Genomic DNA, 55,336 nt, shown 5'->3' on the forward strand with positions numbered 1-55,336 from the left:
ATTTAAGATAAATCGTTTAAATCACCTCTGTGAAGATGATTGATAGATTTCGCTTATTGATCGACGGGGTTTTGTGTCCGTCGATTCGATAATGACAGGGGATTCCTATAGGTTTTGAAGGGGGATATTGTTAATTCTTATTAATTTCAAAAAGATATGTGATTTTCTTAACGGGGAAGGAAACAACCAGGAGAATTCTTAATCAAAGACAGGGCCGGAAAGGAGATAAATGTTCAGAAGAAGAAAATAGCGTTTGATTTGAATTAATGGGCTGTAAATGAAAATAATTTAGATTTATATTCTTTTTGTTTATGAGTTTTAAGATGTTTAATCTGAAGTAAGCTTTTCGTGCTTAATCTAAAAATCAGTCTTGCAGCTGCTTTTTTGTCTGCTTTTTGTACGCGAATTTTCTTAGCCAGCCAATAGCTCTTGCTCCACTTGTTGTACCTGCATTTCCAGCGTAGTGCGGATTTCTGTCAGTGCTCGTTGCTGATCGGAGAAGTAGGCTTCTTTGTCTGTTACTGAAGTGGCAAGACGCCAGGCGTTTTCCGCCTCCAGATCGCTAATCTCTTTGAGCAGCGCATTAATTTGCTCCCTGAGCTGCTGAATCTTGCTGCGTAAATGCTGCAGATCGTTTAATCGGTCACTTGCCATCATCGGTTCGAGCCCGGCTTGTAACTGGGTCAGTAATGCCCTAACCGCGGCCAGATCGGCATTTTGTCGTGCCTGATTAAGCTGCACCATCATCTGATGGGCTTTCTCTTTCAGATCATCCGCTACCACGTCCGGGTGGCAAAGGCGACTGGCCTGACGCCACAGGCGTTTTAACTCATTACGTTCATCTGCTGAAAGCCGCTGGTCGCGGGTGTAACGGTGCTGCGCATCCTGTTGTTGTTCCTGATATTCATCATACTCATGGCTGGCTTCCTCCTGTGCCTGACGGGTCGCGCTGTCGTCCTGGCGAGAAAAGTCGTTTTCCAGTTCACGAATTTCCGCCAGCAGGGCGGTGATAAGCTCAGTCTGTTGCTGAATGCGCTGGCGAGTTTCCACGGATTCGCGGGAGTCCGAACTCAGATTTACCCAGTGCTGCTTGAGTTTTGCCAGTTGATCAACGGCCTGTGAAATATAGTGCTGACAGGACTGATAATCTTTTTCCCGACGTTTTCGTTCTGCTTCCTGCTTCCGTTGCGCACTGGCAGCCAGCTGCTTACGCAGTTCGAGAATTCGGCTCATCAACGGTCCGAGGCGAAGATGGTACAGGTCATTGAAATCATCGAGGATTTGAATACGCGTATTGCGCTTATCAATCAGATCACGCAGTTGGGTTTCAAGCGCTTTCAGTTCGAGCTTACTGGCGGCAATGCCGGGGTCCTGCCACGTTGATACTGCGCGCTGGGATTGTAGCCAGTGTGTAATTTCACGCAGGGCATCGCCGAAACGCCGTTCTTCAATCGCCTGCACAATGACGCCGGGAATGACTGGCAAAGGTTCATTTTTCAGATGCGCCAATTGCTGGAAAATAATCTCTTCATCTTCCAGTTCGATAGCGCTTTTGACGATCTCAAGTCGTTTAATGATCTTATTCATGACAGTCGTTGCCTGGCGTGGTTCAAAAACGAGTGACTGAACCACGGCAGGTTCACCCGTTTGAAAATGTTGGAAAAACAGTAAAGTGCATTCTGTGGCCTGCGATGCCTTTTCGTCCAGAATAATTCACTGTAATTATGAAAAAGCGGTACTACCGCGCACTTCTCCGCGTCTTTAAACCCTCGTTTCATCTTTTTTATTCACCGGCTAATTATTCTTGATCTGATAAAGATAATGCGTATAGTTCTCATTCTCTTTTTGTTATTAACAATCTGCGTGAACTCTGGTAAGGATCCCGACAATGAAAAAAACAACATCCGCTCTGGCATTGTTGGCTGCCGTTGCATTAAGCGGCTGCACAGCTAACGCCACGCCAGCCAGTAACCCGGCGGCACAGGAAAAAACAATCGCCCCGGCAGCAACGGATATTCAGCAGCGCGCACTGGCTGACGGCTTGTATGAAATGGCGCTGAGTCCAGCGGGTGATGCGCTGTACGTCGCCAGTGCGGAAGGGTTCAAAGATGTTCAGGGTGGGGTAGTTTACAAGCTGGATCCGCAAACGCTGAAGACCCTCGGTCTGAGCCACACCGATCTGAAAAACTTTGGTATGGCTATCTCGCCAGACGGTAAAACAGTGTATGTCACAAACTCCCTGGATGGAGGGTTAAGCGCGCTGAATACCGCTGACGGCAAAGTCAAAAACCGTATCCTGTTCCCGGAACGTAATCCGCAAGGATTCCCATATGGCGCGCGCCAGGTACTGCTGCATAACGGTCTGCTCTATATTGGCGCCGTTGCCGATCCGGCGGTGATTTGGGTGGTCGATGCCGAAACACTGAAACTGAAAACCCGGATTAAAAATACCGGTAAATGGATGACCGGGCTGCATTACTCAGAAATGACGCAGCGTATTTATGCGGCAAACGGCGGTGGCGAAATCCTCGTTATCAACCCGCGTACCCAGCGCGTTGAAAAACGCTGGCAGCCGCTGGGCGATAAACCCGCATTGCTGCTGAATATGGCGGAGGACCCGCAAACCGGTCGCCTGTTTGTCACCGACAATTCCAAAGCGAAAACGACATTGGTGTTGGATATTCATACGGGCAAGCTGCTTAAACAGCTGGATATCGGGGATTCGCTGGCGGTGAAATTCAATGCAAAACGCAACGAAATCTATATTACCCAGCGTGATTCTGGAAAATTGCTTAGCCTGAATGCAACGGATTACAGCGTGAAGAAAAGCTGGGATCTCCTCCCCAATCCAAACAGCCTGTTGCTCTCTGCTGATGGCCAAACCTTGTTTGTCACAGTGAAACAGAAATTCAATAAAGACCACTCCACCTCCGCGCCAGATAACGTGGTGCGTATCGATCTGAATAAACAATAACAACATGTTGCCGGGGCGCTCTCCGGCAACGTCGTCAGACTTTTAATGGCATGGCTATGGACAACACTAAAACCTACGCACACTTAATGAGAAAAACGGTGCTGGCCGCTACTATTGGCGCGCTTTCCGGCACGGTGAATGCTGCTGAGACCCCGACAGAAGCGGAAGAGACCATTGTGGTACAGGCTGTTGAGGGACGTGAATTTAAACCCGGTGGCGATACGTTACTGCCTGCTTTTCTCGACGGTCAGGTCGCCAATGGCGGCAGGCTGGGGATGCTTGGTCAGCAAAATGCCATGGATGTGCCATTTAACGTTATAAGCTACACCTCAAAACTGGTCGAAGACCAGCAAGCTAAGACCGTAGCCGATGTTGTCGCCAATGACGCGAGCGTGCAGGCGGTACAAGGCTACGGTAACTACGCAGAGACATACCGTATTCGCGGTCTGAAACTTGACGGCGATGATATGACCTTTGGTGGATTATCCGGTGTGCTGCCGCGCCAGGTGGTGGATACGCAGATGATCGATCGCGTTGAAATCTTTAAAGGCGCGAATGGATTGCTCAATGGCGCGGCCGGTAGCGGCGTTGGCGGGATGATTAATCTTGAACCCAAGCATGCAGACGATACGCCGATCACACGCCTCGGTATGGATTATACCAGTGACTCACAGGTGGGAACGTCGCTCGATGCCGGACGCCGTTTTGGTGACAATAACCAGGTCGGCGCCCGTGTGAATCTGTTGCATCGTGAAGGGGAGGGGGCGGTAGACGACGATAAACGTCGTACTACGCTGGCATCGCTGGGACTGGATTACCGTGGCGACCGTTTCCGCAGTTCATTAGACGTCGGGTATCAAAAAAAGACGTTTCACGGCGGCAACATGGGAATCAATGTCTACTATGTGCCATTTGTCCCCGATTTGCCGAAAAATACGCACAACTATAGCCAGAGATGGGGCTATAGCGATATTGAAAATGAGTTCGGAATGGCGCGCACGGAATATGATCTGACTGATAACTGGACCGCTTATGCCGGTCTGGGTGCGCAGCACGCGCATGAGATTGGCTTGTACAGTGCCCCGGAAATATACAACCAGGCCGGTGATGCGAAAGCCGGACGCCTTGATACCAATCGTATTATCGATGCGTTCAGTGGGATGGCAGGGCTGCGCGGGAATTTTGATACGGGCTTTGTTTCGCATAAGGTGAACGTAGGTTATTCCGCCGTCACTAAAGAAGACAAAATCGCCTGGCGCATGGGGTCACGTGTCGCACGTCCGGACGTCAATATCTACGATACGCAAGATGTAGCAAAACCCGCGGTGACGGCGACGGGAGGTAACTATAGCGATCCGTTAACCAGTGGACGTACGCGTAGTCAGGGGTGGTTACTCAGCGATACGTTGGGCGTGCTTGATGATCAGCTTCTGTTTACTGTCGGCGCACGTCATCAAAAGGTCGTGGTACGTGATTACAACAAAGAAACTGGCGCTGAAAACGTTAAGAACAGTTTTGATGACAGCCGCTGGATGCCGACGTACGGTGTTGTATATAAGCCGTGGCAGGAACTCTCTTTTTACGCGAACCATACCGAATCACTACAGCCAGGCAGCACCGCGCCAAGTAGTGCGGTGAACTACGGTCAAAGCACCGGAATCATCCATGCAAAACAGAATGAGGTTGGGGTCAAAACAGACTTTGGGCGTGTCGGCGGTTCACTGGCGCTGTTTGAAATCAAAATGCCGGTCGCGCAACTGGATAGCCAGACCCGGTATTACGCAATCAACGGTGAGCAGCGTAACCGTGGCGTGGAGCTGAATGTTTTTGGTGAGCCGGTGTTAGGACTGCGGCTGAACGCCAGTGCAACGTGGCTGGATGCGACGCTCAGTAAAAATCAAAACGGCGTCAACGACGGTAACACGGCAATCGGCGTACCGGACTTCTATGCGGTGCTGGGGGCTGAATATGATATTAAACCGGTTGAAGGACTCACCGCGACGGCACGGCTGAACCATTCTGGCGCTCAGTATGCCAATGCGGCAAATACCAAGAAACTCGACAGTTTTACCACACTGGATTTAGGTGTGCGTTACCGTATGTCACTCAATCAAAACCAGAACCAGATGATTTTGCGTGCAGGGGTCGATAACGTCACCAACGAAAATTACTGGTCAGGTATTGATGATACCGGAACTTATCTGTTCCAGGGCGAGCCGCGCACGCTGAAGGTTTCCGTCAGTTACGACTTCTGATTTTTTTTCCTGGGCCTCGGTGCGTTGGGCAAGGATGCCCGGCGTATCCAAACGATTGCGCCTTGCGACAACCAGGTTGAAATGTTAAAAGAAGCCCCTTCAATAAAAACCACACAGGGGTAGGGCGTGAAAAACGCGTCAACTGCATCTGACACCAGCGTGTCCGATGCCGCGTCGACGAATGAACCGACGCTTCAGCGGGGGTTGCAAAACCGCCATATTCAGTTAATTGCGCTGGGCGGCGCAATTGGTACAGGCTTGTTTCTGGGAATCGGCCCGGCTATTCAGATGGCGGGACCTGCTGTATTACTCGGTTACGGTGTTGCCGGGATCATCGCGTTTCTGATTATGCGCCAGTTGGGCGAAATGGTGGTTGAAGAACCCGTTTCAGGATCGTTTGCCCACTTTGCCTATAAATACTGGGGGCCGTTCGCCGGTTTCTTGTCTGGTTGGAACTACTGGGTGATGTTTGTGCTGGTTGGCATGGCAGAACTCACCGCAGCCGGAATTTATATGCAGTACTGGCTGCCTGATGTCCCAACCTGGATTTGGGCCGCGGCTTTCTTCGTGATTATCAATGCGGTCAACCTGGTCAACGTGCGTCTGTATGGCGAAACGGAATTTTGGTTTGCGCTGATCAAAGTCCTGGCGATTATCGGCATGATTGGCTTTGGTATCTGGATGCTGTTTTCCGGCAACGGTGGCGAACATGCAAGCATCGATAACCTGTGGCGTTATAACGGCTTTTTCGCGACTGGCTGGAACGGACTGATCCTGTCGTTGGCGGTGATTATGTTCTCGTTTGGTGGTCTGGAACTGATCGGGATTACCGCTGCCGAAGCGCAGGACCCGCAAAAAAGCATTCCGAAAGCGGTAAACCAGGTGGTGTATCGTATTTTGCTGTTTTACATCGGCTCACTGGTGGTGCTGTTGGCGCTGTATCCGTGGGTGGAAGTAAAATCGAATAGCAGCCCGTTCGTGATGATTTTCCATAATCTTGACAGTAACGTGGTGGCATCTGCGCTGAATTTTGTCATTCTGGTGGCTTCGCTGTCGGTCTACAACAGCGGTGTTTATTCGAACAGCCGTATGCTGTTTGGCTTGTCGGTACAGGGAAATGCACCGAAATTCTTAACCCGGGTCAGCCGTCGTGGCGTACCGGTGAACTCATTGATTCTGTCCGGCGCGATTACGTCGCTGGTGGTGCTGATCAACTATGTGTTGCCGCAAAAAGCCTTCAGCCTGTTGATGGCGCTGGTGGTTGCGACGCTGCTATTGAACTGGATTATGATCTGTCTGGCGCACCTGCGTTTCCGGGCAGCAATGCGTCGTAAAGGGCGTGATACTCAGTTTAAAGCGTTGCTGTATCCGGCGGGTAACTACGTGTGTATCGCCTTCCTCGGCATGATTCTGGTGCTGATGTGCACTATGGATGATATGCGCCTGTCCGCTATCCTGCTGCCGGTGTGGATCCTGTTCCTGTTCGTGGCATTCAAACTGCTGCGTCGCAAGTCTCGCTAATATCTAACCGATCTCATCCTGGTGATGAGATCGGTTCTTTCTTCATGCTACCGATTAACGCTGAAAGACACCTGCCAGTGCACGAATATCATTTCCGGTAGGGGATTGATGAATGCGTAAGCCAAACTCTTCGACGACGGCAAAAATATGGTCGAAGATATCAGCCTGAATACTTTCATATTCCAGCCACACCACCGTATTGGTAAACGCATAAATTTCAATCGGTAAACCGTGGTCATCGGGTGCAAGCTGGCGCACCATTAATGTCATATCTTTGCGAATGCGCGGGTGGTGGCGTAAATATTCGTTCAGATAAGCGCGGAAGGTGCCGATATTGGTCATCTGGCGATGATTCAATACGGACTCAGGCGCATCTAATTGCTGGTTCCACTCGCTGATTTCCTGGTGACGCGTGGTTAAATAGGGTTTCAGCAGATGCGCTTTATGTAATCGCTGGCGTTCATCTTCATCGAGAAAATGAATGCTGGTGGCATCGATGCTGATGCTACGTTTAATGCGTCGACCACCGGAAGCCGACATCCCGCTCCAGTTTTTAAACGAGTCTGATACCAGCGACCAGGTGGGGATAGTGGTGATGGTGTTATCCCAGTTGCGTACTTTTACCGTGGTTAAGCCAATATCAATAACCGCGCCATCGGCACCGTATTTCGGCATTTCCAGCCAGTCGCCCAGCTTGAGCATATCGTTGGCTGAAAGCTGAATACCGGCGACCAGTCCGAGGATCGGATCTTTAAATACCAACATTAAGACGGCGGCCATCGCACCCAGACCGCTGATCAGTATTGCCGGGGACTGGCCAATCAGCAGAGATATCATCAGGATCCCGACGATAATTGCGCCAATTAACTTGATGCCCTGAAATATTCCTTTCAACGGCAGTTGTGATGCGGCAGGGAGTTTTTGCGACAGATTGAGAATCACGTCCAGCAGGGAGAATAAAGACAGCAGGGCGTACATCATGATCCACAACTGCGCGCAGGTGACTAATATTTCTGCGGCTTCACTGCCTTTCTGCAGCCAGAGGGCTGCCTGTATATTGACAATGATACCTTGCAGCGTGAATGCCAGTCGGTGAAATAACTTGTTCTGCGTGATGATTTGTAGCCACAGGCGGGAGCTGGCGTTGGCGCGCTTTTCAAATGCGCGTAATACCACCCAGTGCAAAATAACGTGAACAATAATGGCGGTGATAAAAATAATGCCAAAAATCATCACCAGCGAGGTGGTGTGATTTATTTCAATGCCGAGTTCTTCAACCTGAGATATCAATTCCTGCATAATGTCTCCTTAATAAACAGCGGTCTATGATGACCGCTGTGTGGAGCTTATGCAAATGTGGGGATCAGACTTCTGTCAGCGTCGTTTCTTGCGGCAGACGTGATTTTGGCAGGGCAGCGTTGAAGTCTTCTACGCTGTGATGGCCCACCGGGACCACAACAACGCTGGTGTAACCTTTTTCTTTCAGACCAAATTCTGCATCCATGATGGCCGCATCAAAGCCTTCAATCGGTACGGCATCCAGACCCATCGCCGCCACACCCAGCAGGAAGTTACCGACGTTCAGGTACACCTGTTTCGCCATCCAGTGGTTGTCGTCTTTCAGTTCCTTGCGGTGCAGGTCGGCAAAGAATGTACGGCCTTTGTGGTTTGCGGCTTTGGCTTCCGGGGTAGCAAAGCGTCCATCGCGATCTTCTTGATCCACCACGCGTTCCAGCCACGCATCGTCCATCGCCGTTTTGGCGCAGAACACCACGACGTGGGAAGCATCCAGCATTTTACGTTCGTTGAACACAAAGCCGCCGGCTGCGGATTTAGCCACCCGCGCTTTTCCTTCGTCAGTGCTGGCAACGATAAAGTGCCACGGCTGAGAGTTGGTACTGGACGGGCTAAACTGCAGCAGTGTTTTTAATTTTTCTGCTTGCTCAGCGGTCAGTTTTTTATTCGGATCAAATGCCTTAGTGGAGTAACGTTTTAAGGCGACAGAAACAATATCCATAACTACTCCTGGTGGTTTTTCGTACCCTGCGGGTGCGTTTTGTTTCAGCAGGGTACAGGGTTAGCGGGAAAATGATAAGACCGAAAAATGCAAAAACACTTATCGACGCTAACGATAAATCAGCCAGGCCGTAAGCGTTTTTGATCCCGTTTAGGCAGGCCGTCTACCACCCGATGCCATGAGTCGTTCACCAGGTCAGTCAGTAATGACTCGCTAATATCATCGCCGGGGTAGACGGATATCCAGTGCTTTTTATTCATGTGATAGCCCGGTTCGATACTGCGGTAAATCTGCTGATTCAGCAGTGATTTTTGTGGGTCTGACTTCAAATTCACCAACGGACGACCGCGCTGCTCTGAGACAATCATAAAAATCTTACCGCCGACTTTGAAGACATCGTATTCCGGGCCGAATGGCCAGCATTGCTCAGTAAAAGGGAGTTCGAGTGCAATACGTTTAGCACATGCATGCAGCGTTTGGCCGTCCATTATTTTTCCTCGCGGGTCAGTGCGCGCCACATGGCCTCAAACCCCATCGAAATATATTCATTCGCGCGGGCAGGATCGCGGGCGGCAAATTCCATGGTTGTCTCTGCAAGTGAAAGAAAAAGCCCATCACCGAAGGCACGATATTCGTCAGACATAAATTCAGGGCGAACGGAACGATGACATAAATCACGCAGTTCCGGGAACATATCGTCAGCCTGCTGTTCGGTTTCTTTGCTGATTTTCTCGCTGACGGCCAGTTGGCGGATAGTGCGATGTCCACAAGTATGGTTCAGACCCCAACTGATGTAGCTGTTCCAGATGTAGTGAGTCATGGTTTTGGCATCGGTCACTGAGCGATCCAGATTTGCCATCATCGACTGGCAGAGGTCTTGCTTTAAATGGAGGTAAAGCTCGTTGATCAGATCATCTTTTGTCGCGAAATAGCGAAACAACGTTCCCTCTGCGACACCTGCATTTCGGGCAATAACGGCGGTAGAGGCCGCAATACCTGATTGTGCAAATGCTGTGGTTGCAGCTTCCAGTAATGCCTGTTTTTTGTCTTCACTCTTCGGACGAGCCACTACACTTTACCCCTAAGTCTGTAAAAAAATAGGATTGAATCACGGCCTTTGCAGCACCGCAACGGCGAATGTCAAAGATTGAAAATCATCTTGACGACAAACTTTCGATTTCTATAATGAGTGCTTACTCACTCATAATCAAGGGTCAGTCGCGCAACCCAGCGGAAAGGGAGCGCGTTTAAGGTCAGGATATGAAGCGTCTCACAGTTTGTGTGGTTGTTATTATGCTCATTGCCGCAGCAGCAAGTTTACCGTTTGTATTCAATGCCGGATTTGGTCAGGCGCCGCAAGGAGCACAACTGAGTCAGGTTGAACAGTCGCCACACTATCGTGATGGACAGTTTCATAATCAGGTCCCGACCCCGGGCTATACCGGCAACAAGGGTATGTTGGCGGCCTGGTGGGAGTTTCTGGTCGCGAAGCGAGAAAACGCGCGACCCGCGCAGCCGTTACCACTGGTTGCGACCGATCTCGCCAGTTTATCGCCACAGCAGGATACCCTTGTCTGGCTGGGGCATTCCTCATGGTATTTGCAGTTGGCGGGCCAGCGTATTCTTATTGATCCGGTGTTGAGCAATTATGCCGCACCGTTTTCATTCCTGAATAAAGCTTTTGCCGGTGAGTATCCGTGGACCGCGCAGACGATGCCGGAGATCGATCTTCTTATTATCTCGCATGATCACTACGACCATCTGGATCTCGCCACTATCAAGGTTCTGATGCCGAAGATTAAGCGCGTGATTACGCCACTTGGCGTGGGATCGCACCTGCGTTACTGGGGAATGAACAGCGAGATCATTGAGGAACGCGACTGGAATCAATCCGTCAAAGTGACGGATTCACTGATCGTCCATGTCCTGCCTGCCCGCCATTTTTCTGGCCGGGGGATTAAACGTAACCAAACGCTGTGGGCCAGTTTCATGTTTGAAACGCCGGAACAGAACGTTTACTACAGCGGCGACTCTGGCTACGGGCCGCATTTTAAAGCGATTGGCGAGCAGTTTGGCAAGGTCGATTTGGCAATCATGGAAAATGGCCAGTATGACCAGGACTGGAAGTTCATTCATATGATGCCGGAAGAGACCGCCCAGGCCGCAGCCGATCTCCACGCGAAAGCGGTATTACCCGGACATGCGGGTCGCTTCGTTCTGGCAAAACACACCTGGGATGATCCCTACAAAAGACTGGCACTTGCCAGTCGCCGCCAACATTACCGATTGCTGACGCCAATGCTGGGTGAGCCGGTAGCACTGTCCGAACCGGACCAACAGTTTACGGCCTGGTGGCAGCAGGCAACGCAATGAACAGAGGGGAGAGCATGATGACGATTTCTGCTCAGGTAATTGATACGATTGTTGAATGGATTGATGATAATTTGAATCAACCTTTGCGCATTGATGATATTGCGCGCCATGCGGGGTATTCAAAATGGCATCTGCAACGCCTTTTTCTGCAGTACAAAGGCGAGAGCCTCGGGCGTTATATCCGTGAACGTAAGCTATTATTAGCGGCACGCGATCTGCGCGATACCGACCAAAAAGTTTACGATATCTGCCTGAAGTATGGTTTCGATTCGCAGCAGACTTTCACGCGTATTTTTACCCGTACGTTTAGCCAGCCGCCTGGGGCGTATCGTAAAGAAAATCACAGCCGCACACATTAACGGTATACGGGTTCTCGCGGGTCTATTCTGCCAGCGAGAACCAACGCCGCCAGATGAAGCGCAGTACAAAATACTCAATCACCCCGAGAAGCAAGAACCACAAACAAAACAACAAAGTATAAAACTGGTTAAGATCCATTAAATGGAAGGTTGTGACTAACTTTTGCGCCAACACCAGGCCAAGCGAAGGGGCGGGCAGCAGCAGGCAGGAAAGCAGAGCCAACAGCAGTATCCCGGCGGCGGTCATCAGTGATTCAAGCGGGTGTTTCATGGCATTGTTAAACTTGAGTTAAAAAGCCATTGTCGGGGATATCGTTGGTTAACGCAAACGTCGCGCTTAATGCCCCGCCCAGATCTCACAGTGTTTTTTCACCAGTCCACTCAGCGAGCCACCGTTTGCCACAAAATCACGCATGTGCCGGACCTCATTGTGACCTTTTTTCACCTGCTGATGTAAGGTGTGAACGGCACTCGCTGCCCCCACTTTTTCCGCCGACGCGGCGACAGTGTCCAGTAAGCGTAGCGTGTCGTCCGCCAGGCGATGGCGATCCCCGGTATTCACGTCGGTGAGTATTCCTTCCATACCAAAACGACAGGCCTGAAAACGGTTGAACGTGTACAACAGATAATCATTTTCCTGATGCCTGAATGGCCGTTCGGTGAGTAACCAGTGGGCGGTAGCCTGAATAAGCCCAGCTATGTTAAGTGCGTGCTCAAGGGTCAGCGGGGTGTCCATCACCCGCACCTCTACCGTGCCAAAATGCGGACTGGGGCGGATGTCCCAGTGTAAATCTTTAATGCTGTCAATCATGCTGGTATACGCCAGTCGGCGAAAGAGTCCGGTAAATTCCTGCCAGTTGCTCACCCACGGCATCGGGCCATTATCGGGAAATCCGGAGAAAATGTTCAGTCGTGCACAGGCAAAGCGTGTATCGGCAGCCTGCATATAGGGTGAGGCCGCAGAGAGCGCAATAAAGTGGGGGACAAACCGCGACAGGCCGTGCAGCAGGTAAATCGCATCGTCACCGTTGGCGCAGCCGATATGGACATGCTGACCGAAAACCGTCGCCTGCTGAATAAGGTAACCGAAGTTCTCCAGGTTCCGCCGATAGCGTTCGTTATCACACACTTCCTGACGCTGCCATGTTTGAAACGGGTGCGTACCACCACCGCAGATTTCGAGGTGATGCGTTTGGGCTGCGTGCAAAACAAGGTGCTGCATGGTGGAAAACTGCGCGGCTGCCTGGTCAACATCGCGACACACCCCGGTCGCCATTTCCAGCATACTTTCGGTGATATCGTGCTTCACCTCGCCGACAGTGAGTTCTGACTTCACGGCGTCAATCAACCTGGACGCGTCCTGGCTCAGATCGTAGCCCGGAGGATTGATTACCTGCATTTCCAGTTCAATGCCTAACGTAAAGGGGTCAGAGACATGAAAATCGGGTAGTGACATCGTGTTCTCCTGAGCGTTGATTTCTAATCAGTATAGAAGGGGCGGCGATTTTCTGTTCTGCGTGAAAAATCCCTGACCAGCGCTTTGAAGGTGAAATGGCGGGTGCTATAACGTGGTTTTGCTTGCATAACAGGGGATGAACAGTGCCAGAGATAAATCTGTATGGGCAGACGGTGGGTGATGCCCTGCCGGACTGGAATGGCGCAGCCGCGCTGCCACGGAGTGTGCTTATTGGTCAATATTGCCGTCTGGAGCCCCTGGACGCTGACCGCCATGCCGCCGATTTGTTTGACGCCTACGCGCAGGCACCTGACGAACGTGACTGGACCTGGCTTGCCAGCACGCGTCCTGCGAGCGTAGAAGAGGCCGCGCGCTGGGTCACGGGCAAATCAACGGATGCCTCTTTGGTTCCCTATGCGGTGATTGATTTACAATCCGGGCGCGCCGTGGGGTTAGTCTCATTTATGGCGATCGACCTTGTAAATGGCTCGGTCGAGATAGGCCATGTGACCTGGTCGCCACGAATGAAGAATACGGTACTGGGTACAGAAACCGTCTGGCTGTTGCTACGCCAGGCGTTTGCGCTGGGCTATCGCCGCGTGGAGTGGAAATGCGATTCCCTGAACGTCGCATCCCGCCGTGCGGCGGAGCGTTTAGGGTTTATCCATGAAGGGCGCTTTCGCCAGAAAATGGTGCGCAAGGGGCGTAATCGCGACAGCGACTGGTTATCAATGATTGACGATGAGTGGCCACAGTGTGACGCTGTTTTGCAGCGTTGGCTGGCTGTCGACAACTTTGATGAAAACGGACGGCAACGCCGAACGCTGGCGGCGTTTCAACCGGCATAGTGCGTTTGCCCTGACCACTCAGACAGAAAAGGCTGGCGAGTATGATGGTGGGGCCGGGCATAGGGTAATGATGTTTTCTTCACGCCGAAACCAGCTAACGTTAACGCTCAGCCCGGCGAGGCTTTGCGAAAATGACGGCGTGATTTGCAAGGTGATCTGCGTTGTGGTGAGAGCGATAACGTTGGCGCTGGAGAAGCCCGGAAGGTGCGTCAAGTGCGCTGAAAATGCCTTATACAGACTCTCTTTGGCGCTGAAGGCCAGAGTTAAGGCAAGCGGAAAGGGGAGTGACGCGAGAAGCAAAACCTGTCGCTCAGTGTTGTCTATTATGCTGTCAGCCAGCTCAACTGCGGTTTGTGGCATAAAAATAGCTTCTATATCCAGCCCAACGGGATGCGTCGATACTACCGCCAGCGCAGTTGATGCACTATGGCTGATACTGCCAAAGAGGCCATGTGGCCACAGCGGTTGTCGCTGCTCGCCGATGCCGGGCACCGTTTTGATACCGTATTCACGTAAAGCATGTATTGCGGCGATACGTCCTGCCAGGTGTTCTGCTTTACGTTTACGTGCACCAGCGGTTAGCTGGGTATGGTGAGGGAGCCAGAGCAGATCGTGTTCGTGAAAGCTGTTGGGATCGAACTCGACCATGTGCAGCGTGTGGTCTGCGAAAGTGAGCGGTGTGTGCGTGGTGTGCATGATAGTTATAATTTCCCTCTCCTCGCAGCGAGGAGAGGGAAAGCGTTATCAGAAGTGGGTATTCACGCTCATGAACCACGTACGACCCGGTTCGTTATAGGTGTACGCGCCAGCGCCCGCCATATAATTACCGGTAACGATATCGCCAGTGGTCTGGGCATTGCCTTCACGCCACAGACGTTTGTCAAAGACGTTATCCACGCCGCCGGTCAGGCTGACGTTTTTGGTCACGTCCCAGGTCGCGCTCAGGCCGACGATGCTGTACGGACTCACTTCTTGTGCCGAGCTGCCGGTCACCGGTTTACCCTGGTAATCGTATTTCTTCGGCTGCTGTTTGCCGTACCAGGTAAAGGTGGATTGCAGTGACAGATCTTCACGAGCCTGCCAGCTCAATGTTGAGTTCAGCGTGTATTCCGGAATAATCGACAGACGTTCGCCAGTCTCTTTATTCTTGCTTTGCAGCATGTAAGTGATGTTGTTGGTCCAGTTAACGGTCTCGCTAACCGGCACGTTCAACGTTCCTTCCAGACCTTCCACCACCGCTTTAGGAATATTTTCCCACTGATAGATATCGGTATAGGTTGTGGTGGTCTTGCCCGTAGTTGCGTTTTTCTTGCTGATAGAGGTTCTGTCAAACGGTACCGTACCCGCTTCAATCTTGTTACGGTAATCGTTGCGGAACCAGGTAACGCCAGCCAGCCAGCCGTCACGTTTGAACTCCAGACCAATCTCTTTGTTGATGCTGGTTTCAGCTTTCAGGTCATCGTTACCCATCATGTAGCAACCAATGCCCGTCGCAGATCCGGTGGCATAGCAGCCCTGGCCTTTACTGTACAGAATGTAATTTGGGTTGAGTTGGTACAGGCTTGGTGCTTTATAGGCGCGCGCGATGCCCATTTTCAGCGTAAAGTCGTCGCCCAAACCCTGAGACAGGTTCAGCGACGGGCTCCAGTTGTCGCCCACAATGCTGTGGTGATCGAAACGCAGGCCCGGCGTCAGCATGGTGCTGTCGGTCAGCTCCATGTTGTTTTCAGCAAACAGAGAGAAGATCTCGGCTTTCGAATATGGGCTGCGATCGGTGCTGCTGTAGCCTGGAATATTACCGCCCATAAAGGTCTGCGAGTTAGACAGCATGTCCTTCATGCGCTGCTGGTTCCATTCAGTACCCAGCGTCAGGTTTTGATTGACCAGCAGATCCAACGGAATGCTGATCTCACTGTGCAGCATGACGTCATTCAGGTCGGCATCGACATATTTTTGTGCAGCAGTCGGGTCGAAGATCCCCTCGGTTCCCCCGGCCAGACCTTCCGGCGTGCGAGAGTTACGCGTGTGTTCGTACTGCACCCAGTTGCTGGTGGTGACACCATTATCCCAGCCGCCGTTCCAGGTCAGCGAGTAGTTCTGACGGTACAGACGGTTAGTTTCTTTACCGTAGTTATCTTTCACCAGCTGGTTAGTGTTGGTATTTTGCGTGTCACCCGCGTACAGGTTGCCCTGGCGGCTATAACCCGCTTCCAGTTCCAGTGACTGAAGTGGGGCGAAATCCCAACGCACAATACCGTTGATATCTTTGTTGATCACCCCTTCGCGACCGGCCGGTAAGGTATTGGAATACGTACCTGTACGTTCTGACTGATGGCCCTGGTTGATGTCCCACGCGTCTGCCTGGGTTTTGTCGAGGTTACCGTACAGACGGAAGCTGAAATCTCCGCCCAGCGGGCCATTCAGGCTAAAGTTGGTGCGTTTGGTCGAACCTTCGTCTTTGTGCTCCGGCGCGTTGAAATAGGTATCCCATGAACCGTGCCATTCACTACTGCCTTTTTTGGTGATGATATTCACCACACCACCTGCCGCGCCGTTGCCGTAGCGTGCTGCTGCCGGGCCGCGCAGGACTTCAATGCGTTCAATCATTTCTGGTGGTACCCAGGCGGTATCACCGCGGGTATCACGCTCACCACGCCACCCCTGACGCACTGAGTTGCGGCTGGTCACCGGTTTACCGTCGATCAAAATCAGGGTGTTTTCTGGCCCCATGCCGCGAATATCGATCTGGCGGTTGTTGCCGCGCTGACCGCTGGTTGAGTTACCAGTCAGGTTCACACCAGGCATGGTACGGATGATTTCCGAGACGTCGCGAGCCGGAGGGTTCTTACGAATTTCATCAGCGGTGATGGTTGAAACGCCTGGAGCCTGCAGGTTCTGCTGAGCGGCGGTGACGACGATGGTGTCTTCATGAGAGACGGCGGCGCTATCGGTTTTATCTTCTGCCATCGCGGGCAGTGCTACCCCGTAAATCCCTAAATTGACCAATAAGGCCAGTGAATGAATCTTGTTGTTCATTGTATGTCCTGCTTTCTTTTAGCCACGAGTACCCGTGTGCCGTTTTGGGCACCAGGCCTGATGTCGCCCGCATCTGCGTAAACCCTCCGTTCCAGAAAAAGTACGCAGCGCCAGGTCGGTTTATAAGTGGTGAAAAACTGTGCGCGCTTCCCACAGCGCGTCAATACGCTATTGCAAATGCAAATAGTTATCAATAATATTATCAATATATTTCACGCTCAGATATAAAATTTCACAATAAACATGGGGTTATGACGGTGACGGCGTTAATGATGGGAAGCGAGGCGTGGTGGCAGTCAAAAAATGGCCCGGAATGGGAGCGTGAAGACAACGGAGATTACCGCGTAACGTTCTGGTGGCGTGACCCACAGGGAACCGAAAAAGAGTCAGCCATTCGCCGGGTGTGGGTCTACATCACGGGCGTTACCGATCATCATCAAAATGCCGTCCCCCAGTCGATGAGACGTATTGATGGGGCGAATGTTTGGCGCTGGAGCATTTCCCTGAGCGCTAACTGGCGCGGCAGCTACTGTTTTATCCCCTCCGATCGAAACGATATTTTTGCCTCACTGGCACCGGGTGAAACGCCCGATCGCACTGTGCTACGCGAAGGCTGGCGACAACTGTTGCCACAGGCTATTGCGGACCCTCTCAATACTCAAAGCTGGAAAGGGGGCCGGGGGCATGCGGTGTCCGCCCTGGAGATGCCAGATGCTCCCGTACAGCCGGGATGGGATCGCCCTGAAAACCCCGGCTCGCCCGCCGTATGCCTGCAATGGCACAGTGACCGATTGGGTAATACGCGCCGGGTGTGGGTTTTCACCACCGGTGAAGCCAACCCGGAAGAACGTCCCCTGGCTATTCTGCTGGACGGACAATTTTGGGCACAGAGTATGCCGGTCTGGCCGGCTCTGACCTCACTCACTCATCGTGGCCAGCTTCCTCCCGCGGTATATCTCCTGATTGATGCCATTGACACGCCGCATCGCAGCCATGAGTTGCCGTGTAACGCTGATTTTTGGCTGGCAGTTCAGCAGGAATTATTGCCGCGGGTGAAGACCACGACGCCATTCAGCGACGACCCGCAGCGTACGGTGGTTGCCGGGCAAAGTTTTGGCGGTTTGGCTTCGCTGTATGCCGGACTGAACTGGCCGGATCGGTTTGGCTGCGTACTCAGTCAGTCCGGATCTTATTGGTGGCCGCATCGCGGTGGCCATCAGGATGGCGTGATTATTGAACAACTAAAGGCCGGAACGCTAAGCGTTCAGGGTTTACGTATTGTGCTGGAAGCCGGGACCCGCGAGCCGATTATTTTTCGTGCTAATCAGGCGCTATTCGCCCAATTTCCCTCTGCACCACAGTCTATTTTCTGGCGTCAGGTTGAGGGTGGACATGATGCGCTTTGCTGGCGCGGCGGTTTAATGCAAGGGCTGATGACGCTCTGGCAACCGCTCACTGACACGCTTTAACCGGACGATGTTCCACGACAGGAGTTGAGTATGGAATTCAGTAACCCCTTCGATAACCCGCAGGGACAGTTTTACATTCTGCAAAACCCACAACGTCAATTCAGCCTCTGGCCTCAGCAGTGTTCACTTCCTGCTGGCTGGACGGTTGCGTGTGAACCGCAGTCGCAGGAAGTCTGCCAGCAATGGCTGGATGCGAACTGGACCACGCTGACGCCAGCGAACTATGTCGATGTACAGGAGGCGCAATGACTCAGCGCTTACCCTTAGTTGCGGCCCAGCCAGGGATCTGGATGGCAGAAAAGCTCTCCACATTGCCCTCGGCGTGGAGCGTTGCACACTATGTCGAATTAACCGGTGAACTGAATGCACCACTTCTGGCAAAGGCGGTCGTGGCCGGTCTGGAGCATGCGGATACCCTGCGGATGCAGTTCACTGAGGATAACGGTGAAATCTGGCAATGGGTTGATCCTACGCTCACCTTTGCTGAACCTGACATTCTCGATTTACGCGATGAATCCAGTCCGCACGAAGCGGCGCGTGCGTTGATGCGGGCGGATCTGCAACAGGATCTGCGCGTTGACGGCGGCAAGCCGCTGGTCTTCCATCTGCTCATTCAGGTGGGAGATAAACGCTGGTACTGGTATCAACGCTATCATCACTTACTGGTTGATGGCTTTAGTTTCCCAGCTATTACCCGCCAGATTGCTGCCATTTACACAGCGTGGCTGCGCGGTGAATCCACGCCAGCCTCGCCATTTACGCCGTTTGCCGAGGTCGTGGAAGAGTATCAACAGTATCGTCAAAGCGATGCCTGGCAACGTGATCGCGCATTCTGGGCTGAGCAACGCCAACAACTGCCGCCGCCGGCTTCATTGTCGAACAAACCGCTGCCGGGTCGCTCAGCCAGCGCGGATATTATTCGGATGAAGTTAACGGCACCTGAAGGTTCATTCCGCCTGCTTGCGTCGCGTATGCCAGATGTTCAGCGTGCGGATCTGGCGCTGGCGCTGGTTGCATTGTGGCTCGGTCGTTTATGCAGCCGAATGGACTATGCCGCCGGGTTTATCTTTATGCGCCGCATGGGATCAGCGGCGCTTACCGCTACTGGACCGGTGTTAAATGTCCTGCCCTTTGGCGTGAGACTTGATGCAGCAGAAAGTCTCCCTGCGCTTGCGCAACGGCTGGCCGGCCAGATGAAGAAAATGCGCCGACACCAGCGCTATGATGCCGAACAAATTGTCCGTGACAGCGGGCGTGCGGCCGGGGCTGAACCGCTGTTTGGCCCGGTGCTGAACGTGAAGATCTTTGACTATCAGTTGAATATTCCTGGCGTGCAGGCACAAACCCATACGCTGGCGACGGGGCCGGTTAACGATCTGGAACTGGCGCTGTTCCCGGATGAAAACGGTGGGCTGAGCATTGAAATTCTGGCGAATAAGCAGCGATATGACGCCGCTACGTTGGCACAACATGCTTCGCGTTTAACGGCGCTTATCGCGCAATTTGCCGCAAATCCGGCGCTACGCTGCGGGGATGCGGAGATGCTGCTGGCGTCCGAGCACGAACAGCTGGCGACGATTAACAATACGGCAGTGACACTCCCTTCCACTACATTGAGTGCGCTGGTGGCTGGGCAAGCCAGCAAAACACCGGATGCGCCGGCGCTGGCCGATGCCCGCTATCAGTTTAGCTATCGCGAAATGCGTCAGCAGGTGGTGGCACTGGCAAAACTGCTGCGCGAACGCGGTGTGCGCCCTGGGGACAGTGTGGCGGTTGCCTTACCGCGCTCCGTTTTCCTGACGCTGGCGCTGCACGGTATCGTCGAAGCGGGGGCCGCCTGGTTACCGCTGGATACCGGATATCCGGATGATCGCCTGCGGATGATGCTGGAAGACGCTAAACCTACGTTGCTTATCACCACTGATGAACAACGGGTTCGTTTTAGCGATATCCCTGGGCTGGAAAGCTTGTGCTACACCGCGCCGCTACCAGAGCAAGATGACACACCATTAGCATTATCACGACCAAATCATACGGCCTATATCATCTTCACCTCAGGCTCGACGGGCAGACCAAAAGGGGTGATGGTGGGGCAAACCGCCATCGTTAACCGCCTGCTATGGATGCAGAATCACTATCCGCTGACAGTCGACGATGTGGTGGCGCAAAAAACGCCATGCAGCTTTGATGTTTCGGTCTGGGAATTTTTCTGGCCCTTCATTGCCGGCGCAAAATTGGTGATGGCTGAACCAGAGGCACATCGTGACCCGCTGGCGATGCAACAGTTCTTCGCGAGGTTTGGGGTAACGACAACGCACTTTGTACCGTCGATGCTGGCGGCGTTTGTGACCTCACTGACGCCAGAAACGGCGCGGGAAAGCTGCTCCACGTTGAAACAGGTGTTTTGTAGCGGTGAAGCGCTGCCGGCAGAGTTGTGCCGCGAATGGGAGCAACTGACCCATGCACCGCTGCACAATTTGTATGGGCCAACCGAGGCGGCGGTAGATGTCAGCTGGTATCCAGCCTGGGGTGAGGAACTCGCTGCCGTGACCGGCAACAGCGTACCCATCGGCTATCCGGTCTGGAATACCGGTTTGCGGATCCTCGATGCCATGATGCGTCCAGTGCCCATTGGTGTCGCCGGTGATCTGTACCTGACGGGGATCCAACTGGCGCAGGGATATCTCGGCCGACCAGATCTGACGGCGAGCCGTTTTATTGCCGATCCCTTTAACCCTGGCGAACGTATGTACCGTACCGGAGACGTGGCGCGCTGGCTGGAAAATGGGGCTGTGGAATATCTTGGGCGCAGTGATGACCAGCTAAAAATCCGTGGGCAGCGTATTGAACTGGGCGAGATTGATCGGGTGATGCAGCAGTTGCCTGATGTTGAGCATGCTGTTGCCCATGCCTGCGTATTCAATCAGGCGGTAGCGACAGGCGGCGATGCGCGCCAGTTAGTGGGCTATCTGGTGTCACAATCGGGTTTACCGCTGGATATTCCGGCATTGCGCGAGAATCTGCGCGCAACCCTGCCTGCACATATGGTACCGACAGTGCTGCTGCAACTGGCGGAGCTTCCGCTCAGCGCCAACGGCAAGCTGGATCGTAAAGCGTTACCGATGCCACAACTGACGTCACGTCAGGAAGGGCGGGCGCCGCGAGCAGGGACTGAAACCACGATTGCTCAGGCGTTTACGGCCTTGCTGGGTTGTGAGGTCAATGATGTTGAAGCGGATTTCTTTGCGCTTGGCGGGCATTCTCTGCTGGCGATGAAGCTGGCGGCACAATTGAGTCGCATTTTTGCGCGCCAGGTAACGCCTGGGCAGATTATGGTGGCCTCGACCGTCGAACAGCTCAGCGCATTGCTGGATAGCAATGATGACGAGCAGTCGCAACGGCTGGGATTTGAAACGCTGCTGCCGCTGCGTGAAAGCGATGGCCCTGTGCTGTTCTGCTTCCATCCGGCATCGGGTTTCGCCTGGCAGTTTAGCGTGTTGTCGCGCTACCTTCCCCCACAGTGGTCGATTATGGGTATCCAGTCGCCGCGACCGGATGGCCCGATGCAGACAGCAGAAAACCTGGATGCGGTGTGCGAACAGCACCTGGCAACGTTACTTCGCCAGCAACCTCATGGGCCTTATTATCTGATTGGGTACTCGTTGGGCGGTACGCTGGCACAGGGCATTGCTGCCCGATTACACGCGCGCGGAGAAACGGTCGCGTTTCTCGGTCTGCTGGATACCTGGCCGCCGGAAACGCAAAATTGGTCGGAAAAAGAGGCCAATGGACTCGACCCGGAAGTGTTGGCGGAAATTGATCGTGAGCGGGAGGCGTTTCTGATGGCTCAACAGGGTAATGCGTCCGACGCATTGTTTAGCGCTATCGAAGGTAACTACGCCGATGCGGTTCGACTGCTGAGTACGGCACATAGCGTACCTTTTGCGGGACACGCGACGCTGTTTGTTGCTGAACGCACGTTACCGCCGGGAGTCAGCCCGGAACTCAGTTGGTCGCCGTGGATTTCCAGTCTGGATGTTTATCGCCAGGACTGCGCGCACGTCGATATCATTACGCCGATGGCTTTCGAGAAGATTGGGCCAGTCATGCGTGACGTGCTCAAAGATATCCAATAAATGGACTCGCCACCTCTGCGGAGGTGGCACGATTTACCTGTTTGCTGTACGTCCTAGCGGGACCACTAACGGCGTTCCGGCAACCGGATCGTCGATAATCATACACCGCAGCCCATAGATTTTTTCAATGAGCTCTGCTGTGACAATCTCTTTCGGCGCACCCTCGGCAACGATCTTTCCATCACGAAGTGCAATCAGATGAGTGGCATAGCGACATGCCTGATTCAGATCGTGCAGAACAGCGGCCAGCGTGTAACCTTTCTCCCGGTTTAGCTCACTCAGCAGCTCCAGCAGATCAATCTGATGGCTGATATCCAGCCAGGTGGTCGGTTCGTCGAGCAGCATAATCGACGTTTCTTGTGCCAGCACCATCGCTATCCACGCGCGTTGGCGTTGACCGCCGGAGAGGGTATCCACACTTTGCGCCGCCAGATGCGTGATCCCCGTGGCCTGCATCGCGTGGGTTACCGCGATTTCATCTTCTTTACGCCAGCGGGTAAATAAAGGTTGATGTGGGTAACGCCCACGAGCAACCAGCTCCTGCACGGTAATATCGCCTGGCGTGGTGGCATTTTGCGCCAGCAGACCAATTCTGCGTGCGACCTCTTTGCTGGGGTAATGTTGAATATGTTCACCATCGAGCCAGACGTTGCCGTGCGCGGGCGTCATCAGACGACTCAATGTACGCAGCAGCGTGGACTTTCCACAACCGTTGGGTCCAATAATGGCAGTGAAGTGACCATCGGGGATCGCGACATTAAGGTTTTCCGCCACGGTAAATTTGCCATAACCCAGCGTTAACTGGTCGCCACGCAAACGGGCTACTGATTCGGTCATTTTTTGCGGGACTCCTGAATTAACAAGACGATAAGGTAAATACCGCCGAGGCTTACGGTGACAACGCCAACCGGAAGCTGATAAGGCATAAAGAGCTGCTGAGCGCATAAATCGGCCATCAGCAGTAACAGGGCACCGCACAGCGCCGACTGCGTTAATCCCCAACGTGCCGTGCCGCTAAGCCGACGCGCGATATGTGGGGCCACCAGGGCAATAAACGAGATAGGGCCTGCCAGCGCGGTGGCCGCAGCGGTCAATACCACTGCGACCAGCATCATCATCAGACGTGAGCGTTCAACGCTGACACCAAGCGCACAGGCGCTGTCATCACCCATTTCCAGTAAACGCAGGCGACGTACCAACAGCGCGGCGCACCCCAGCATCACGATAATCAGCGGCGCTGAAGGCCAGGTCTTCGCCCAGGTCGGACCGTTGAGCGATCCGGCGTTCCACAGCCCGGCGGTCAGCGCAGTTTCTAAGGACGCTTTCAGCAGCAGCCAGGTGTTGAAGGCCACCAGCATAGCGCGAATGCCGATCCCGATGATGATCAGTCGGAAGGTGTCGATGCCGTTGCGCCAGGCCAGCGCCCAGACCACCAGCGAAGTCAGGACCCCGCCGAGCATGGCCGCCAGCGCGATAGCGGTAAGATGCTGACCAAACAGCACCATTGCGACCAGTACGCCGCTCCAGGCACCGGTATTGAAACCCATCACGTCCGGGCTACCCAGCGGGTTGCGCATCAATGACTGGAATATCGCGCCGCTAACGCCCAGCGCCGCGCCAATCAGCAGCGCCATCAACACGCGTGGTAATCGCCACTCGGTCACCACCAGCGTAATGCTACGCGGTGCATCGCCGAGCAGGGCGGCAATAATTTGCTGGGTCTCGAGCATAACGGCACCGCTGCGCAGGCTCCACAATCCAACGGCCAGGCAACCGACGACCAGCAGCAGACAACTGATAATCAGGCGACGGGAGAGATGCATCATGCGCCACCTCCGCGCTGTTTGCGGCGTACCAGGAAGATGAGAACCGGCGCGCCGATAAACGCGCTGACGACCGAGACGCGCAGTTCGCCGGGCACAATCAGACGACCGATGATATCGGCTATTAGCAGCAGAGAAGGGGTGGCCAGCAGAGTGACGGGCAGCGACCAGCGATGATCTGCGCCCACCAGCCAGCGTGCCATATGCGGCATCATCAGGCCGATAAATGCGATAGGGCCGACGATGGCGGTCGCACTTCCGCACAGTACGGTAATCACCAACAGGCCGATAAACTGGGTACGCGCAACTTTGCTGCCCAACGCCGTTGCGGTGTCGCTTCCCAGACTGAGGCTATTCAGACCACGGCTAAGAAACAGCGCGACAGCACCGGCAATCAGGACCGGGACCAGCACGACTTTCAGCGTCTGCAGGCTGCGGATATCCAGTGAACCGGCTTGCCAGAAACGCAACTGGTCGTAGACATCCGGGTTGAGCAGGGCGATGCCGGTAGATAACCCTTCCAGAACAGCACCCAACGCAACACCGGCCAATGTCAGGCGTACCGGGCTGAGCTGTCCGCCGCCCTGACTACCGGTAAAAGCCACAATCAGTGAGGCTGCGAGAGCCCCGGAAAAAGCCATTACCAGTTGTTCTTGCGGGGAGGAAAAGCCAAACAGCGACGCGCCTAAAACAATCGCGAAGCTGGCCCCGGAATTGACGCCAAGAATACCCGGATCGGCCAGCGGGTTGCGGGTGAGCGTTTGCATCAGCGCACCCGCCAGGCCCAGCGCCCCCCCTGCGAGGAGCCCTGCCAGCGTACGCGGGAGTCGCGCGTCCAGCACGATGGTGCAATCGGCGCTTTGACAACTGCCGGTGAGTGCATCAAATACCACGGAGGCGGGCAGCGACTTTGCGCCAATAACCAGACTTAATGCCGTGGTGAGAACAAGGAGTAACAATAGTCCGGGCACGGCGAAGGCGCGTGTCGCGGAAACAGAGCATGACATATCAACTTCCCTGATAATGATAGTAATTATCGTTATCGATCTTATTTGGATATGTTAGCATGTGCAGCCATCGAATGGATATTGAAAAAGTACCTGGTAAGGCTCTGTAATGAATCGACAATCCTGGCTGCTTAATCTCAGCCTGTTAAAGACCCATCCTGCATTTCGCGCTGTTTTCCTCGCCCGTTTTATTTCCATTGTCTCTCTGGGGCTATTGGGGGTTGCGGTCCCGGTACAGATCCAGATGATGACCCAGTCGACCTGGCAGGTGGGTTTGTCGGTTACGCTGACCGGGAGCGCCATGTTTATTGGTCTGATGGTGGGTGGCGTACTGGCCGATCGCTATGAGCGCAAAAAGGTGATCCTGCTGGCCCGCGGAACCTGTGGTATCGGTTTTATTGGCCTGTGCCTGAACGCGCTGCTGCCCGAACCGTCGTTGCTGGCTATCTATGTTCTGGGTTTATGGGATGGCTTTTTTGCCTCGCTGGGTGTCACCGCACTGCTGGCGGCGACACCTGCGCTGGTCGGGCGTGAAAATCTGATGCAAGCCGGGGCGATTACCATGCTGACGGTGCGTCTGGGATCGGTGATTTCGCCAATGCTTGGTGGGGTGCTGCTGGCGACCGGGGGCGTGGTCTGGAACTACGGCCTGGCGGCGGCGGGTACATTCATTACCTTGCTGCCATTGCTGAGCCTTCCCGCTTTACCACCTCCGCCACAACCGCGTGAACATCCGTTGACATCGCTGGTGGCGGCGTTCCGTTTTCTGTTCGCCAGCCCGCTGATTGGCGGCATTGCGCTGCTCGGTGGTCTGTTGACCATGGCGAGCGCGGTACGTGTATTGTACCCGGCACTGGCGATTAACTGGCAGATGTCGAGCGCTCAGATTGGGTTACTGTATGCGGCTATTCCCCTGGGCGCGGCCATCGGGGCTTTAACCAGCGGGCAACTGGCACACAGCGTGCGTCCTGGCCTGATTATGCTGGCATCAACCGTGGCCTCTTTCCTGGCTATCGGCCTGTTCGGCTTGATGCCGGTCTGGGAGCTGGGCGTTGTTTGTCTGGCGCTGTTTGGCTGGCTGAGTGCGGTCAGTTCTTTGTTGCAGTACACCCTGTTGCAGACGCAGACGCCGGAAGCGATGCTCGGGCGAATTAACGGTTTGTGGACCGCGCAGAACGTAACCGGTGATGCGATTGGCGCGGCGCTGTTAGGGGGGCTGGGGGCGATGATGACGCCTGCGGCCTCGGCAAGCGTCAGTGGGTTTGGGTTGGTGATTGTCGGTCTGTTGCTGCTGCTGTTGTTAAGCGAGCTTCGTCGTTTCCGACAGATACCTGTGAATGCCTGATAGCGGTGTGCGCTACGGTTTGTAAGCCGGATAAGGCGTTAGCTGTATCCGGCGATAGCCATTAAAAGAGCGCCGACAGGCGTTGCAGCAGTAGCGTCGCGCTGTAGTAATCCAGACGGAAGGTTTCCGTGCCCAACGCATAAACGCGTTTGTTTTGCACGGCAGGCAGATGTGCCAGCAGTGGGTTAGCGTAAATCGCCTCGGCATCTTTGCTGTCGCCTGCAAACAGGAACAGCGCTTCACCGTTCAGGCCGGCCGCCAGATTCTCACCACCAAGCTGGATAATGTCGTGACGTTTACCCTGGCTCTGGCTGGTATGTAGTCCGGCAGGTAGCGGTGCCAGCGTGAAACCGAGCTGTTCCATCAGCTTGCCTTGCGCGGACTCCGGCGTCCACAGGTTGGCGCTGTGCGCGGCTGCGGTATACACCAGCGCGCTGACCGGCTGTGGCGGCAGGGTGATACGTTGCTTTACCGCGAGCAGTTGCTTATCAAACTCAGCAATACGCGCCGCTGCCTGTTGCTCCTGCCCGGTGATTTCACCTAATTGTGTCAGCAGTGACTGCCAGCTTTTGTCGTCGTAATTAATGATAAGCGTAGGGGCTATGGTGGACAGTTGATCGTACAGCGCAAGCGCGGAGTCTCCCCCGGTGGCGCTGACCAGAATCAGGTCCGGCATTTGTGCTGCAACGGCTTCGGCGCTCGGCTCGCCAATATACAGGCGGCTCAGTTTGCGTGCTTTGGCGACGTCGCTCCACTGGCGTAAAAAGCCCTGAGCGTCACCGATACGGTTATTCGGTGTCGTGGCACCGCTGGCAATGATAGGCGCATCAATGGCGAGCAGAGAACCGGTGAGCGTGACGCTGGTGGAAACAATGCGCAGTGGCTTATGTTCCAGCGTGTGCGTGCCACGACTGTCGGTAACCTGGCGTGGCCAGTCAGCGGCATGGCTTAAAGAAATTCCTGAAATAGCGAGTCCAACCAGTAACAGCGCAGTGCGGTAAAACGCGGGAAATCTCACAAATAAGCTTCCTGTTATCAATGTAGTTAATGCTTCTCATTTTCATTGTTACGCGTCAGGGATGCAAGCCTAAGTCGCACATTGTGTTACCACAAGAGTTGACATACCGACGCTTTGCTTTTAGGTTAGCGACCGAAAATATAAATGATAATCATTATTAGAGCCTTTATCATTTTATGGAGGATGATATGGACACGTCACTGGCCGAGGAAAAAACGCAGACTATGGCAACTCTCGCTCCCGACAGTTTTTTCTTTATGTCGCCGTATCGTAGTTTTACGACGTCAGGATGCTTCGCCCGCTATGCGGAACCGGCAATTGATGGTGATTCACCAGACAGCCCTTTCCAACAGAAAATGCACAAACTGTTTGCGCAGGCCAAATCGCAGGGCATCGCAAACCCCATTATGGTCGGGGCCATTCCCTTTGACACCCGCCAGCCCTCGTCGCTGTTTATTCCCCAATCATGGCAAAGCTTCTCACGCACGGCAAAGCAGCAATCAGCGCGTTACTTTACTGCCCATCAGTCGCTGAATGTCGTTGAGCGTAAATCGATTCCTGAGCAGGATTTTTTCGAAGATATGGTCGCCAGAGCAGCGGCGCTGACGGCAACGCCGGAAGTCGACAAAGTGGTGCTGTCACGCCTGATTGATGTGACCGCCGACGCCAATATCGACAGTGGTGCACTGCTGGAGCGGCTGATCGCGCAAAACCCGGCAAGCTACAACTTCCATGTGCCCATCGACGATGGCGGTGTACTGATCGGCGCCAGCCCGGAATTGCTGTTACGCAAAGAAGGCGACCATTTCAGTTCGCTGCCGCTGGCGGGATCTGCACGTCGCCAACCGGACGATGTTCTGGACCGGGAGGCGGGGATCCGTCTGTTAGCTTCCGAGAAGGATCGCCATGAACACGAGCTGGTCACCCAGGCGATGAAAGCGGTTCTGCGCGATCGCAGCAGTGAGCTGCAACTTCCTTCGTCTCCGCAACTGGTCACCACGCCCACGCTCTGGCATCTCGGTACCCCGTTTGAAGGTAAAGCCAATGCCCAGGAAAACGCACTGACGCTGGCTTGTCTGCTGCATCCAACACCGGCGCTAAGTGGCTTCCCGCATCAGGTTGCTCAGAAACTGATTGCTGAACTGGAGCCGTTCGATCGCGAACTTTTCGGCGGCATTGTTGGCTGGTGTGATTCGCAAGGCAACGGCGAATGGGTGGTGACGATCCGCTGTGCGAAACTGCTGCGTAATCAGGTACGTTTCTTCGCCGGAGCCGGCATTGTGCCCGCCTCGTCACCGATTGCGGAGTGGCGTGAAACGGGTGCCAAGCTATCCACCATGTTGAATGTTTTTGGACTGCATTAAGCGCCTGGTCTACCAGGCTATTCAGGCCTTATCGACAGGCTCTAAGGAGCAATAATGAGTATTCCTTTCACCCGTTGGCCGGAAGAGTTTGCCCGCCGCTACCGTGAAAAAGGCTACTGGCAGGATTTGCCGCTGACCGACATTCTGGCCCGTCATGCCGATAGCGACCATACGGCGGTGATTGACGGGGAACGCCATCTTAGCTACAGCCAGTTAAACCAGGCGACGGATAATCTTGCCTGCAGCCTGCGTCGCCAGGGGATCAAACCCGGCGAGACCGCACTGGTGCAATTAGGTAACGTGGCTGAGCTGTATATCACTTTCTTTGCGCTGCTCAAACTGGGCGTAGCCCCCGTATTGGCACTGTTTAGCCATCAGCGCAACGAACTCAACGCCTACGCAACGCAAATCAAACCGGTGTTACTGATTGCCGATCGCCAGCATGCGTTATTCAGTGGCGATGATTTTCTGAATACCTTTGTTGCCGAACACAATTCAGTGCGCGTGGTTCAGTTGCTCAATGATGACGGCGAACACAATCTGCAAACGGCAATAAGCCAACCTGCAACGGCGTTTACCGCGACACCATCACCGGCTGATGAAGTGGCTTACTTTCAGCTTTCCGGCGGCACGACCGGGACGCCAAAGCTGATTCCACGCACCCACAATGATTACTACTACAGCGTGCGCCGTAGTAACGAGATTTGCCATTTCACCGCTGAGACCCGCTATTTATGCGCGATCCCGGCCGCGCATAACTACGCCATGAGTTCGCCAGGTGCGCTGGGCGTTTTCCTCGCGGGGGGAACTGTGGTGCTGGCGGCAGACCCGAGCGCGACGTTGTGCTTTCCGTTGATTGAACAGCATCAGGTAAACGTGACGGCGTTGGTACCGCCAGCGGTGAGTCTGTGGCTGCAGGCAATTCAGGAGTGGGGTAGTAACACACAACTGGCTTCGCTGAAACTGTTGCAAGTGGGGGGCGCACGGCTTTCGGCTTCGCTTGCCGCTCGCATACCGGAAGAGATTGGCTGCCAGTTGCAGCAGGTCTTCGGTATGGCGGAAGGGCTGGTGAACTATACCCGTTTGGATGACAGCCCGGAGCGCATTATCAATACCCAGGGCCGGCCGATGTGCCCTGACGATGAGGTCTGGGTGGCAGATGCTGACGGGAATCCGTTACCACAGGGCGCGACGGGACGCCTGATGACGCGCGGTCCGTACACTTTCCGCGGTTACTTCAATAGCCCTGAGCATAACGCCAGCGCGTTTGATGCTAACGGATTCTATTGCTCTGGCGATCTGATCGCCATCGATCAGGATGGTTACATCACGGTGCAGGGACGAGAGAAAGATCAGATCAACCGTGGCGGAGAGAAGATCGCCGCAGAAGAGATTGAAAACCTGCTGTTGCGGCACCCAATGGTGATCCATGCCGCATTGGTCAGTATGGACGATGAGCTGATGGGCGAGAAAAGTTGCGCCTGTCTGGTGGTTAAAGAGCCGCTGCGTGCAGTACAGGTCCGTCGTTTTCTACGCGAACAGGGCGTGGCGGAATTCAAATTGCCGGACCGTGTCGAGTGCGTTGAGTCATTGCCGCTGACCCCGGTCGGCAAAGTGGATAAAAAACAATTACGTCAGTGGCTGGCATCACGTTCACCGGCCTGAAGGAGAAGAAGAAATGGCAATTCCTAAACTGCAGGCTTATGCGCTGCCAACGGCGCTTGATGTTCCGGCAAATAAAGTTGACTGGGCATTTGAACCAGAACGCGCCGCGCTGCTAATCCACGACATGCAGGACTATTTTATCGGCTTTTGGGGCGAGAACTGCCCGATGATGGCACAGGTCGTGGCCAACATCGCCGCGCTACGTCAGTACTGTAAAGCACATAATATTCCGGTCTATTACACTGCGCAGCCGAAAGAACAAAGCGATGAAGACCGTGCGTTGTTGAACGACATGTGGGGACCGGGCCTGACGCGCTCGCCGGAACAGCAAAAAATCGTCGATGCGCTGGCGCCGGATGAAGCGGATACCATTCTGGTTAAATGGCGTTACAGCGCGTTTCATCGTTCGCCGCTGGAGCAGATGCTAAGAGACACCGGGCGTAACCAGCTTATCATCACCGGCGTGTATGCGCATATTGGCTGCATGACCACCGCGACTGATGCCTTCATGCGTGATATTAAGCCGTTTATGGTCGCTGATGCGTTGGCAGATTTTAGCCGTGATGAACACCTGATGTCGCTGAAATACGTGGCGGGGCGTTCCGGTCGTGTGGTGATGACCCAGGAGTTATTGCCGACGCCTGTTCCGGCCAGCAAAGATGCGCTGCGCGGCGTGATTCTGCCGCTGCTCGATGAGTCTGAAGAGCCAATGGATGACGAAAACTTGATCGACTACGGGCTGGATTCCGTGCGCATGATGGCGCTGGCGGCCCGTTGGCGGAAAGTGCATGGTGATATCGACTTTGTGATGCTGGCGAAAAACCCAACGATTGACGCCTGGTGGAAACTGCTCTCCCGCGAGGTGGCGTCATGACCGGTTTTGATTTCACCGGTAAAACGGTCTGGGTTACTGGGGCAGGAAAAGGGATTGGTTACACCACGGCACTGGCGTTTGTTGACGCGGGTGCGCAGGTGACCGGCTTCGATCTGGCGTTTGACGGTGAAGAATATCCGTTTGCCACTGAGGTGATGAACGTGGCGGATGCACCGCAGGTGGCGCAGGTGTGCGAGCGCTTGCTGGCGAACACCGAGCGGCTGGACGTGCTGGTCAATGCTGCCGGGATTTTGCGCATGGGGCCAACCGATGCGCTGAGGTTTGAGGATTGGCAGCAGACCTTCGCCGTTAACGTGGGCGGTGCGTTCAACCTGTTTCAGCAGACGATGGCGCAGTTTCGTCGTCAGCAGGGGGGGGCGATTGTCACTGTCGCATCCGATGCTGCGCACACGCCGCGAATCGGTATGAGTGCATATGGGGCATCAAAAGCCGCACTGAAAAGTCTTGCGCTGACGGTCGGGCTGGAGCTGGCGGGTAGCGGAGTACGCTGTAATGTGGTTTCGCCGGGCTCGACCGACACTGACATGCAGCGCACGCTGTGGGTGAGTGATGATGCGGAACAGCAGCGTATTCGCGGGTTTGGCGAGCAGTATAAGCTCGGTATACCGCTGGGGAAAATCGCCCGTCCTCAGGAAATTGCCAACACCATCTTATTCCTTGCCTCCGATCTGGCCAGCCATATTACGTTGCAGGACATTGTGGTCGATGGCGGTTCGACACTGGGAGCATGACGGTGATCTGGAAACGACATTTAACGCTTGATGAACTGAATGCTACCAGCCAGAACACGCTGGTGGCGCATTTAGACATTGTCTATACCCGACTGGGAGACGATGTGCTGGAAGCCGAAATGCCGGTAGATAGCCGCACGCATCAGCCGTTTGGTCTGTTGCACGGTGGGGCGTCAGCGGCGCTGGCCGAAACGTTGGGGTCAATGGCGGGTTATCTGATGACTCGCGATGGGCAGTGTGTGGTGGGAACCGAGTTGAACGCCACGCATCACCGCGCAGTATCGCAGGGGAAAGTGCGCGGTGTGTGCCAGCCGTTGCATCTCGGGCGACAGAATCAAAGCTGGGAAATCGTCATCTTTGATGAGCAGGGGCGGCGCTGCTGCACCTGTCGTTTAGGTACGGCAGTGATGGGGTGAAGCCACCCGACAAAGTAAAATGAAATTGCAGGGTTAACAGGTAAATGAAGTGATCTAGTTAACAATGCAATGTAAATACTCAGTGATACTTCGGGTTTGCATGGTTGTCAGGTTGTTAAATCCAGAAAAGATGTTATAGAAACAAAATGTAACATCTCTCTGGATCAGACAACGGATAACAACTATGAACAAATCAGGGAAGTACCTCGTCTGGACATTGCTCTCCGTGATGGGAGCATTTGCCCTCGGCTATATTGCGTTAAACCGTGGTGAGCAGATCAACGCGTTGTGGATAGTTGTCGCGTCGGTCTGTGTCTACCTTATCGCTTACCGTTTCTATGGCCTGTACATCGCGAAAAATGTGCTGGCGCTGGACCCGACGCGTATGACGCCAGCCGTGCGCCATAACGACGGGCTCGATTACGTTCCTACCGATAAAAAAGTACTGTTTGGTCACCATTTTGCGGCAATTGCCGGAGCGGGTCCGTTAGTTGGGCCGGTGCTGGCGGCGCAAATGGGCTATCTGCCCGGGATGATCTGGCTGCTCGCCGGGGTAGTGCTGGCTGGCGCGGTGCAGGACTTTATGGTGCTGTTTGTTTCTACCCGTCGCGATGGTCGTTCCCTTGGCGAACTGGTGAAAGAAGAGATGGGCCCTACAGCCGGCGTGATTGCGCTGGTGGCCTGTTTTATGATCATGGTGATTATCCTTGCCGTGTTGGCAATGATCGTCGTGAAAGCGCTAACGCACAGCCCGTGGGGAACCTATACCGTCGCATTCACCATCCCGCTGGCGATTTTTATGGGGATTTACCTGCGCTATTTGCGTCCGGGGCGTATTGGCGAAGTGTCAGTCATCGGTCTGGTATTCCTTGTTTTTGCCATTATTTCCGGCGGCTGGGTTGCGGAAAGCCCGACCTGGGCACCGTATTTTGACTTTACTGGTGTACAGCTGACGTGGATGCTGGTGGGCTACGGTTTCGTGGCTGCCGTGTTGCCGGTATGGCTGCTGCTGGCACCGCGAGATTACCTCTCGACCTTCCTGAAGATTGGTACCATTGTTGGTCTGGCGGTGGGTATTCTGATCATGCGTCCAACGCTGACGATGCCTGCGTTAACCAAATTCGTTGACGGTACCGGTCCGGTATGGACGGGTAACCTGTTCCCATTCCTGTTTATTACCATTGCCTGTGGTGCAGTCTCTGGTTTCCACGCGCTGATCTCATCCGGTACCACACCGAAGATGTTGGCGAATGAAGGCCAGGCCTGCTTTATCGGCTACGGCGGGATGCTGATGGAGTCCTTTGTCGCCATTATGGCGCTGGTCTCCGCATGTATCATCGATCCGGGCGTGTATTTTGCGATGAACAGCCCGATGGCGGTGCTGGCCCCTGCGGGTACGGTGGATGTGGTCGCTTCTGCGGCGCAGGTCGTTAGCAGTTGGGGCTTTGCGATTACCCCGGACACCTTGCACCAAATTGCCAATGAAGTGGGTGAGCAATCCATTATTTCCCGCGCAGGCGGAGCGCCGACGCTGGCCGTTGGGATGGCTTACATTCTGCACGGTGCGCTGGGCGGCATGATGGATGTGGCGTTCTGGTATCACTTCGCCATTCTGTTTGAAGCCCTGTTCATCCTGACGGCGGTTGATGCGGGTACCCGTGCCGCGCGCTTTATGCTGCAGGATCTGCTGGGCGTCGTCTCACCGGGGCTGAAACGGACCGACTCGCTACCGGCGAACTTGCTGGCAACCGCGTTGTGCGTACTGGCCTGGGGTTACTTCCTGCACCAGGGCGTGGTCGATCCGTTAGGCGGTATCAACACCTTGTGGCCGCTGTTCGGTATCGCGAACCAGATGCTGGCCGGTATGGCATTGATGCTGTGTGCGGTCGTACTGTTCAAGATGAAACGTCAGCGCTACGCGTGGGTGGCGCTGGTGCCAACCGCCTGGCTGCTGATTTGTACGCTGACTGCGGGCTGGCAGAAAGCGTTTAGCCCGGATGCGAAAATCGGCTTCCTGGCTATCGCTAACAAGTTCCAGGCGATGATCGACAGCGGTAACATTCCGGCGCAGTACACTCAGTCGCAGCTGACGCAACTGGTATTTAACAACCGTCTTGATGCTGGCTTGACTATCTTCTTCATGGTGGTCGTGGTGGTACTGGGTCTGTTCTCCATTAAAACTGCACTGGCAGCGTTGAAAGAGGACAAACCAACGTCGAAAGAAACACCGTACGAACCGATGCCCGAGAATGTTGAAGAGATTGTGGCGCAGGCGAAAGGCGCGCACTAATATTCTCTTAACGAAAAAGCCCTCTCCTTAATGGGGAGGGCGTTTGTACGACAGGGAATCACTATGTTTGAAACACTCGCTAAAGCTGGGAAGTATTTAGGGCAAACTGCCCGATTGATGATTGGTGTGCCGGATTATGACAACTATGTTGAGCATATGCGTGTTACGCACCCGGACCAGGTACCGATGACTTATGAAGAATTTTTCCGCGAGCGCCAGGATGCGCGCTATGGGGGTAAAGGCGGCGCGAAGTGCTGTTGAATTTTTGCCGGATGGCGCTAACGCTTATCCGGCTTACAACATTGCATTGGCCGTAGGCCTGATATGGCGAAGCCGCCATCAGGCAACCTGCACCATAGTCACACCGTAAACGTCTCTACCTTCTCAAATGCCGCACGCAGTGTTTCCGGTGTTAGCTTCACCGGCAGCGCATGAATGGACTCCACCGGGCGCAGAGTGTGCGCGATCACCTTATCGATTTCGGCGCGGTTATTGATGTCCACTTCCAGTTGAGCCAACCGGGTTGGCAAATTGAAGCGCTGATAAGCGGTAATTAATTGCGTTAGCACATCATCTTGTCCCAACAGCGCGCTCTGCACCAGTATGCCGTACGCCACTTTAGTGCCGTGTAAAAACTTCTCCGTTTGCGGCAGGACGGTCAGGCCATTATGCACTGAGTGTGCCGCTGCTACGCGGGTATAGCGCTCGCCCAGACCGCCGACCATACCACCGCCAGCAATGATCGCATCCACCACGTCGCAAAATGCACGGGTCAATTCACCACGCTGTTTATCTGCCAGCGCCTGCTCGCTGCTCTGAAGGAGAACATCGCGGATCGCCAGTGCGCCGTTGATGCCCAGACGTACGGTCAGCGGTAAGGTTTCAGGCTGTGGGGCGAGCACAACCGCTTCGTACCATTTCGCCAACGTATCCCCGATACCGGCCAGCAAATACGCGTCTGGTGCATTAAGCACGATCTCCGGCTCTACCAACACCAAAAAATTGGCATCATCGAAAATTTCGAAATGCAGTGCCTGACCTGCATCGTTGTACCACACGGAGAGCGGCGTCCAGGCAGCACAGGTGGCGGCAATGGTTGGGATTGCCACAAAGGGCAAACCAAGGCGGCGCGCCAGTGCTTTGGCGGTGTCGAGCAATGTCCCGCCGCCCACGCCAATCACCACGCTACGGTCGTCTCCTGACTCTGTTGCCAGTTGAGCAACATCGGTTTCGCTGCAATGACCCGTAAACAGCAGACGTTTAGCCTCGGCAAGTTGAAAGGCCTCAGGCAGATAAGGCCGGGCTGCAGCGATAGCGCGCTCACCATATACCCAGACGGCGCGTGAGAGTTGATCCTTGGTGAAAAAATCGTTGAGTCTCGACAGGCTGCCGGGATGGGAAAAATAGTTGGCCGGGCCGGTGACGACGCGAATCTCGGTATTACTCATGTTGTGTTGTCCTTTTGACTGTCCTGTCCAGGCAGGTTATTTTTATATAGACGTCTGAACGTCTTGATTGCCAAATACTAGCATCGTGCTATAGTGGCTTCAACCACAACATTACACGCTGGGATAACAATAATGAGTAATAACCCGCTGATTCCGCAAAGCAAACTGCCTAATCTGGGCACCACTATTTTCACGCAAATGAGCGCGCTGGCGCAGCAGCACCAGGCGATTAACCTCTCGCAGGGATTTCCTGATTTTGATGGTCCACATTTCTTGCAGGAACGTCTGGCATATCATGTCGCGCATGGCGCAAACCAGTATGCGCCGATGACGGGTGTGCAACCGCTGCGAGAAGCCATTGCCGATAAAACCGCCGAACTGTATGGCTACAAGCCGGATGCAAACAGTGACGTGACGGTTACGGCAGGGGCAACAGAAGCGCTGTATGCCGCCATTACGGCGCTGGTACGTCCCGGTGATGAGGTGATATGTTTTGACCCGAGCTACGACAGCTATGCGCCTGCGATCGCATTATCCGGTGGCGTGGTTAAACGCATCGCGCTGCAACCACCGTCTTTTCGCGTCGACTGGCAGGAATTTGCTGCGCTAATCAGTGACCGCACGCGGCTGGTGATCCTAAATACGCCGCATAACCCTTCGGCTACGGTATGGCAGAAGGCGGATTTTGAGGCGTTATGGCAGGCTATTAACGGGCATGAGATTTATGTTGTCAGTGACGAAGTCTACGAGCATATCTGTTTTGCCACGCATGGGCATGCCAGCGTGCTGGCGCATCCGCAACTAAGGGAGCGCGCAGTTGCCGTTTCATCATTTGGCAAAACCTATCATATGACGGGCTGGAAAGTGGGGTACTGTGTTGCGCCACCGGCTATCAGCGCGGAGTTACGTAAGGTCCATCAGTATTTAACCTTCTCGGTCAACACGCCGGCACAACTGGCGCTGGCGGATATGCTGCGCGAAGATCCGACGCACTACCGTGAGCTGCCCGCGTTTTATCAGAGAAAACGTGATGTGCTGGTGAATGCACTGCGTGACAGTCGGCTGGAAATACTGCCCTGCGAAGGGACGTACTTTTTGCTGATTGATTACAGTGCTGTTTCTGATCTCAATGATGTGGAATTTTGCCAATGGCTGACAAAGGAGGTCGGTGTGGCGGCGATTCCGCTGTCCGTTTTCTGCGCCGATCCTTTCCCACACAAGCTGATTCGCCTGTGTTTTGCGAAGCAAGAATCGACGCTGCTGGCAGCGGCAGAACGGCTGGTTGCGCTTTAGCGGCGTGATTGCGCTACTTCACCGTCCAGGCTTTGGAGAATCGACGGTCGGCAAATAACTCTTGCAGACCGTTGATTTGCTTCAGACGTAAGACTTCGTCGCTATCCATTCCCAGCTCTTTACCGATTTTCTCTTCGCTCCAGCCTAATTGTGATAATTCACGAACGATTTCTGACATGGCATGGATTTGATGCCGCCCACGGGCTCGATTGTGGCGGATTGTCGCCGCCATGCGCTCATGACGCCCGCGTTGTAGGCAGGTAACGGGCAGATAGCCTTTCAGGCGTGATTTTAGCGATGATTTGTTTTTGCCGATTTCATGTCGATGGAATCCATCGACGATTTCATATTCTTCCTGGGCTGATTGAACCACAACGATCGGCTGTGTGAAGCCATCGGCTTCAATGGATTTCAGCAATAACTTTTTCTCCGGCGGCGCAACGTTATTTGGGTTGTAATCATTTGGTGAAATTGCGTTATTTTTGATCCACAGAACACAGTCTACCGGTTCTTCACGGAAAGGACTGACACTATGGATTGCCATCCTGAATTCATTGATTGCTTCGATTCGTTCTTCTTCTGAAAGACCAGAAAGAAAACCGGTGAGTTCCTGAGTTAGTCGTCGTTGCATAAGATCCCCCATTCCTGGCGTTTGGTTTTCATACGTTCGTTATAACGCTGATAGTTTTTCATTTTTGTGGGACTGAATGAGAGTGCCCGACACCAGTAGTCATTATTCAGCAGTACTTTGCAGATCCGTCTCCATGAGGGGATGTCTTTAGAACCAATATCGCTTTCTTGGGATTGAGGAATCTCATCGATCCCCTTTTTCTTGTACCACTGTATATAGACGGCGATTTTGTTGCGGTAGTGTTCTGCGGTCTGTTCCGGCATGCTGTCTAATAGCAGCATGGCATACGTTTGCCAGCTTAAATGCTCTGGTTTTAATATTTTACGGTGGCCGTAAAAATGATTGTCATGACCGGCGTAAATCCCGCCGCTTTTAACACCGCTAACCCGGGCACACATGGCTGCCCATCGCTGTGGCTCAATAACATGATACAGCCACAGCCCCTGGCGTTGTTCCGGGCCAAAGGGTTCGCAAATACGCATATATCGTGTTGGAACTCCGGCCTGGTACATCAGGTTATACAAGGGGTTGCATGACATTTTTGTTTTTGCAAACCATGTCCAGATATCGGCTGTTTTCCAGTCATACATTGGATAGATATACCATGTATGCCCTCCTGGCGCGGCGGTAGTCCACGGTTTGTCATCGGCAAAACGCTGCTTACGTGAATGGGCAATGGCGACAAAACGGTTATATGACTCGTCGGCACGGATACCCACCATCATTGCCGCAGGGCGTTTTTCTGAAAACCAGTCAGCGAACTCACGAACGAATTGTTCAAAGGTCATGCCGGGTTGATAGAAATGAAAGAAACTGGGATCGGTAATCGCATCGGCTGGTGGTTGTCGCACCCATTGTGTATTGGGTTCCCAGCACTGCCATTCCGGTTGAAATTGTGAGAGAGAATTTTGTGTGGTGAGCGGTATTGCTACCCAATAAAAGCGTTCAATAACGTCAGAATAGCGTTCTCGTAGCGCTTCAACATAGTCGATAGTGCAAGAGAATTGCGCTTCCCAGTCAATAAACAATACGCTGATTTTTTTATGTAACTGGCGCGCAAGAGTGGCGGTGAGATGCATCATGAGTCCGGAGTCTTTTCCTCCGGACAATGAAACGCACACGCGAGGCAGTGTTTCCAAAGTCCAGGTGATGCGTTCCTGAGCGGCTTCCAGAACGCTCTGACTCAGTGGGATTTTGTAAACAGACATAGCAAGTCCATACTGAATGAATAAAAAGTGACATTTCTAATATATGCTTGCAATAAGATAGGCTAATTTACGCGGCGTGCAACATTTAAATATATTCACGTAATATATTTAAATGTTGTTCTTATTTGCTGTAATAATATTTTCTCAGTGGGGTATTATGCTCTGTTTGTTTCTTTCACTTATTTTAGTGATAAATTCTTCGAAGTTTTTATTGTTGAGCGATGCCCGGTTATACATTAAAAATAGATCCATTGATGGTAATTTAAGGTTTGTGTTGACCTCTTTTAAATTTAACAGAGGGGCGTACAGTTCAAAAGTGACTTTGGGAAGAAAACCGATAATATCCGTGTGGGATATAATGTTGATAATTGATATTAGCGAATCACTACAAAATCCTGTCTTACGATTAGACATAAAAGAATTTGCTTCAGAATGGTACTCTTTCACACCGGCATCGTCAGTGATAAGTTGTGTGAATTGCTCCTCAAGTATTTCATTTAAAGTCACTTTATCATGTATCCTGGGGTGGTTTTTGCTACAGGCTAATACGGTTTCGACCGTTCTGAATGGCGTGTATATAATCGAGCGATTAACAACCGGTGATGTGGTGATGACAACATCTGCTTTACGGTAGGCTAGCAGATCCTCCGCTGTTTCCGATGTTATCAATATGTCATGGTGTTCAATTTCAACATATTGGTCTTCCCTGATAAATTGAATTAACTCAGTTACGTACGTGTTATTGATAATTTGCGGGCTGTAAATAACAAATTTTTTCTTCAGACTGGAGCTGTGCATGATGTTTATTGTTTCTTCCAGACTGTTGAGATTGTTCTCAAGATGATGATGCAGGTTGACCGCCGTTACGGTAGGCGTAATACCTTTTCCTGCACGAATAAATAGAGGATCATTGAATTGTGCACGCAGCCTTTGTAACGACTGGCTAACGGCTGAGGGAGTAATAAACAGCGTTTCGGCGGCCTTGCTTATGCTCAGATTTTGATAGATACATTCGAAAATAACCAGCAAGTTGAGATCGAATTTTTTGAGGTCGTAAAGGTTAGCCATACGCTAATTCCTGTTTGAGTTTTGTTGTGAAATATTCTTTTTTGTTATGTGTAAGTTGTAATGCATTATCATTGCGTATACATATAAAACTTAATGAATAGTTTAATAATACTAAAATAGCACAGGTAGGGTTATTTTTGCGGTAAAAAGTGCTAATGCGTTGATTGATATGGAAAGAAGATTGATTGATATGAAGATGATATCAATCAATCATTCGTTGCGTATATCTATTTGGCTCCCATAATAATATCCAGCTTCTCTTTATCGGGTAAACCAACTGCCTGTTGCAGTGTATTATCTTTGCTCATGTAATAAATGGCGGGTGTGACGTTGGCACCTAAATCGTCCATTAATTTTTGGTTGATATTCAGCGTCTTCATCTGCTCGGCAGGTGGCGTTGCTGACATTGTCAGCTTCATTTTACCGCCGGAAGCTTCATAGTCGTGCCAGGTTTTAGCGGGATCCTTGCTTGCCAGAATGGCCGCAGCGGTTGCCGGACTTTCGGGCTTAATCACGCCGACCAACAGCGTGCGTAATTGAACTTTGCCGGACTCAACCCACGGACGTGCCTGTTGCCAGAATTGTTTGCAGTATGGGCAGAATGGATCGGCAAACACATACACAATAACCGGAGCGTCTTTTTTGCCGTCCAGAATCCACGACGCTTTTTCCATTCGTTGCCACATCTCGCGCCCGGCAGGTGCATAGATTTCTTTTTCTATCAGCGCATTGCTCAGGTTTTCACCTTTCTCGTTATACATGTAGCCGGAGATCGCATGTTTTCCATCAGGCGTGACATAGATAGTGACCCCCATGTCCTGGTATTTGCCCAGGTACCCTTTCATACCACCAGGGGCGTCGAACGGCTTCAAAATCGTAATGCCCTGTTTCTCAATCGCTTTAACAGGGGCAGGAAGCTCTTCAGCGTGGACGACAGCAGGGAGCAGAGCTAAGAGTAATGTACGTTTAAACATTGATTTTCCTTATAAAATTAGAAGGAAAGGGAGTTAAGTTGCAAAACCTATCGCAGCCATAGGTAAGATCGACAGTCTGTCGATTGCCCTTTCGGTAGTTGGGTGATGTAATCCCAATCGCTGTTACGACCTTGGTTAAGGTAATGTAGAGCGCAACACATAGCCAGTTCTGCTGGCACTGAAGTTACTTGCGGGTAACTCGGGTAATGAGGCTCCCTGCAAAGGGAGCCTTTTTTACTTTTAGAATAGGGTTTACAAAATGCGGTTGAGTCGGTTGTTAGTTAACGCTTATTGATTTGATAAAGGAAACGCATTAGCCCTTATCAATGATTTTCGTTAACTTATCCCTCAACGAAAACACGGAGGAAGTACAGATGTCTTTGATTAATACCAAAATTAAACCTTTCAAAAACCAGGCGTTCAAAAACGGTGAGTTCATCGAAGTAACCGAGAAAGATACCGAAGGTCGTTGGAGTGTCTTCTTCTTCTACCCGGCTGATTTTACTTTCGTATGTCCGACCGAACTGGGTGACGTTGCTGACCACTACGAAGAACTGCAGAAACTGGGTGTGGACGTTTACTCTGTTTCTACCGACACTCACTTTACTCACAAAGCATGGCACAGCAGCTCTGAAACCATCGCGAAAATCAAATATGCGATGATCGGCGACCCGACTGGCGCCCTGACCCGTAACTTCGACAACATGCGTGAAGATGAAGGTCTGGCTGACCGTGCAACATTCGTCGTTGACCCGCAAGGTATCATCCAGGCAATCGAAGTTACCGCTGAAGGTATCGGCCGTGATGCGTCTGACCTGCTGCGCAAAATTAAAGCTGCACAGTATGTCGCTTCCCACCCTGGCGAAGTTTGCCCGGCTAAGTGGAAAGAAGGCGAAGCCACTCTGGCTCCGTCTCTGGACCTGGTTGGTAAAATCTAAAATTCGCTACGCCTTTTGCGCTACAGGTGCGTTGGCTACGCTTAATCACCCCGGTCACTTACTTATGTAAGCTCCCGGGGATTCATAAGCTTGCCGCCTGCCTGTAACACGAAATTCTTGCGAATTAATCCTTAAGCGGGTGCGTCGCGCCCGTTTTATTCCAACACCATGATGCAAACGCATTCAGACTGCCTGAACGAGGCCGCTTGCATGATGATGTTTTCAGAGAGGGAAGAATAATGCTCGACACAAATATGAAAACCCAACTCAAGGCTTATCTTGAGAAACTGACCAAACCTGTTGAGCTGATTGCTACGCTGGATGACAGCGCTAAATCGGCAGAAATCAAGGAACTGCTGACTGAAATTGCTGAACTGTCAGAAAAAGTCACCTTTAAAGAAGACAATACTCTGGCCGTACGTAAGCCATCGTTCCTGATCACCAATCCGGGTTCTCACCAGGGGCCACGTTTTGCCGGCTCTCCACTGGGCCATGAGTTTACCTCTCTGGTTCTGGCGCTGTTGTGGACAGGTGGCCATCCGTCGAAAGAGGCACAGTCACTGCTGGAGCAGATCCGCGACCTCGACGGGGATTTTGAGTTCGAAACCTATTATTCACTGTCCTGCCATAACTGCCCGGATGTGGTGCAAGCGCTGAACCTGATGTCCGTGCTGAACCCGCGAATCAAGCATACGGCGATTGATGGCGGTACATTCCAGAACGAAATTACCGACCGTAACGTCATGGGCGTTCCGGCGGTCTATATGAACGGTAAAGAGTTTGGTCAGGGCCGTATGACGCTGACTGAAATCGTAGCGAAAGTTGATACGGGCGCAGAAAAACGCGCGGCGGAAGAGTTGAATCAGCGTGATGCTTACGATGTGCTGATCGTTGGTTCGGGTCCTGCCGGGGCAGCGGCTGCGGTGTACTCTGCACGTAAAGGTATTCGCACCGGTCTGATGGGCGAACGCTTTGGCGGTCAGGTTCTTGATACCGTTGATATCGAAAACTACATCTCGGTACCGAAAACCGAAGGCCAGAAGCTGGCTGGCGCGCTGAAAGCGCACGTTGATGATTACGATGTTGATGTTATTGATAGCCAGAGTGCGAGCAAGCTGGTTCCGGCAGCACAGGAAGGTGGTTTGCATCAGATTGAAACGGCATCCGGCGCGGTGTTGAAAGCACGCAGCATCATCATTGCTACCGGCGCAAAATGGCGCAACATGAACGTTCCGGGTGAAGATCAGTATCGTACCAAGGGCGTAACCTACTGCCCGCACTGTGATGGCCCGCTATTTAAAGGCAAGCGTGTCGCGGTGATTGGTGGCGGTAACTCGGGGGTTGAAGCGGCTATCGATCTGGCGGGTATCGTCGAGCACGTGACGTTGCTGGAATTTGCCCCGGAAATGAAAGCCGATCAGGTTCTGCAGAATAAAGTCCGCAGTCTGAAAAACGTCGACATTATTCTGAATGCACAAACCACAGAAGTGAAAGGCGACGGCAGTAAAGTCACCGGTCTGGAGTATCGTGACCGCGTCAGCGGTGATATCCACAATGTGGAACTGGCGGGTATCTTTGTGCAGATTGGCCTGTTGCCGAATACGAACTGGCTGGAAGGCGCCGTTGAGCGTAACCGCATGGGTGAAATCATCATTGATGCCAAGTGCGAGACCAGCGTGAAGGGTGTTTTTGCTGCGGGGGATTGTACAACCGTACCGTACAAGCAGATCATCATCGCGACTGGCGAGGGCGCGAAAGCGTCTCTGAGCTCTTTTGATTATTTGATTCGCACCACAACCGTATAAGAAAGTAAGACTCACCTGCAAAAGAAGCGAAATACCCGATAGCACAAGCATATCGGGCCTACAAATGGGATTTCATCGGTTTGTAGGAAGAAGAGGCTACCGGAAGGTAGCCTCTTTTTTTATTAGCGAACGACCAGCACCGGTAAGGTGGCGTGGCGGACAACGCTTGAGGCGTTAGATCCGAGCAGATGGGTGCTAATTGATGGGTTACGCGACCCAATGACCACCACATCTGCATTCAACTCTTCACCCAATTCGTTTACCACATCACGCACGCTACCAAAGCGAACGTGCTGCTTAATGCGGGAAGGATCGATACTGAAGTGACCGACCATCGTTTGCAGACGGGTTTCCGCTTCGTGTTGCAGATGCTCTTCAAAGCGACGAACGTCAGCGGCAAAACGGTGCAGACTCAGACTGGCAGAACCCGGGAGCACATGCAGCAGATGGATAACCCCTTTATCTTGTGCCAGAAATTCTGCATGGCGAACAGCCTTGTCGCTCAGTTCCATTTCGAATACATCAACAGGCATTATGATTGTGTTGTACATAAACATTCTCCTTGTCATTACATGAACACATAACAGCATAGTATTAAAAATGATTCTGTCAGTCACGACACAGATTTATGTTTTGCGAACAGGAGAAAAGGAAGTGCAGCAAATGAAAGAAAGCAGAGGTTGAAGCGGAAAGAGGATGCGGATGCATCCCCTGTAAGATAAAGCGAGTCGCTTTGATAAGACAGAGTTAGCGCAGGTAGTCGCCTGCAGCTTCAGGCTGGTACTCAAGCTCGATGACTTCGAGGTGAGTCGATGTACCGCCCGGTAATTCCCAATGGATCGTATCGCCAACGCGCAGACCCAGAAGCGCTGCACCGACTGGTGCCATTACCGAAAGCTGTGTACTGCTGTCAGTCATATTGGCCGGATATACCAGGGTACGTACACGCACTTCGCCATCGCTCAGATTGCGGAATTTCACGCGGCTGTTCATGGTCACCACGTCGTGCGGCATGGTTTCCGGGGAACACATTTGGGCGCGATCCAGTTCAGCGTTTAATGCGTCCGCTATCGGTAAACCAGCAAACGCAGGTTGCTCCAACAGGCGGTCAATGCGTTCCGCATCGAGGTCGTTAATGATAATAGTTGGTCTGGACATTTATTACTCCATGTCGTCGATACTGCGGATGCGCAGGTAAATAATCCCAAAAGAAAACCCTCACCGTCAGGCGGCAAGGGTTTAGCTTTTATGATGATACTGAGACTTACCCCTGGTTTGAAGTGATTTAGTTCACATTCAGGCAAATCATCAATATTGCTGCAGATGAAGGGGGAGGCAAAAAACGTGATCGTTCTCAAATTTGCATTATGCTTTTTAAGCGCTCGCTGCGGGCGCGCCACGACAACTCAGTGTTCCTCGACAGGAGATCTCATGAGCCAGTACGACAAACTTACCTTAAAAGATGGCAGCTATTTGCATTTCAAAGACTGGGGAAGCGGCCAGCCCATTGTGTTCAGCCATGGTTGGCCGCTGACCGCAGATGCGTTTGAAGATCAGATGCTGTTTCTCGGGTCGAAAGGATTTCGTGTGATAGCCCATGACAGACGAGGGCATGGGCGTTCGGCCCAACCCTGGGATGGCAATAATATGGATCAGTATGCTGACGATTTGGCCGAACTTACCGCGCACCTCAATCTCAAAGATGCTGTGCATGTCGGGCACTCTACCGGCGGTGGCGAAGTTGCTCGTTACATTGGCCGCCATGGGACGCAGAGGGTAGCAAAAGCGGTACTCATTGGTGCGGTAACCCCCATCATGATTAAAACCGACTTTAACCCGAATGGTGTGCCGAGGGAGGTGTTCGATAGCATTCGTGAAGGCGTTGTGAACGATCGTGCCGCCTTTTTCTATGAGTTGACGGCCGCATTCTATGGCTACAATCGACAGGGTGCAAAGGAATCGAGGGCTGTCCGTGAAAGTTTTGTTGAGCAGGGCTTACAAGGATCAATTAAAGCATTGTACGACTGTATACATGCTTTCTCGGAAACAGACTTGCGTGAAGATCTCAAAAAAATGACCATTCCGACGCTGGTGATTCATGGTGATGACGATCAGATTGTCCCGTTTGAAACCTGCGGTAAGGTCGCGGCAGAAATCCTACCAGATGCACAGTTGAAGGTGTATGCCGGAGGATCTCACGGTATTTGCACCACCCATAAACATCAGATCAACGCCGATCTACTCGGCTTTATTCAGTCGTAATCGTTCGTGGATTGTTCTACGCTGATCCTCTTCCGTCAGGGGGATGAGCGAAGCATAATTTATGCTTAGCAGAGGCTAACTTCACCAGAGAAAACTATGTATTTCTATCAACCGTCACAGGGACACGGGCTGCCACATGATCCGCTCAATGCCATTATTGGGCCGCGCCCTATTGGGTGGATTGCGTCGAGTGACAGTAACGGTCGGCATAATCTGGCACCGTACAGTTTTTTTAACTGTTTTAACTATCATCCGCCGATTATCGGTTTTGCCAGCAGCGGCTGGAAAGACAGCGTGCGGAATATTATCGAAACAGGTGAGTTTGTCTGGAACCTGACCACCCTTGAGTTGGCCAGAGCGATGAACGAAACGTCGGCCAGTCTGCCGCACGGCGAGGATGAGTTCTTTGCCGCAGGGCTTTGCAAAGCCGAAAGTCGGTTAGTTAATGTGCCACGCGTGGCACAAAGTCCCGTCAATTTTGAGTGTCGTTTATCTCAGAGTCTGCAATTGACGACCGCAGATGGCACCCCTGTTGAAACCTGGCTGATATTGGGTGAGGTGGTCGGTATCCACATTGATGAATCGCTGCTGGAAGAGGGCATCTACCAGACGGCGAAAGCGCACCCGGTACTGCGTGCAGGTGGGCCAAGTGCGTATTATTCAATTGATGAATCACATCGCTTTGATCTGGTGCGTCCGGATGCGCGTCCAAAACGTTAAGCCGTCAGACCGACGCCGGGTGTGCGCGTCGGTCTCCCTGTTTAGTATCCCGTTTTGTCGATAATAAACTGTTTACCGCAGTTACCCGGATGCGGTTGCGGCAGGAATGAACGGGATGATAAAGGTTGGTTGATGGCATCGGCTTTTAATGAAAACTGGATCTCCGTCAGATAAGCGGGGTTGCCGTGACAACTTAGCTTCACTGCTTTGATATTCTCTTTGCCCCAGTTTTTAGCGAATGCGGCGTCAAATGCGCTACGGCTAACCGTTTTGCCGTAGTTATCCGCCAGAAACTTGCCCGTCTCGCTACTCTTAATCTCATTGTTCAACCGCACCATGGTGCCGAAGTACGCGTCGGGATCAAAACCAAAACAGGCGCCATGTTTGGCATATTCATAACGTTCCAGACAGGATGTTCCGCCAGCACCGGGCATGACGGCGCTTAACTTCGCCGCACTCTCCAGTGACAGACCGGTTTGTGGTGCGGCGCATTTCCGGCTGGCGCGAGCTTCAGGCAGGTTGGGAATAGGGCGCGTTGCACAGCCAAAACGCATCCAACGACGATTATCGACACCGCGGGCGGCAATTGAGTTTGGCAGGCTGGGCCACAGGCCGTGAACCGTCAGAAAATCTGCTTTATTGTCAGTCTCTTTTTGCAGACGGCATTCGTCAGGCTCCTGACGATTACGCTCATGCTGGCTCTGACAAAAACCGGTTTGCCAGGAGAGGGCCAGCACGTAGCGGTCAAAATCGCCGTACTGTTTGGCCTCAAGTTGGGAGGCCCCGGCTACTGAAACCGGCAGCAGAAGCGCTGCCAGTAAAGGAAAAGAACGCCATGTTGATGTCATGATGAATTCGGACACTTATATAAATTCTGAATATCATCTATTTAATCATAAAAAATGCCAGTCAGGTTTAGCTGACTGGCATCATTTTAACTCTGTGTTTTGACTATGTGTAAAGCGCGCGGATTAGCTCCACATTGCCAGAATCGGCCAGCCGACCAGCAGAAGCATTGAGATGTAGATGACACCGAAGATAGCACCCAAACGCCAATAGTCTTTGGATTTCACATAACCACAGCCATAGATGATAACACCAGGGCCAGTGGCATACGGAGTCAGACAGCCCATGATACCGATGGACAGTACCAGCAGGATACACAGATGTTCCATCGGAACGCCCGGGATACCTTTACCAACCGCCAAAATAACCGGCAGCATGGTGGCGGTGTGCGCAGAAAGGCTGGCAAACAGGTAGTGAGCAAAGTAGAACACCAGTACCAGAACGATTACTGTCGCGTTAGGCGAGAAACCTTCCAGGTGTGTGCTCATGGTGTTGGCAAACCAGTCGATGAAACCAGAACGGGTTAAACCGTTGGCCATTACCACCAGCGTGGCAAGGTTGACCAGGGTGTTCCATGCGCTGTTATAGCGAGTAATGTCTTTCCACGGTACAACATGCAGAGCCAGCATCAGGGAGACCGCCAGCAGACCCACTGCGGTAGCGTCAATCAGCTTGCCGCCAAATACCCACAGGCCAAGGCTGAGCAGTACCAGACCGATCAGCGTTATCTCTTTACGGGTCAGTTTACCCATGCCTTTCAGTTCATCACCGGCCCATGCTGCAACTTCAGCACTGTGGGTGACTTCCGGTTTGTACAGCACGTAAGACAGCCACGGAGCAACGATCAGCAAAATAATACCGACCGGCAGGAAGCTGAGGAACCACTGCAACCAGCTGATTTGAATGCCAGCGATTTTGTTAACGAATTCCAGGCCCAGTACGTTTGGCGCAGCGCCGGTAACGAACATAGAGGAGCTCAGGCTGGTACTGATAACCATCATCCACATCAGATATCCGCCGATACGGCGTGCGGAAGGATCGTTAGGGAAGGATTTGAACAGCGGCGGCAGGTTTTTGATAACCGGGAACACTGTACCACCGGTACGCGCGGTGTTGGACGGTGTAAACGGTGCCAGCAGGATGTCGATAATAACAATCGCATAGCCTAGTGTCAGGGTACGTTTACCCATGAATTTCACCAGGAACAGCGCGATACGACGACCCAGACCAGTGACTTCATAACCCAGTGCGAAAATAAACGCACCGAACACCAACCACACGGTGGTGCTGGAGAAGCCTGCCAGACCCCACTTCAGCGCTTGCTTACCCGCTTTAAACGCCGGGTCGGCCAGTTCGGAAGCATCAAACAGCAGGTAGTTGCTGCCAATAACGCAGATCGTGACGGCGATAAAGCTGATCGCTGTTGCCGGGATTGGCTCGAGGATCATACCGACGATCATTGCCACAAATACGGCAAAGTAGTGCCAGGCCTGTGGAGGCATTCCATCAGGAACGGGGATAAGAAACATGACGCCCATTACGACCAATGGGGCCAGTAACTTCCATATTTTATCTTTTGCTAAAGACATGTGTGTGATTCTCCGGAAAGGATCTTTAATTGTGATAATGATGAACTTGCGAAATCTGAGCTAAGAACCAGGTGACGATCAGCAGATCGGCGCAGCCTCCTGGACTGAGGTTGCGTTCGATGCACTGTTGGTCGAACTGGCGTAGGTAATGGAGATCGGCAGGGGTACGAATTCCCCCTTGCTGCAATAATGTGGTGGCCTGCTGTTGTATCCACCGCAGACCCTCAGCGCCGCCACGTGAAGCCACGTTGGTGTCGCCATTGATAGACATCAGCAGCAATAATGTGTCGAGTAACGCCAGTTCAGGGTCGCGGCCCTGAGTCAGCAGTGCGCGGTAGTGCGGCAGGGCATGCTGAATGACGAGCGGGTATCCCGCTTCGGCTTCGCCCCGTGCGCCGGTTAATCCCAGTTGCTGATAAAGACGTTGGCCAGCCGTGAGTTGTTGATTGTTCTGGCGCAGTTCGCGCTCGGTCAGGCCACGGCAAAATGTTGCTGCCGTAGAGCAAATGGTTTCAGCGGTAACAGTCAGTTGGCGCTGGTGCAGGCGGCCAATGGCGGCACACAGCAGTCCCAGAGAAAAGATGCTGCCTTTATGGGTGTTCACCCCGGCGGTGGCGCGAAACATATCGGCTTCGCAGGCCATACCCAGCGGACGCAGTCCTTTCAGTACATCTTCAGGTGACAACTGCGCGCTGAATGCGCCGTATTCGATAAAACGTGGCAGCCAGGCCTGGATAGCCTCTGCGCTGCGATGAAAATCTTCCAGCGCCATATCTTTATGTGCGCCGTTATTAATGCGATCCACCAGACCCGGTTTGGGCGATAAGTTGACTTCAGTCAGCATGGCGCGCCAGGCAAGCGTGGCGTAGGCGTCGGGCAGATCCAGTGGAAGGACTGCGTTATTCGTCGATGTTGCGGGAATCGGCATCATGCAGCAGTGCCTCCATTTGAATGAGTAAGTCGGAAAGCGCGTGGTTTTTACCCCGCGCACATTCGGCAGCGCTTTGCTCGCACAACAGACAGCGGCGGGCAGGAAGCGCGAAATGACGGCGGGACAGGATTTCTCCTTCCGGGGTCAGGACATCGATGTCCCATAACCGTCCCAGCGGATGTGAATGCTCAAGCTCGATAGTGGCGAGCTTGAGGTCGTGGGCTGGCGCCTCGATGGACAACAGACCTTCCGGACCGCTGGCGGAGACCAGCGAAGTTTGCTCCCTGACAATCCAGGATGATTGTTTCGCCAGCGTAAGCAAGGCGATGACGCCGTGATTAAAGATGCGACGGGTTAATTCGCTGTCTTTGATCGGGCCTGGCGCTACCACGGTAAAAGAGACCAATGGCGCGTGATGACGCGCGAGCCAGGCATGTTGCCTTGCTTGTCTCTCATCACGGCTGGCGAGCAGCTCAGGAATGGAAACCGCGTGGCAGGTGGCGTGTTCAGGGAGCAGGTGCATGGCTTATTCCTTCACCTGATGCACAACGTCGATCACTGAACCATCGCGGTAACGCACTACGGCAATGACGCGGTCGGTGAATTCGATTGCGCGTGGCTGGCCGGTAAGTTGCTGTGCACGTTCGCGCAACCATTCAATGGAAACAACTTTCATGCCAGCTTCTTGCAGACGTTCCGCCAGCTCAGGGCGTGCAGGGTTAACGGCGATACCGTGGTCAGTGACCAGGATATCAACGCTGGAACCCGGGGTTACGCAGGTCAGGACGTTATCAACCAGCGTCGGGATGCGCCCACGAACCAGCGGTGCGACGATGATGGAAAGCGCTGCGGCAACCGCTGTATCACAGTGGCCACCGGATGCGCCGCGCAGTACGCCGTCAGAACCGGTCAGTACGTTAACGTTGAAGTTGGTATCCACTTCAAGCGCGCTCAGCACCACGACATCCAGACGATCGACAGAGGCGCCTTTTGAGCCCCAGTTGGCATACTGGTTAGCACTGATTTCAATGTGATTTGGATTGCGTGCCAGAGATTCTGCCGCATTACGGTCGAAGCTCTGTACATCCAGCAGTTTGCGGATTAAGCCTTTCTCATGCAGGTCAACGATGGTGGCAGTGATGCCGCCCAGCGCAAAGTCAGCACGGATGTCGCGGCTGCGCATTTTGTCTTCCAGGAAACGGGTAACGGCCAGAGACGCGCCGCCGGTTCCTGTCTGCAATGAAAAACCTTCTTTGAAGTAGCCGGAGTTAGCAATAACGTCTGCTGCACTGCGGGCGATCAGCAATTCGCGTGGGTTGGTGGTCATGCGAGTGGCATCAGCACCAATTTTGTCAGCATCACCGACCTGGTCGATTTGTACAATCAGATCTACCTGATCCTGGGTAATGCTGGCGGGATTATGCGGGTAGGTCAGCAGCTGTTCGGTCAGCAGGACAACCTGTTTTGCGTTTTCAGCATCGACACGAGCGTAGCCCAGCGAGCCACAACAGGCTTTACCTGTGTAACCGTTGGCGTTACCAAACGGGTCACAGGACGGCACGCCGAGGAAGGCGACATCAATGTTGAGCTCGCCGCTTTGTACCAGGTGTACACGACCACCGTGAGAGTGGACCTGAACAGGTTCAGCCAACAGACCGCGAGAGATCTCTTCTGCCAGCGGGCCACGCAGACCAGAAGTATAAATACGGCTGACGACACCCTGACGAATGTGTTCAACTAGCGGCGCATGGCAGTCGCTCAGGGAGCTGGAAGCCAGCGTCAGGTTTTTAAAGCCCATTGCAGCGATGGTATCCATCACCAGGTTGATCGTCAGATCACCGCCACGGAAAGCGTGGTGGAAGGAGATGGTCATGCCATCCTGTAAACCTGAACGGCGAATGGCCTCTTCCAGGTTAGCGCACAGCTTTTTGTTGCGCGGTTTTTGCGCCTGCAATTCAACTTTTGCGGTGCTCTGATAAGCGGAAAGCTCGCTTTCTGCATGACGGCTCCAGGTCGCCACGCGATCCTGTCGTTGAGACTGTTCGATTTTCTGCGTCATTTTTTTGCCTTATTCTTCGCGAATGCCGGAAAGTTCTGCACGGGAGATAACCAGAAGGGCGCGCTCGATAACCGGGCTGTCGACCATCTTGCCGTTCAGTGAAACTACGCCACGGCCTTCACGGGCGGCGGCTTCAGCGGCTTCTACCACCAGACGTGCGTGAGCCAGCTCTTTGCGCGTCGGGGCATACAGGTTGTGCAGGAGTTCAATCTGACGCGGGTTGATGAGCGACTTACCATCAAATCCCAGTTGCTTGATGTGTGCGGCTTCGTGCAGGAAACCCGCTTCGTTATTGGCATCGGAATAGACGGTATCGAATGCCTGAATGCCGGCGGAACGCGCAGCCTGCAGAATTGAGCAACGTGCAAACAGCAGTTCGGTACCTTCCGGGGAGCGTTCGGTACGCAGGTTACGTACGTAGTCTTCTGCGCCGAGAGCAATACCGATCAGACGCTCGGAAGCGTGGGCAATTTCTACCGCGCGGGTAATACCAAGTGGTGATTCGATAGCGGCTAACAGACCGGTGCTGCCGGGTTCACGACCACAGGCGTTTTCAATACGCAGGATTTCGCTTTCGATATCAGTGACATCCTGGGCGGTATCTGTTTTGGGTAAACGCACGATGTCAGCGCCACCGCGTACGACGGCTTCGAGGTCATTGATGCCCCATTCGGAGTCGAGGGCGTTCACGCGTACAATAGTTTCAACGTCGTGATACAGCGGATGCTGCAGCGCGTGATACACCATGCGGCGCGCGGTGTCTTTCTCGCGCAGTGCGACGGAGTCTTCCAGGTCGAACATCAGCGCATCTGCCGGGTAGATGAATGAGTTGCTGACCATCGCGGCGTTAGCGCCTGGTACGAACAACATGCTGCGGCGTGTGCGGGATTTACGTTGTTGTAAAGAATCGGAAATCATTGGCAATCCTCCCATGGCAGTGCCGGAATGCCGCTGGCGCGAGCCAGTAATGCTTCCAGTCGCGCACGTAAAATGCAGTCCAGTGCGCCTTTATCATCAACATTTAATTGCACGCCGCGGACGTTATAGCGGGACAGAACGTCCAGAATGGTGGCCCTGATGGCATCACCGAACTGCTTTTCGACGCTACTGTTAACCTGCAGGTCAATATCCTGCGTATCGAGCGGGGCGATGCGGATCATCACATCACCGGACTCGAGAGTGCCTGCGACGGCTGCCTGGTTTATTTTCATTTTTCACCTGTTGCTAATGCGGGGGTATTTTGGCGGACTGTCGCAGCCGATGAGGTTCGCTCAACCATGCTTTGTAAGTAGTGCAGCGTGGCTTCGGGGACCAGGGATGCGATAGCCGTGAGATCTTTTTTAACCAGCAGCTTGCGTACCCAGGAGGCGGAAATCGGCATCTCCTGGAAACACAGCCGCTCAATTTCCACCAGTTCAATCGGCGGGGCGGGAAGTGTTGGGGTCTCCAGCCAGTAGCGCATATCGTTGTTGTACTGGGAGGTGACGGTGCAATACGGCTCAGTACCGACGAAACGGTGCGTAACGCCGAGTGCCGGGGCCAGGTACTGACGGAAAATTTTCAGGTCTATTTCGGTGTAGCAGTGGTTAATAACGCTCTGCTCTTTAATGAAGTAGCACGGGAACGTGGCGCGAGAGATGATGTATTCCGAACCGCGGTGTACGGTTAAACGTGGAATATCTTTAGTCCCTTTGAGTACCAGGTCCAGTCGGTCTTCATACGGGAAACGCGAGGTATCTTCTTTCACCAAAAACAGATGCAGCCAGTCGCACTGTGCGGCGGCTTGTTGGATAAGAAAACGGTGCCCGTTGGTGAAGGGGTTGGCGTTCATCACGATACAGCCAATTTTTTTCCCTTCGCGGCGCTGTTTCGCCAGTGATTCAGCGTAACGTTTGAGGCGAGTGGTGCTGTTTTCCATCAACACCATAATGCCGGGCACGCTGGTCAGCGTCGAAAAACCACACTGCTTAAACAGTGACTCATACTCGGTTTTGGTATAGATGAAGAGATGGGTGCAATGCCGCTCGTAGGCAAGGTTGATTAACTCAGTCGCCAGCGTCAGCGCTAAGCCTTCACCACGTACGGATTCACAGATAGCGACGCATTTGATGATATTGCCGGCGATACCGCCACAAGCGATCAAGCGGTCGTTACGGGTGACGGTGATAAATACTTCGACGGTGGTATCAACGCTCAAATCGTTCTCTTTCAGAAATTGAGCGATAACCGCCATCTTTTTATTTTCTGAGCGTTTAACTTGCGTGAATATATTATTACCGAACATAGTAAATAGAGCCCCGATGGTATATTTGTTACTGGGTTTCTGTTTTTGTTGCTCTGTTTAGCAACCTGATAACGTTTTGTTTGCAATTGAAGGGAATGTTTTTTTATTACGGAGTATTTCTTTTTTTCCCTGCTGCATACATCGTAAGGAGTATTTTGGAGGTAAATTTTGATTTATTTCACAATAAGTTAGATGGTTTTAATGTGTTTTATGGTTTTAAGTTTTTTAATTAATTTAACCCGGAAATAGCGTGTGGTTTTTATTTGTTTAATTGATTTAAGG

General features: G+C 53.0%; 50 protein-coding genes. 22 read left to right on the forward strand and 28 right to left on the reverse strand.

Translation table 11 applies throughout. The annotated features are described in order from the left end of the window. Positions 1–411: 411 nt before the first annotated feature. Positions 412–1,587 carry a DnaJ family molecular chaperone gene (locus tag NNO03_RS17985; protein WP_271450149.1) on the reverse strand — a complete coding sequence of 392 codons (1,176 nt, stop codon included), beginning with the start codon at positions 1,585–1,587 and terminating at the stop codon, positions 412–414. A gap of 301 nt (positions 1,588–1,888) precedes the next feature. Here NNO03_RS17985 and NNO03_RS17990 point away from each other — a divergent pair, with 301 nt between their 5' ends. The 3 genes from NNO03_RS17990 to pheP all read left to right on the forward strand — a co-directional run bounded on the left by NNO03_RS17990 (position 1,889) and on the right by pheP (position 6,750). Further along, positions 1,889–2,974, forward strand: coding sequence for a YncE family protein (locus tag NNO03_RS17990; protein WP_271450150.1), 1,086 nt, complete (start codon positions 1,889–1,891; stop codon positions 2,972–2,974). Between the two features lie 56 nt (positions 2,975–3,030). After that, a complete protein-coding gene (locus NNO03_RS17995; protein WP_271450151.1) occupies positions 3,031–5,229 on the forward strand; it encodes a TonB-dependent siderophore receptor in 2,199 nt (732 codons plus the stop codon). Positions 5,230–5,355: 126 nt separating this feature from the next. Continuing rightward, on the forward strand, positions 5,356–6,750 hold the full coding sequence (gene pheP, locus NNO03_RS18000) for a phenylalanine transporter (protein WP_137384554.1): 1,395 nt from the start codon (positions 5,356–5,358) through the stop codon (positions 6,748–6,750). Between the two features lie 54 nt (positions 6,751–6,804). On the opposite strand, the gene NNO03_RS18005 is transcribed toward pheP, so the two are convergent. From NNO03_RS18005 to NNO03_RS18020, 4 genes are all read right to left on the reverse strand, one after another. Continuing rightward, positions 6,805–8,049: a mechanosensitive ion channel family protein gene (locus NNO03_RS18005; RefSeq protein WP_202039199.1), complete on the reverse strand. Its 1,245-nt coding sequence runs from the start codon at positions 8,047–8,049 to the stop codon at positions 6,805–6,807. A 64-nt stretch (positions 8,050–8,113) separates the two neighbouring features. Beyond that, positions 8,114–8,767, reverse strand: coding sequence for an oxygen-insensitive NAD(P)H nitroreductase (nfsB, locus tag NNO03_RS18010; RefSeq protein ID WP_271441914.1), 654 nt, complete (start codon positions 8,765–8,767; stop codon positions 8,114–8,116). 119 nt (positions 8,768–8,886) lie between these two features. Next, complete coding sequence (locus NNO03_RS18015; RefSeq protein WP_048212349.1) at positions 8,887–9,255, reverse strand: MmcQ/YjbR family DNA-binding protein; 369 nt, start codon at positions 9,253–9,255, stop codon at positions 8,887–8,889. Next, entirely contained in the window at positions 9,255–9,836 is a 582-nt protein-coding gene (locus tag NNO03_RS18020; protein ID WP_271450152.1) for a TetR/AcrR family transcriptional regulator, read from the reverse strand. The genes NNO03_RS18015 and NNO03_RS18020 overlap by 1 nt, the downstream gene beginning before the upstream one ends. Positions 9,837–10,027: 191 nt before the next feature. On the opposite strand from NNO03_RS18020, the gene NNO03_RS18025 reads away from it, so the two are divergent. Next, a complete protein-coding gene (locus NNO03_RS18025) occupies positions 10,028–11,140 on the forward strand; it encodes an MBL fold metallo-hydrolase (protein ID WP_271450153.1) in 1,113 nt (370 codons plus the stop codon). A 17-nt stretch (positions 11,141–11,157) separates the two neighbouring features. Further along, positions 11,158–11,499: a RamA family antibiotic efflux transcriptional regulator gene (locus tag NNO03_RS18030; RefSeq protein WP_005122005.1), complete on the forward strand. Its 342-nt coding sequence runs from the start codon at positions 11,158–11,160 to the stop codon at positions 11,497–11,499. Positions 11,500–11,521: 22 nt separating this feature from the next. On the opposite strand, the gene NNO03_RS18035 is transcribed toward NNO03_RS18030, so the two are convergent. Next, on the reverse strand, positions 11,522–11,770 hold the full coding sequence (locus NNO03_RS18035) for a DUF1158 family protein (protein ID WP_005122002.1): 249 nt from the start codon (positions 11,768–11,770) through the stop codon (positions 11,522–11,524). A gap of 66 nt (positions 11,771–11,836) precedes the next feature. Beyond that, entirely contained in the window at positions 11,837–12,955 is a 1,119-nt protein-coding gene (locus NNO03_RS18040; protein ID WP_271450154.1) for a YbdK family carboxylate-amine ligase, read from the reverse strand. A 143-nt stretch (positions 12,956–13,098) separates the two neighbouring features. Here NNO03_RS18040 and NNO03_RS18045 point away from each other — a divergent pair, with 143 nt between their 5' ends. Next, the gene (locus NNO03_RS18045; RefSeq protein ID WP_271450155.1) at positions 13,099–13,803 is read left to right on the forward strand and encodes a GNAT family N-acetyltransferase; all 705 of its coding nucleotides are present in this window, start codon (positions 13,099–13,101) and stop codon (positions 13,801–13,803) included. 18 nt (positions 13,804–13,821) lie between these two features. Here NNO03_RS18045 and entD read toward each other — a convergent pair whose 3' ends face one another. Together entD and NNO03_RS18055 are read right to left on the reverse strand one after the other, a co-directional pair. Further along, the gene (gene entD / locus NNO03_RS18050; protein WP_271441917.1) at positions 13,822–14,499 is read right to left on the reverse strand and encodes an enterobactin synthase subunit EntD; all 678 of its coding nucleotides are present in this window, start codon (positions 14,497–14,499) and stop codon (positions 13,822–13,824) included. Between the two features lie 48 nt (positions 14,500–14,547). Continuing rightward, positions 14,548–16,839: a TonB-dependent siderophore receptor gene (locus NNO03_RS18055; protein WP_271450156.1), complete on the reverse strand. Its 2,292-nt coding sequence runs from the start codon at positions 16,837–16,839 to the stop codon at positions 14,548–14,550. A 251-nt stretch (positions 16,840–17,090) separates the two neighbouring features. Here NNO03_RS18055 and fes point away from each other — a divergent pair, with 251 nt between their 5' ends. Genes fes through entF form a run of 3 tightly spaced genes read left to right on the forward strand, consistent with a single transcriptional unit; the run spans position 17,091 to position 22,444 of the window. Continuing rightward, complete coding sequence (gene fes, locus NNO03_RS18060; RefSeq protein ID WP_271450157.1) at positions 17,091–18,308, forward strand: enterochelin esterase; 1,218 nt, start codon at positions 17,091–17,093, stop codon at positions 18,306–18,308. Positions 18,309–18,338: 30 nt separating this feature from the next. Further along, the gene (locus NNO03_RS18065; RefSeq protein ID WP_137379192.1) at positions 18,339–18,557 is read left to right on the forward strand and encodes an MbtH family protein; all 219 of its coding nucleotides are present in this window, start codon (positions 18,339–18,341) and stop codon (positions 18,555–18,557) included. Further along, positions 18,554–22,444 carry an enterobactin non-ribosomal peptide synthetase EntF gene (entF, locus tag NNO03_RS18070; RefSeq protein WP_271450158.1) on the forward strand — a complete coding sequence of 1,297 codons (3,891 nt, stop codon included), beginning with the start codon at positions 18,554–18,556 and terminating at the stop codon, positions 22,442–22,444. The genes NNO03_RS18065 and entF overlap by 4 nt, the downstream gene beginning before the upstream one ends. A gap of 33 nt (positions 22,445–22,477) precedes the next feature. Here entF and fepC read toward each other — a convergent pair whose 3' ends face one another. From fepC to fepD, 3 genes are read right to left on the reverse strand one after another with little or no spacing between them, the layout of a single operon-like run. Further along, positions 22,478–23,281: an iron-enterobactin ABC transporter ATP-binding protein gene (gene fepC, locus NNO03_RS18075; protein WP_271450159.1), complete on the reverse strand. Its 804-nt coding sequence runs from the start codon at positions 23,279–23,281 to the stop codon at positions 22,478–22,480. Beyond that, positions 23,278–24,270 carry an iron-enterobactin ABC transporter permease gene (gene fepG / locus NNO03_RS18080; protein ID WP_271450160.1) on the reverse strand — a complete coding sequence of 331 codons (993 nt, stop codon included), beginning with the start codon at positions 24,268–24,270 and terminating at the stop codon, positions 23,278–23,280. Before fepG ends, fepC begins: the two co-directional genes overlap by 4 nt. Then, positions 24,267–25,274, reverse strand: coding sequence for a Fe(3+)-siderophore ABC transporter permease (gene fepD, locus NNO03_RS18085; RefSeq protein ID WP_271450161.1), 1,008 nt, complete (start codon positions 25,272–25,274; stop codon positions 24,267–24,269). Before fepD ends, fepG begins: the two co-directional genes overlap by 4 nt. A 109-nt stretch (positions 25,275–25,383) precedes the next feature. Between fepD and entS the strand changes: the two genes are divergently transcribed. Beyond that, complete coding sequence (gene entS / locus NNO03_RS18090) at positions 25,384–26,619, forward strand: enterobactin transporter EntS (RefSeq protein WP_202039188.1); 1,236 nt, start codon at positions 25,384–25,386, stop codon at positions 26,617–26,619. 61 nt (positions 26,620–26,680) lie between these two features. Here entS and fepB read toward each other — a convergent pair whose 3' ends face one another. Then, complete coding sequence (gene fepB / locus NNO03_RS18095) at positions 26,681–27,637, reverse strand: Fe2+-enterobactin ABC transporter substrate-binding protein (protein ID WP_271450162.1); 957 nt, start codon at positions 27,635–27,637, stop codon at positions 26,681–26,683. Positions 27,638–27,825: 188 nt separating this feature from the next. On the opposite strand from fepB, the gene entC reads away from it, so the two are divergent. From entC to NNO03_RS18130, 7 genes are all read left to right on the forward strand, one after another. Further along, positions 27,826–29,001: an isochorismate synthase EntC gene (gene entC, locus NNO03_RS18100; RefSeq protein ID WP_271450163.1), complete on the forward strand. Its 1,176-nt coding sequence runs from the start codon at positions 27,826–27,828 to the stop codon at positions 28,999–29,001. A 54-nt stretch (positions 29,002–29,055) separates the two neighbouring features. Then, on the forward strand, positions 29,056–30,666 hold the full coding sequence (entE, locus tag NNO03_RS18105) for a (2,3-dihydroxybenzoyl)adenylate synthase EntE (RefSeq protein WP_271450164.1): 1,611 nt from the start codon (positions 29,056–29,058) through the stop codon (positions 30,664–30,666). Positions 30,667–30,679: 13 nt separating this feature from the next. Further along, positions 30,680–31,540, forward strand: coding sequence for an isochorismatase (locus NNO03_RS18110; RefSeq protein ID WP_271450165.1), 861 nt, complete (start codon positions 30,680–30,682; stop codon positions 31,538–31,540). After that, complete coding sequence (gene entA / locus NNO03_RS18115; RefSeq protein WP_271450166.1) at positions 31,537–32,292, forward strand: 2,3-dihydro-2,3-dihydroxybenzoate dehydrogenase EntA; 756 nt, start codon at positions 31,537–31,539, stop codon at positions 32,290–32,292. Before NNO03_RS18110 ends, entA begins: the two co-directional genes overlap by 4 nt. Before the next feature lie 2 nt (positions 32,293–32,294). Continuing rightward, on the forward strand, positions 32,295–32,708 hold the full coding sequence (entH, locus tag NNO03_RS18120; RefSeq protein ID WP_137384535.1) for a proofreading thioesterase EntH: 414 nt from the start codon (positions 32,295–32,297) through the stop codon (positions 32,706–32,708). A gap of 184 nt (positions 32,709–32,892) precedes the next feature. Next, complete coding sequence (cstA, locus tag NNO03_RS18125; protein ID WP_271441929.1) at positions 32,893–34,998, forward strand: pyruvate/proton symporter CstA; 2,106 nt, start codon at positions 32,893–32,895, stop codon at positions 34,996–34,998. Between the two features lie 63 nt (positions 34,999–35,061). Next, complete coding sequence (locus NNO03_RS18130) at positions 35,062–35,259, forward strand: YbdD/YjiX family protein (protein WP_202039182.1); 198 nt, start codon at positions 35,062–35,064, stop codon at positions 35,257–35,259. Between the two features lie 98 nt (positions 35,260–35,357). On the opposite strand, the gene NNO03_RS18135 is transcribed toward NNO03_RS18130, so the two are convergent. Then, the gene (locus NNO03_RS18135) at positions 35,358–36,446 is read right to left on the reverse strand and encodes an oxidoreductase (protein ID WP_271450167.1); all 1,089 of its coding nucleotides are present in this window, start codon (positions 36,444–36,446) and stop codon (positions 35,358–35,360) included. 132 nt (positions 36,447–36,578) lie between these two features. On the opposite strand from NNO03_RS18135, the gene NNO03_RS18140 reads away from it, so the two are divergent. Then, on the forward strand, positions 36,579–37,739 hold the full coding sequence (locus NNO03_RS18140; RefSeq protein WP_271450168.1) for a pyridoxal phosphate-dependent aminotransferase: 1,161 nt from the start codon (positions 36,579–36,581) through the stop codon (positions 37,737–37,739). 13 nt (positions 37,740–37,752) lie between these two features. Here NNO03_RS18140 and NNO03_RS18145 read toward each other — a convergent pair whose 3' ends face one another. The 4 genes from NNO03_RS18145 to dsbG form a co-directional block, all read right to left on the reverse strand. Further along, on the reverse strand, positions 37,753–38,370 hold the full coding sequence (locus tag NNO03_RS18145; RefSeq protein WP_202039179.1) for a ParB/RepB/Spo0J family partition protein: 618 nt from the start codon (positions 38,368–38,370) through the stop codon (positions 37,753–37,755). Further along, positions 38,355–39,578 carry a phosphoadenosine phosphosulfate reductase gene (locus tag NNO03_RS18150; protein ID WP_271441932.1) on the reverse strand — a complete coding sequence of 408 codons (1,224 nt, stop codon included), beginning with the start codon at positions 39,576–39,578 and terminating at the stop codon, positions 38,355–38,357. The genes NNO03_RS18145 and NNO03_RS18150 overlap by 16 nt, the downstream gene beginning before the upstream one ends. 144 nt (positions 39,579–39,722) lie before the next feature. After that, positions 39,723–40,646: a LysR family transcriptional regulator gene (locus NNO03_RS18155; protein WP_271450169.1), complete on the reverse strand. Its 924-nt coding sequence runs from the start codon at positions 40,644–40,646 to the stop codon at positions 39,723–39,725. A gap of 227 nt (positions 40,647–40,873) precedes the next feature. Beyond that, entirely contained in the window at positions 40,874–41,620 is a 747-nt protein-coding gene (dsbG, locus tag NNO03_RS18160) for a thiol:disulfide interchange protein DsbG (RefSeq protein ID WP_271442582.1), read from the reverse strand. A 374-nt stretch (positions 41,621–41,994) separates the two neighbouring features. On the opposite strand from dsbG, the gene ahpC reads away from it, so the two are divergent. Together ahpC and ahpF are read left to right on the forward strand one after the other, a co-directional pair. Further along, positions 41,995–42,558: an alkyl hydroperoxide reductase subunit C gene (gene ahpC / locus NNO03_RS18165; protein WP_002894394.1), complete on the forward strand. Its 564-nt coding sequence runs from the start codon at positions 41,995–41,997 to the stop codon at positions 42,556–42,558. A 239-nt stretch (positions 42,559–42,797) separates the two neighbouring features. Further along, positions 42,798–44,363: an alkyl hydroperoxide reductase subunit F gene (gene ahpF, locus NNO03_RS18170; RefSeq protein ID WP_137384526.1), complete on the forward strand. Its 1,566-nt coding sequence runs from the start codon at positions 42,798–42,800 to the stop codon at positions 44,361–44,363. Between the two features lie 122 nt (positions 44,364–44,485). Here ahpF and uspG read toward each other — a convergent pair whose 3' ends face one another. Together uspG and rnk are read right to left on the reverse strand one after the other, a co-directional pair. Beyond that, a complete protein-coding gene (uspG, locus tag NNO03_RS18175; protein WP_005120854.1) occupies positions 44,486–44,914 on the reverse strand; it encodes a universal stress protein UspG in 429 nt (142 codons plus the stop codon). A 196-nt stretch (positions 44,915–45,110) separates the two neighbouring features. Then, a complete protein-coding gene (gene rnk, locus NNO03_RS18180; RefSeq protein WP_005120853.1) occupies positions 45,111–45,521 on the reverse strand; it encodes a nucleoside diphosphate kinase regulator in 411 nt (136 codons plus the stop codon). Positions 45,522–45,794: 273 nt separating this feature from the next. Between rnk and NNO03_RS18185 the strand changes: the two genes are divergently transcribed. Further along, entirely contained in the window at positions 45,795–46,625 is an 831-nt protein-coding gene (locus NNO03_RS18185; RefSeq protein ID WP_271442584.1) for an alpha/beta fold hydrolase, read from the forward strand. Positions 46,626–46,721: 96 nt separating this feature from the next. Beyond that, positions 46,722–47,345, forward strand: a complete 624-nt coding sequence (locus NNO03_RS18190; protein ID WP_271450170.1) for a flavin reductase family protein — start codon at positions 46,722–46,724, stop codon at positions 47,343–47,345. 41 nt (positions 47,346–47,386) lie between these two features. On the opposite strand, the gene rna is transcribed toward NNO03_RS18190, so the two are convergent. The 8 genes from rna to citC all read right to left on the reverse strand — a co-directional run bounded on the left by rna (position 47,387) and on the right by citC (position 55,054). After that, positions 47,387–48,193 carry a ribonuclease I gene (rna, locus tag NNO03_RS18195; protein WP_271450171.1) on the reverse strand — a complete coding sequence of 269 codons (807 nt, stop codon included), beginning with the start codon at positions 48,191–48,193 and terminating at the stop codon, positions 47,387–47,389. A gap of 123 nt (positions 48,194–48,316) precedes the next feature. After that, entirely contained in the window at positions 48,317–49,780 is a 1,464-nt protein-coding gene (gene citT, locus NNO03_RS18200; protein ID WP_003022114.1) for a citrate/succinate antiporter CitT, read from the reverse strand. Between the two features lie 25 nt (positions 49,781–49,805). After that, positions 49,806–50,711, reverse strand: a complete 906-nt coding sequence (gene citG, locus NNO03_RS18205) for a triphosphoribosyl-dephospho-CoA synthase CitG (RefSeq protein ID WP_271450172.1) — start codon at positions 50,709–50,711, stop codon at positions 49,806–49,808. After that, positions 50,680–51,234, reverse strand: coding sequence for a citrate lyase holo-[acyl-carrier protein] synthase (gene citX / locus NNO03_RS18210; RefSeq protein WP_271450173.1), 555 nt, complete (start codon positions 51,232–51,234; stop codon positions 50,680–50,682). Before citX ends, citG begins: the two co-directional genes overlap by 32 nt. Before the next feature lie 3 nt (positions 51,235–51,237). Continuing rightward, positions 51,238–52,770 carry a citrate lyase subunit alpha gene (citF, locus tag NNO03_RS18215; protein ID WP_040232565.1) on the reverse strand — a complete coding sequence of 511 codons (1,533 nt, stop codon included), beginning with the start codon at positions 52,768–52,770 and terminating at the stop codon, positions 51,238–51,240. 9 nt (positions 52,771–52,779) lie between these two features. Continuing rightward, positions 52,780–53,688, reverse strand: coding sequence for an aldolase/citrate lyase family protein (locus NNO03_RS18220; protein WP_137384520.1), 909 nt, complete (start codon positions 53,686–53,688; stop codon positions 52,780–52,782). Next, positions 53,685–53,981 carry a citrate lyase acyl carrier protein gene (citD, locus tag NNO03_RS18225; protein ID WP_005120843.1) on the reverse strand — a complete coding sequence of 99 codons (297 nt, stop codon included), beginning with the start codon at positions 53,979–53,981 and terminating at the stop codon, positions 53,685–53,687. The genes NNO03_RS18220 and citD overlap by 4 nt, the downstream gene beginning before the upstream one ends. Beyond that, positions 53,978–55,054 carry a [citrate (pro-3S)-lyase] ligase gene (gene citC, locus NNO03_RS18230; RefSeq protein ID WP_137384519.1) on the reverse strand — a complete coding sequence of 359 codons (1,077 nt, stop codon included), beginning with the start codon at positions 55,052–55,054 and terminating at the stop codon, positions 53,978–53,980. Before citC ends, citD begins: the two co-directional genes overlap by 4 nt. Positions 55,055–55,336: the final 282 nt, after the last annotated feature.

The organism is Citrobacter sp. Igbk 16, from assembly GCF_028069755.1.
Lineage (GTDB): Bacteria > Pseudomonadota > Gammaproteobacteria > Enterobacterales > Enterobacteriaceae > Citrobacter.

Coding starts and splice junctions, on each gene's coding strand:
- NNO03_RS18065 (WP_137379192.1), top strand. CDS start 18,339: ATGGAATTCAGTAACCCCTTCGATAACCCGCAGGGACAGTTTTACATT.
- ahpC (WP_002894394.1), top strand. CDS start 41,995: ATGTCTTTGATTAATACCAAAATTAAACCTTTCAAAAACCAGGCGTTC.
- NNO03_RS18040 (WP_271450154.1), bottom strand. CDS start 12,955: ATGTCACTACCCGATTTTCATGTCTCTGACCCCTTTACGTTAGGCATT.
- NNO03_RS18140 (WP_271450168.1), top strand. CDS start 36,579: ATGAGTAATAACCCGCTGATTCCGCAAAGCAAACTGCCTAATCTGGGC.
- citF (WP_040232565.1), bottom strand. CDS start 52,770: ATGACGCAGAAAATCGAACAGTCTCAACGACAGGATCGCGTGGCGACC.
- ahpF (WP_137384526.1), top strand. CDS start 42,798: ATGCTCGACACAAATATGAAAACCCAACTCAAGGCTTATCTTGAGAAA.
- citC (WP_137384519.1), bottom strand. CDS start 55,054: ATGTTCGGTAATAATATATTCACGCAAGTTAAACGCTCAGAAAATAAA.
- NNO03_RS18035 (WP_005122002.1), bottom strand. CDS start 11,770: ATGAAACACCCGCTTGAATCACTGATGACCGCCGCCGGGATACTGCTG.
- citD (WP_005120843.1), bottom strand. CDS start 53,981: ATGAAAATAAACCAGGCAGCCGTCGCAGGCACTCTCGAGTCCGGTGAT.
- NNO03_RS18030 (WP_005122005.1), top strand. CDS start 11,158: ATGACGATTTCTGCTCAGGTAATTGATACGATTGTTGAATGGATTGAT.
- NNO03_RS17995 (WP_271450151.1), top strand. CDS start 3,031: ATGGACAACACTAAAACCTACGCACACTTAATGAGAAAAACGGTGCTG.
- NNO03_RS18005 (WP_202039199.1), bottom strand. CDS start 8,049: ATGCAGGAATTGATATCTCAGGTTGAAGAACTCGGCATTGAAATAAAT.
- NNO03_RS18190 (WP_271450170.1), top strand. CDS start 46,722: ATGTATTTCTATCAACCGTCACAGGGACACGGGCTGCCACATGATCCG.
- citX (WP_271450173.1), bottom strand. CDS start 51,234: ATGCACCTGCTCCCTGAACACGCCACCTGCCACGCGGTTTCCATTCCT.
- citG (WP_271450172.1), bottom strand. CDS start 50,711: ATGATGCCGATTCCCGCAACATCGACGAATAACGCAGTCCTTCCACTG.
- NNO03_RS18145 (WP_202039179.1), bottom strand. CDS start 38,370: ATGCAACGACGACTAACTCAGGAACTCACCGGTTTTCTTTCTGGTCTT.
- entE (WP_271450164.1), top strand. CDS start 29,056: ATGAGTATTCCTTTCACCCGTTGGCCGGAAGAGTTTGCCCGCCGCTAC.
- NNO03_RS18185 (WP_271442584.1), top strand. CDS start 45,795: ATGAGCCAGTACGACAAACTTACCTTAAAAGATGGCAGCTATTTGCAT.
- NNO03_RS17990 (WP_271450150.1), top strand. CDS start 1,889: ATGAAAAAAACAACATCCGCTCTGGCATTGTTGGCTGCCGTTGCATTA.
- cstA (WP_271441929.1), top strand. CDS start 32,893: ATGAACAAATCAGGGAAGTACCTCGTCTGGACATTGCTCTCCGTGATG.
- NNO03_RS18025 (WP_271450153.1), top strand. CDS start 10,028: ATGAAGCGTCTCACAGTTTGTGTGGTTGTTATTATGCTCATTGCCGCA.
- NNO03_RS18130 (WP_202039182.1), top strand. CDS start 35,062: ATGTTTGAAACACTCGCTAAAGCTGGGAAGTATTTAGGGCAAACTGCC.
- nfsB (WP_271441914.1), bottom strand. CDS start 8,767: ATGGATATTGTTTCTGTCGCCTTAAAACGTTACTCCACTAAGGCATTT.
- NNO03_RS18150 (WP_271441932.1), bottom strand. CDS start 39,578: ATGTCTGTTTACAAAATCCCACTGAGTCAGAGCGTTCTGGAAGCCGCT.
- NNO03_RS18155 (WP_271450169.1), bottom strand. CDS start 40,646: ATGGCTAACCTTTACGACCTCAAAAAATTCGATCTCAACTTGCTGGTT.
- entA (WP_271450166.1), top strand. CDS start 31,537: ATGACCGGTTTTGATTTCACCGGTAAAACGGTCTGGGTTACTGGGGCA.
- fepC (WP_271450159.1), bottom strand. CDS start 23,281: ATGACCGAATCAGTAGCCCGTTTGCGTGGCGACCAGTTAACGCTGGGT.
- NNO03_RS18015 (WP_048212349.1), bottom strand. CDS start 9,255: ATGGACGGCCAAACGCTGCATGCATGTGCTAAACGTATTGCACTCGAA.
- entD (WP_271441917.1), bottom strand. CDS start 14,499: ATGCACACCACGCACACACCGCTCACTTTCGCAGACCACACGCTGCAC.
- entC (WP_271450163.1), top strand. CDS start 27,826: ATGGACACGTCACTGGCCGAGGAAAAAACGCAGACTATGGCAACTCTC.
- NNO03_RS18135 (WP_271450167.1), bottom strand. CDS start 36,446: ATGAGTAATACCGAGATTCGCGTCGTCACCGGCCCGGCCAACTATTTT.
- fepD (WP_271450161.1), bottom strand. CDS start 25,274: ATGTCATGCTCTGTTTCCGCGACACGCGCCTTCGCCGTGCCCGGACTA.
- rnk (WP_005120853.1), bottom strand. CDS start 45,521: ATGTCCAGACCAACTATTATCATTAACGACCTCGATGCGGAACGCATT.
- entF (WP_271450158.1), top strand. CDS start 18,554: ATGACTCAGCGCTTACCCTTAGTTGCGGCCCAGCCAGGGATCTGGATG.
- NNO03_RS18220 (WP_137384520.1), bottom strand. CDS start 53,688: ATGATTTCCGATTCTTTACAACAACGTAAATCCCGCACACGCCGCAGC.
- NNO03_RS18110 (WP_271450165.1), top strand. CDS start 30,680: ATGGCAATTCCTAAACTGCAGGCTTATGCGCTGCCAACGGCGCTTGAT.
- NNO03_RS17985 (WP_271450149.1), bottom strand. CDS start 1,587: ATGAATAAGATCATTAAACGACTTGAGATCGTCAAAAGCGCTATCGAA.
- NNO03_RS18055 (WP_271450156.1), bottom strand. CDS start 16,839: ATGAACAACAAGATTCATTCACTGGCCTTATTGGTCAATTTAGGGATT.
- entS (WP_202039188.1), top strand. CDS start 25,384: ATGAATCGACAATCCTGGCTGCTTAATCTCAGCCTGTTAAAGACCCAT.
- fes (WP_271450157.1), top strand. CDS start 17,091: ATGACGGTGACGGCGTTAATGATGGGAAGCGAGGCGTGGTGGCAGTCA.
- fepG (WP_271450160.1), bottom strand. CDS start 24,270: ATGATGCATCTCTCCCGTCGCCTGATTATCAGTTGTCTGCTGCTGGTC.
- dsbG (WP_271442582.1), bottom strand. CDS start 41,620: ATGTTTAAACGTACATTACTCTTAGCTCTGCTCCCTGCTGTCGTCCAC.
- citT (WP_003022114.1), bottom strand. CDS start 49,780: ATGTCTTTAGCAAAAGATAAAATATGGAAGTTACTGGCCCCATTGGTC.
- uspG (WP_005120854.1), bottom strand. CDS start 44,914: ATGTACAACACAATCATAATGCCTGTTGATGTATTCGAAATGGAACTG.
- rna (WP_271450171.1), bottom strand. CDS start 48,193: ATGACATCAACATGGCGTTCTTTTCCTTTACTGGCAGCGCTTCTGCTG.